34 protein-coding genes and 2 pseudogenes are annotated in these 47,218 nt (G+C 68.7%); 17 read left to right on the top strand and 19 right to left on the bottom strand.

Annotated features, from left to right (window positions below):
• From AC5Y5V_RS27935 to AC5Y5V_RS27890, 10 genes are all read right to left on the bottom strand, one after another.
• Nucleotides 1–2,394 (bottom strand): PE domain-containing protein (locus tag AC5Y5V_RS27935; RefSeq protein ID WP_499941673.1); only part of this gene is annotated, 2,394 nt, incomplete at its 3' end.
• Between the two features lie 990 nt (nt 2,395–3,384).
• Nucleotides 3,385–4,500: a PE family protein gene (locus tag AC5Y5V_RS27930; RefSeq protein WP_499941671.1), complete on the bottom strand. Its 1,116-nt coding sequence runs from the start codon at nt 4,498–4,500 to the stop codon at nt 3,385–3,387.
• A gap of 92 nt (nt 4,501–4,592) precedes the next feature.
• A complete protein-coding gene (locus AC5Y5V_RS27925) occupies nt 4,593–7,313 on the bottom strand; it encodes a PE family protein (protein WP_499941669.1) in 2,721 nt (906 codons plus the stop codon).
• Between the two features lie 104 nt (nt 7,314–7,417).
• The gene (locus AC5Y5V_RS27920; RefSeq protein WP_499941666.1) at nt 7,418–8,404 is read right to left on the bottom strand and encodes a PE family protein; all 987 of its coding nucleotides are present in this window, start codon (nt 8,402–8,404) and stop codon (nt 7,418–7,420) included.
• 27 nt (nt 8,405–8,431) lie between these two features.
• Nucleotides 8,432–9,403 carry a PE family protein gene (locus tag AC5Y5V_RS27915; RefSeq protein WP_499941664.1) on the bottom strand — a complete coding sequence of 324 codons (972 nt, stop codon included), beginning with the start codon at nt 9,401–9,403 and terminating at the stop codon, nt 8,432–8,434.
• A 118-nt stretch (nt 9,404–9,521) separates the two neighbouring features.
• Nucleotides 9,522–12,017: a phenylalanine--tRNA ligase subunit beta gene (gene pheT / locus AC5Y5V_RS27910; RefSeq protein WP_499941662.1), complete on the bottom strand. Its 2,496-nt coding sequence runs from the start codon at nt 12,015–12,017 to the stop codon at nt 9,522–9,524.
• A complete protein-coding gene (gene pheS / locus AC5Y5V_RS27905; protein WP_499941660.1) occupies nt 12,017–13,060 on the bottom strand; it encodes a phenylalanine--tRNA ligase subunit alpha in 1,044 nt (347 codons plus the stop codon). The genes pheT and pheS overlap by 1 nt, the downstream gene beginning before the upstream one ends.
• A 98-nt stretch (nt 13,061–13,158) precedes the next feature.
• Nucleotides 13,159–13,962, bottom strand: coding sequence for a rhomboid-like protein (locus AC5Y5V_RS27900; RefSeq protein ID WP_499941657.1), 804 nt, complete (start codon nt 13,960–13,962; stop codon nt 13,159–13,161).
• Nucleotides 13,963–13,971: 9 nt separating this feature from the next.
• Nucleotides 13,972–14,880: an adenylate/guanylate cyclase domain-containing protein gene (locus AC5Y5V_RS27895; RefSeq protein ID WP_499941654.1), complete on the bottom strand. Its 909-nt coding sequence runs from the start codon at nt 14,878–14,880 to the stop codon at nt 13,972–13,974.
• Nucleotides 14,881–15,013: 133 nt separating this feature from the next.
• Nucleotides 15,014–16,651: a PE family protein gene (locus AC5Y5V_RS27890; RefSeq protein WP_499941652.1), complete on the bottom strand. Its 1,638-nt coding sequence runs from the start codon at nt 16,649–16,651 to the stop codon at nt 15,014–15,016.
• A 281-nt stretch (nt 16,652–16,932) separates the two neighbouring features.
• Here AC5Y5V_RS27890 and AC5Y5V_RS27885 point away from each other — a divergent pair, with 281 nt between their 5' ends.
• Nucleotides 16,933–17,988 carry an oxygenase MpaB family protein gene (locus AC5Y5V_RS27885; protein WP_499941649.1) on the top strand — a complete coding sequence of 352 codons (1,056 nt, stop codon included), beginning with the start codon at nt 16,933–16,935 and terminating at the stop codon, nt 17,986–17,988.
• 50 nt (nt 17,989–18,038) lie between these two features.
• Here the strand turns inward: AC5Y5V_RS27885 and AC5Y5V_RS27880 are convergent, their stop codons facing one another.
• From AC5Y5V_RS27880 to infC, 4 genes are all read right to left on the bottom strand, one after another.
• Nucleotides 18,039–18,848: a TrmH family RNA methyltransferase gene (locus tag AC5Y5V_RS27880; protein ID WP_499941647.1), complete on the bottom strand. Its 810-nt coding sequence runs from the start codon at nt 18,846–18,848 to the stop codon at nt 18,039–18,041.
• A 13-nt stretch (nt 18,849–18,861) separates the two neighbouring features.
• On the bottom strand, nt 18,862–19,251 hold the full coding sequence (gene rplT / locus AC5Y5V_RS27875; protein ID WP_499941645.1) for a 50S ribosomal protein L20: 390 nt from the start codon (nt 19,249–19,251) through the stop codon (nt 18,862–18,864).
• 72 nt (nt 19,252–19,323) lie between these two features.
• Nucleotides 19,324–19,518, bottom strand: a complete 195-nt coding sequence (rpmI, locus tag AC5Y5V_RS27870; protein WP_499941643.1) for a 50S ribosomal protein L35 — start codon at nt 19,516–19,518, stop codon at nt 19,324–19,326.
• A 20-nt stretch (nt 19,519–19,538) separates the two neighbouring features.
• The gene (infC, locus tag AC5Y5V_RS27865) at nt 19,539–20,126 is read right to left on the bottom strand and encodes a translation initiation factor IF-3 (protein WP_499941684.1); all 588 of its coding nucleotides are present in this window, start codon (nt 20,124–20,126) and stop codon (nt 19,539–19,541) included.
• A gap of 457 nt (nt 20,127–20,583) precedes the next feature.
• Here infC and lysX point away from each other — a divergent pair, with 457 nt between their 5' ends.
• The 6 genes from lysX to AC5Y5V_RS27835 are packed head-to-tail and all read left to right on the top strand — an operon-like array spanning nt 20,584 to nt 29,439.
• Nucleotides 20,584–23,910, top strand: a complete 3,327-nt coding sequence (gene lysX, locus AC5Y5V_RS27860) for a bifunctional lysylphosphatidylglycerol synthetase/lysine--tRNA ligase LysX (RefSeq protein ID WP_499941641.1) — start codon at nt 20,584–20,586, stop codon at nt 23,908–23,910.
• Nucleotides 23,796–24,323 (top strand): DUF6653 family protein, encoded by a 528-nt coding sequence (locus tag AC5Y5V_RS27855; protein WP_499941682.1) that lies wholly within the window; start codon nt 23,796–23,798, stop codon nt 24,321–24,323. The genes lysX and AC5Y5V_RS27855 overlap by 115 nt, the downstream gene beginning before the upstream one ends.
• Nucleotides 24,324–24,333: 10 nt before the next feature.
• Nucleotides 24,334–24,561, top strand: a complete 228-nt coding sequence (locus tag AC5Y5V_RS27850; RefSeq protein WP_499941638.1) for a hypothetical protein — start codon at nt 24,334–24,336, stop codon at nt 24,559–24,561.
• A complete protein-coding gene (locus AC5Y5V_RS27845; RefSeq protein WP_499941636.1) occupies nt 24,554–26,287 on the top strand; it encodes a serine/threonine-protein kinase PknH/PknJ in 1,734 nt (577 codons plus the stop codon). Before AC5Y5V_RS27850 ends, AC5Y5V_RS27845 begins: the two co-directional genes overlap by 8 nt.
• 54 nt (nt 26,288–26,341) lie before the next feature.
• Nucleotides 26,342–28,282, top strand: a complete 1,941-nt coding sequence (gene htpG, locus AC5Y5V_RS27840; RefSeq protein WP_499941634.1) for a molecular chaperone HtpG — start codon at nt 26,342–26,344, stop codon at nt 28,280–28,282.
• Nucleotides 28,283–28,284: 2 nt separating this feature from the next.
• Entirely contained in the window at nt 28,285–29,439 is a 1,155-nt protein-coding gene (locus tag AC5Y5V_RS27835; RefSeq protein ID WP_499941632.1) for a winged helix DNA-binding domain-containing protein, read from the top strand.
• On the opposite strand, the gene uvrA is transcribed toward AC5Y5V_RS27835, so the two are convergent.
• The gene (gene uvrA, locus AC5Y5V_RS27830) at nt 29,436–32,348 is read right to left on the bottom strand and encodes an excinuclease ABC subunit UvrA (RefSeq protein ID WP_499941630.1); all 2,913 of its coding nucleotides are present in this window, start codon (nt 32,346–32,348) and stop codon (nt 29,436–29,438) included. The two genes, AC5Y5V_RS27835 and uvrA, sit on opposite strands and share 4 nt — an antisense overlap.
• Before the next feature lie 138 nt (nt 32,349–32,486).
• Here uvrA and AC5Y5V_RS27825 point away from each other — a divergent pair, with 138 nt between their 5' ends.
• Nucleotides 32,487–33,164 carry an MBL fold metallo-hydrolase gene (locus tag AC5Y5V_RS27825; protein ID WP_499941628.1) on the top strand — a complete coding sequence of 226 codons (678 nt, stop codon included), beginning with the start codon at nt 32,487–32,489 and terminating at the stop codon, nt 33,162–33,164.
• A 7-nt stretch (nt 33,165–33,171) separates the two neighbouring features.
• Here the strand turns inward: AC5Y5V_RS27825 and AC5Y5V_RS27820 are convergent, their stop codons facing one another.
• Nucleotides 33,172–33,615 (bottom strand): universal stress protein, encoded by a 444-nt coding sequence (locus AC5Y5V_RS27820; protein WP_499941626.1) that lies wholly within the window; start codon nt 33,613–33,615, stop codon nt 33,172–33,174.
• A 238-nt stretch (nt 33,616–33,853) separates the two neighbouring features.
• Between AC5Y5V_RS27820 and AC5Y5V_RS27815 the strand changes: the two genes are divergently transcribed.
• Together AC5Y5V_RS27815 and AC5Y5V_RS27810 are read left to right on the top strand one after the other, a co-directional pair.
• A complete protein-coding gene (locus AC5Y5V_RS27815) occupies nt 33,854–35,440 on the top strand; it encodes a mannosyltransferase (RefSeq protein ID WP_499941624.1) in 1,587 nt (528 codons plus the stop codon).
• A gap of 40 nt (nt 35,441–35,480) precedes the next feature.
• Nucleotides 35,481–36,200 (top strand): MgtC/SapB family protein, encoded by a 720-nt coding sequence (locus AC5Y5V_RS27810; protein WP_499941622.1) that lies wholly within the window; start codon nt 35,481–35,483, stop codon nt 36,198–36,200.
• On the opposite strand, the gene AC5Y5V_RS27805 is transcribed toward AC5Y5V_RS27810, so the two are convergent.
• From AC5Y5V_RS27805 to AC5Y5V_RS27795, 3 genes are all read right to left on the bottom strand, one after another.
• A complete protein-coding gene (locus AC5Y5V_RS27805; RefSeq protein ID WP_499941620.1) occupies nt 36,164–37,606 on the bottom strand; it encodes an MFS transporter in 1,443 nt (480 codons plus the stop codon). The genes AC5Y5V_RS27810 and AC5Y5V_RS27805 overlap by 37 nt on opposite strands.
• Nucleotides 37,603–39,762 carry an excinuclease ABC subunit UvrB gene (gene uvrB / locus AC5Y5V_RS27800; protein WP_499941618.1) on the bottom strand — a complete coding sequence of 720 codons (2,160 nt, stop codon included), beginning with the start codon at nt 39,760–39,762 and terminating at the stop codon, nt 37,603–37,605. The genes AC5Y5V_RS27805 and uvrB overlap by 4 nt, the downstream gene beginning before the upstream one ends.
• Nucleotides 39,763–39,905: 143 nt before the next feature.
• Nucleotides 39,906–41,894: a serine/threonine-protein kinase gene (locus AC5Y5V_RS27795; protein ID WP_499941680.1), complete on the bottom strand. Its 1,989-nt coding sequence runs from the start codon at nt 41,892–41,894 to the stop codon at nt 39,906–39,908.
• 204 nt (nt 41,895–42,098) lie between these two features.
• Here AC5Y5V_RS27795 and AC5Y5V_RS27790 point away from each other — a divergent pair.
• The 7 genes and pseudogenes from AC5Y5V_RS27790 to ligD (AC5Y5V_RS27760) form a co-directional block, all read left to right on the top strand.
• Nucleotides 42,099–43,004: pseudogene (locus AC5Y5V_RS27790) on the top strand (FHA domain-containing protein); the annotation flags it as partial.
• Nucleotides 42,981–43,544 (top strand): annotated as a pseudogene (locus AC5Y5V_RS27785) (ATP-binding cassette domain-containing protein); the annotation flags it as partial. The pseudogenes AC5Y5V_RS27790 and AC5Y5V_RS27785, both read left to right, overlap by 24 nt.
• A 42-nt stretch (nt 43,545–43,586) precedes the next feature.
• Complete coding sequence (locus AC5Y5V_RS27780; protein WP_499941677.1) at nt 43,587–44,720, top strand: ABC transporter permease; 1,134 nt, start codon at nt 43,587–43,589, stop codon at nt 44,718–44,720.
• 76 nt (nt 44,721–44,796) lie between these two features.
• Nucleotides 44,797–45,234, top strand: coding sequence for a ribonuclease FAU-1 family protein (locus AC5Y5V_RS27775; RefSeq protein WP_499941675.1), 438 nt, complete (start codon nt 44,797–44,799; stop codon nt 45,232–45,234).
• Nucleotides 45,235–45,273: 39 nt separating this feature from the next.
• Nucleotides 45,274–45,825, top strand: a complete 552-nt coding sequence (locus tag AC5Y5V_RS27770) for a DNA polymerase ligase N-terminal domain-containing protein (RefSeq protein ID WP_499941616.1) — start codon at nt 45,274–45,276, stop codon at nt 45,823–45,825.
• The gene (gene ligD / locus AC5Y5V_RS27765; RefSeq protein ID WP_499941614.1) at nt 45,825–46,811 is read left to right on the top strand and encodes a non-homologous end-joining DNA ligase; all 987 of its coding nucleotides are present in this window, start codon (nt 45,825–45,827) and stop codon (nt 46,809–46,811) included. The genes AC5Y5V_RS27770 and ligD (AC5Y5V_RS27765) overlap by 1 nt, the downstream gene beginning before the upstream one ends.
• On the top strand, nt 46,811–47,218 hold a 408-nt coding region (ligD, locus tag AC5Y5V_RS27760; RefSeq protein WP_499941611.1), incomplete at its 3' end, for a non-homologous end-joining DNA ligase LigD. The genes ligD (AC5Y5V_RS27765) and ligD (AC5Y5V_RS27760), both read left to right, overlap by 1 nt.

The raw sequence follows: 47,218 nt of genomic DNA, 5'->3' as shown, positions 1-47,218 counted from the left end.
TACGAATCCGTTGGCACCGGCAGTCAGCGCCGCACCCAACTGCGCCGCCAGCGGGCCCAGCCCACCGGAGAAGGTCAGCCCAAGGGTGTTGAGGCTGGCCTGAATTGCCGCCGACAACTGCGCCGACAACGCCGGCAGGCTAAAGGAGAAGCCCAAGTTGCCCAACTCGGCGAGGAACTGACCAACCAGACTCTGGCCCGCCTGAATGGCACCCGTGAACCCGGCAGTGAACGCACCCGCCAGATTCGCCAACGCCGTCTCGCCCGCCTGAATCGCACCAATAAATCCGTTGGCACCGGCGGTCAACGCGGCACCGAGCTCGGCGGCCAAACCACCCAGCCCACCAGAGAAGGTCAGCCCAAGGGTGTTGAGGCTGGCCTGAATTGCCGCCGACAACTGCGCCGACAACGCCGGCAAGCTGAAGGAGAACCCGAAGTTACCGAGCTGGGCCAGGAACTGACCAGCCAGCGTTTGGCCGGCCTGAATCGCACCAGTGAACCCGGCAGTGAACGCACCCGCCAGATTCGCCAACGCCGTCTCGCCCGCCTGAATCGCCGCGACGAACCCGTTCGCCCCCGCACTCAGCGCCGCACCCAACTCGGCTGCCAGACCACCAAGCCCACCCGACAACGTGACGCCGATGCTGTTGAGGCTGGACTGAATTGCCGCCGACAACTGCGCCGACAACGCCGGCAGGCTAAAGGAGAAGCCGAAGTTGCCCAACTCGGCGAGGAACCGACCAGCCAGCGTCTGGCCGGCCTGAATGGCACCCGTGAACCCGGCCGTGAACGCCCCGGCCAGGTTCGCCAGCGCGGTCTCGCCCGCCTGAATCGCGGCGACAAAGCCGTTGGCACCGGCGGTCAGCGCGGCACCCAGTTCGGCAGCCAAACCACCCAGCCCACCGGACAGCGTGACGCCGATGCTGTTGAGGCTGGCCTGAATTGCCGCGGACAGTTGGGCACTCAGGGCGGGCAGGCTGAAGGAGAAGCCCAAGTTGCCCAACTGAGCGAGCAGCTGCCCAGCCAGCGTCTGGCCCGCCTGAATGGCACCCGTGAATCCGGCCGTAAACGCCCCCGCCAGATTCGCCAACGCCGTCTCGCCTGCCTGGATCGCGGCGACAAAGCCGTTGGCACCGGCGGTCAGCGCGGCACCTAGTTCGGCGGCCAAACCACCCAGCCCACCGGACAGCGTGACGCCAAGACCGTTCAGGCTGGCCTCAATCGCCGCCGACAACTGCCCGGCCAAACTCTGGCCGGCCTGAATCGCACCGGTCAGGCCAGCACCGAAGCTGCCGGCCACGTTGGCCAATACAGCACCACCGGCCTGCACTGCGCCGAGGAACCCGTTCGCGCCCGCGCTTAGCGCCGCGCCCAACTCTGCGGCGAGGTTGCCCAACCCGCCCGACAGAGTCACGCCAATGTCGTTGATGCTGGACTGAATTGCCAGCATCAACTCCGCGCTCAGTGCGGGCAGGCCGCCGGATAGGCTGACGCCGAGGTTACCCAGTTTGGTCGCCAAATGAGCGACTAGTGTCTCTCCGGTCTGCAGCGCGCCGGTCAGGCTCGCACCAAAGTTGCCGGCCAGAGCGGCGAACAGCTCACCACCGGTCTGCACCGCCCCGAGCAGCCCGCTGGTGCCTGCCGTCAAAGCCGCAGTCAGCTGCGCGGTCAGGCCGGTCAGCCCGCCGGAGAAGCTGGCGCTCAAGTTCTGCAGCAACGCCAGCAGTTCGGTGCCGCTCAGGCCGCCCGAGAGCATGGCGTTGATCGCTATCGACAACTCGCCGTTAAGGATTGCCGAGAGCGCCGCATTGGCCTGGACGGCCAGATGGGCGCCCAAGTTCGACAGCATGGCTCCGCTATTTTCAAGTGCGAGACCAAGGTTCGTAATTGCCTGGCCAGTCTGAACCAGCCCGGCGCCGACGCCCGACAGGACGGCACCGCCGGTCTGCAGAGTGATGCCGCCCAGACCAGCACTCAGGAAGGTCCCTAGGGAGCCCCCGAACCCGCCACTGACACTGCCGGACAGGGCCCCACTGATCTGGGCCCCCAGCCCGGAGAGTCCGCCCCCGAAGTGCGCCGCGAGGGAACCTCCGCCGTGGAGTAGTTGGGCCGCATTGGCGACCTCGGCCTCGATGTATGCCGCAGCGCTGCTGCCCAAGAGTTTGACGAACTCGGCATGAAACGCTGTCGCCTGGGCGCTGACAGCTTGGTACTCCTTGCCGAAAGTGCCGAAGAGCTGCGCGATCTGGGCCGACACCTCGTCGGCGGCCGCGGGCGCCAAGGCAATGGTCGACCGCGCCGCCAAGGTATTGACCTCATCCAGCGACGTGCGAATGCCCGTCAGGCTCTGGGCCGCGACCTGTACCAAGTCTGGCTCTGCAATCACAAAAGACATGTCCATCACCCCACGAACTCGAAGAACGACCCGAATGAACAAACCATCTGTGACTCGACGAGGCCCGAACTCGTCGGCGCAACACATGTGCAATACGCTGTGCCCACTATCTAGCACGCACAAACCACAAATAGCTAGAAGTTGAGAAAATTTCTAATCAGACACGCCGCTAGCGACAACTTGGCCTTGTAGCAGTGAGACCAGTTGTCCGGATTCAGACACGAACTGTGCTGTTAGGGACAGTGTTTGATGCATCTTCGCGAGCGTCCGTCACTCGGTTGGCGCGGTAATGATCTGGATGGTACGAACTGCCACTCGGCCTAAATTGCGTTATTTTGGCATAGCTGTACCGAAACTCACTGGCGCGAAAAGGGTTTGCGATCAAGATCGAAATGCTGTCCAGCAACGATCATTTGACGCAAACATCGCGCATCCACAAAAAGCCATCAAACGAAATGGGCCAAAGGGAGTGCGCCAGTCGGCAAGCGGACCCGGTCACCGCAGTTTGGTATCAATGTACCGAAACGCGTTTGGACATAGACCGACTCGATCAAGATCGATAATGCCATCAACAGGCACATTCGGTTGCATCCTGTCCGTTCGGGGTCGACCACGCAGGGTCCGACAGCCACGGGCGCGAATGCTCCACGGCTAGCCCGCCGCGACCTTCTGGTATCGCTGTGCCGAAACTATCGAGCCGAAGAAACCGAGCTCAAGATCATTTTGACGGCCTTAGCAACTCGAGGAGTGTGACCGCCAGCCGAGAGCGTCGATCCGTGGACGACGCGCAGCGGACGCGGCCGTAATACGTGGCGCCCCAACCAGTTAACGGGACGGAGCGTCCGCTGCGGGCGGAGTTACCCGTAGCCCCGGCATGACAACACCGCCGGTCGCGGAGCCTCAGTTTGCGGTCCCATCCATGCGCGGACCTTTTGGCCGATCCCACAGGAGGCTGCAAACCCCGGGCCGGATTTCGCGACCGAAAACCAGCTAGGAGATCGACTGTGCCAGGATGCCGGTCGCACGCAGCAGACCCGGAACCAATCCGGTGACCGGCGTACCCCCGATTGTGAGGTCGACGGGACCGGCCACCACCGTGTCTACCGTCGCCGTGACGTACGGCGTGGCGGGTGCGGCGAGGATCCCGCTTACCGGGAAGTTGACGGTGAACGTCGGGAAGATCGGAATGGGAATGCCGGCCGTCGTGAACGTGAGCGGCCCGGTGCCGTTGAGGAACCCGTCGGCGATGATGGCCGGCGCGTTGACGGCCGCGATGAACGCGCCGGGAAAGTCGCCGGCCTGTACGGCATGGGCCAGACCCGAGGTCGCGGTCGCAGTGGCTTGCAGGGTGGTGATCGGCGCCCCGATTGCGTCGGCGGCGAGCGCCCATGGCAATCCGAAGTTGACGGCCAAGGGGTCCGGGTTGAACCTGACGGCCAGATCCGTGCTCGTTCGGGCATAGCTAACGAAGTTCTGCCAGATCTCGCCCTCGATGGTGTTGAACGGTATCGCCGGGGACTGGGGAATGAGGGTGAGTTCCGACAAAGCCTCCAACGCCGTGCGCGCCGCCCCGGTGAAGTTGCCGCCGGCCAGAGCCTGCACGGAGCGGTGCAGGCCGGTCCCCACCTCGAGCAGCCCGCCGACGACCTCCAGCGCGGCACCCCGTATCCCGGTGAGGGCCAGTTGTGCGTAGCCCAACTGGTTGGCGCCAATTTGCCGCAGGATCGGCGCTGGGTTTGCCGCCCAGGTGGCGCCGAGGCTTTGTAGATTGGCCACGGTGTGCGTGACGAGCGTCTGGTACGGGCTGACGGCCGTCGCGGCCGCGTTGGCGGCCTCGGTACTCAGGTAGGCACCGGCACCCGACCTCAACAGGCTGACGAATTCCTGGTGGAACGCCGACGCCTGCGCGCCGAGGGCCTGGAATTCGTGGCCGTAGGCGCCGAATACCCGGGCGATCGCCGCCGAGACGTCGTCGGCGCCAGCCGCCGCGATCCCCGTCGTCGGTGCTGCTGCCGCCGCGGTGGCGTCGCCCAGAGTGGAGCCGATGCCCGCCAAATCCGCGGCGGCGGCCGTCACCATTTCTGGAGCCGCGATCACGTACGACATTTACTTCTCCCGTTAGGCGCGGCACAAGCCTAATGAGATGCGGGTTTGCCCGCGGGAGAACCGGAATTTCCCGCGCGTAAGATTGCTGGGCCCTAGCGCAGCGCCTCCGCGAGCAACTCCGGTGCGTAGTTCACCAGGGTGGGGACGATGCCGCCGATGGGCGTCCCACCGAACACTATGTTGGTCGGAATACCCCCGATCCTTGCCGAACCTGACGCGTGCCCGAGTGGCGCGAGCACGCCTCCGAACGGGATGTTGGCCGTTATGTCACTCACTGCCGGAATCGACACGTTCACCGGGATGCTGATGGTGACCTGACCGTTGAGGAAGCCGTTGGCGATGTTGGCGGGAGCGACGGCGAGCGCGGTCAATGCCGCCCCCACGTTCCCGGACTGTACCGCGTTGACGAATGTTGTCGCGCTGTCACCAATTGCGGCGCCCGTCGTGACCACCGCGCCCAGCGAATTGATGGTCGTCATCACCGGCAGCCCGTAGTTGATCTTCGGTGCAAACAGGTTCGAGATGTCGACCCCGATGTTCGTGTCCGTCACCACTCTGACCAGATCAGCGAAGTTCTGCGCCATCATGCCGGGGATCGCCGAAATCGGCTTGAAGTCTCCGATGGTGCCGAGCAGCGTGATGTTCGATAGGTCGCTGACGTCGGCGCCGGTGATGAAGAGTCGTACCAGCGCCGCGGGTAGATCACCCGATTGAATGGCCGGCGGCAGCCCGGCCAGCCCCACCGAGAAGTCCCTGGCGGCATTCGAAAGCGAAGATACGACCGTTTGGGTATGGGCGTACTGGTTGGCCAGGATCTGGTTCAGGAATGGCGAGGGGTTGGCCAGCCAGCCAGCCCCGATGCTCTGCAGGTTGGTGACCGTATTGGTGATCAGGTTCTGGTAAGGCCCGATGATCGGGTCGAGCGGCCCAGCGGCGAGCGGCGAAGCCAGGCTGCTCAGGCTCAACGCAGCAGTGGGGGTGGGACCGGGCGTCCCACTGTGTCCGAATGGCCCAGCGGTTCCCGGGTTACCACCGGTCCCGTTCCCGCCCTTGGTGCCGGTGCCGGAGCCGGCACCGCCGACGCCGCCTGCCCCGCCGTCGCCGCCGTTCCCGATGAAGTTGGCGTTGCCGCCAGTACCGCCGTTGGTCCCGGCCCCACCGTTGCCGTTGCCGGAGGCCGCGCCGCCGCCCCCGCCGGCGCCGCCGGTCCCGCCGTCGCCGAAGAATCGCCCGCCGGCGCCACCGGCCGCAGCGGCTCCACCCGTACCGCCGGGACCTCCCGCAGCGGTCGTTGCATTGTTCGCGCCGCCGGTCCCGCCTGCGCCACCGTGCCCGCCGTTACCGATCACGAAGGCGCTGCCGGCCGCTCCGCCAGCGCCGCCAGTACCACCCGCGGTGCTGTTGGCCCTGGTCATCCCGCCGGTGCCGCCGTCTCCGCCGTCCCCGCCGTTGCCGGCCAGCAGCCCCGCGACACCGCCTTGACCGCCGTTGCCGCCGGAACCGCCGGCGCCGGCAAAGAGTCCCGTAGTTGTGTTGTTCCCGCCGGTCCCACCGGCCCCACCATGTCCGCCGTTACCGATCAAGCTCGCGTTGCCGCCGGCACCGCCCGTGCCACCCCTACCGCCACTGCCCAGCCCGTTCACCGTGGTGTTTCCACCACTGGCACCGGCTCCACCGGTGCCGCCGTCACCCGAGAACAATCCGGCGTTGCCGCCCGCTCCGCCGGCCCCACCCGCACCGCCGACGCCCGCGATGGATGTCGAGGCGGCGGTGCCGTCCCCGCCGTGCCCACCGGATCCCAAGAGCCCGACGCTGCCGCCGGCACCGCCGCCCGCGCCGCCGGTGCCGCCGGCCGACCCGCCGTCGCCGCCGGTACCGATCAGCGTGTCCCCGCCCCTACCGCCGCCGCCGCCGGTGCTCGAGCCGCCGTGCCCGCCGTCGCCGATGAAGGCGTTTCCGCCGGCTCCGCCGGCACCCGTGGCGCTTGAACCGCCGGCACCGCCGGCACCGATCAGCCCGCCGGCCGAGCCGGCCGCACCGGAACCGGCTCCCCCGTCGCCGCCGTCACCGACCAGCAGCCCGGCGTGCCCTGGGGTACCGCCGGTGGGACCCGCCCCGCCGGCACCGGCATTGCCGAAGAATGCGGCGTTGCCACCGGTCCCGCCGGCACCGGTGGATGTTGATCCGACGCCACCGGCCCCGCCGGCGCCTCCGCTGCCGAAGAATCGCCCGCCGGCGCCGCCGGCGCCGCCCGCTCCGCCGGCACCGGCGGCGTTCCCGCCGCCCTGACCGCCGGTACCGCCCGTACCGATCAAACCGGCGGCCCCGCCGTTGCCGCCGGCTCCGCCGTTGGGCCCACCGACTCCGCCCTTGCCGCCGTTGCCGAAGAGGATTCCGCCGGGCGCGCCATTGCCGCCGGCGCCTGACCCGGTCCCGGCCGCTCCGTCTGCGCCGTCGCCAATCAGCGGCCGCCCCAGCAGCGACTGGGCGGGGGCGTTCACCGCGGCCAGGACGGCCTGCATCGGCGACGCGTTGGCGGCTTCGGCGGCCGCATACAGCGCCGCGCCCTGGTTCAGGGTCTGGACAAACTGGGAGTGAAATGCCGTCGCTTGCGCGCTGAGGACCTGGAACTCCTGGCCGTATGTGCCGAACACCCTCGCGATCGCGGCCGAGATCTCGTCCGCGGCGGCGGCTGCCACCCCGGTCGTAGGTGCCGACGCGGCAGCGGTGGCATCGCCGAGCGCGGCGCGAATACCCGCCAGGTCCAGAGCCGCAGACTCAACTAGTTCCGTGTTGGCTATTAGAAACGACATGTTCGTCTCCCCAGACTCTGCGGCGGTCCTCGATGACCATCGCGTAAAAGGAGCCTAGGTTAACGTAACGTCGACATCCTGCATTTTGGCCGAACGGCCAAGTCTTACGCGCGCAGGACACCGCCCGCGGCGTCGGCGGCCGCCTGCACGTAACCGACGCCGTCGAGAAGGTCATTTGCGGCGATCTGCAGCGTCGCCAACCCCGGCGCGGCGTGGTCCCAGGCTAGCGACAGGTAACCCACACCCTGATTGAAATCGACATAGGCACCCTGCAGTGCTGCGATGCCGGTCACCACATTCGGCACCACTTTGCTCAGGCTGTTGATGCCGGCGACGAGCTCCACGCCGGCAGTCCCGAGCAGCCCGAGCCCGCCCAGGGCGCTCGGCACGGCCAGCGCGATGGTGGCGGGATTGAAGACCATCACCACGGCGCCACCGAGTGCGCCGACGCCGGACACCGCGCTGCCCGCGGCCAGGCCGATGTAACCCACACCCTGAACGAGCTGGGTGGCGGCGGTCCCCAGCGCACTGAGCCCGGTGACGGCACCCGTCCCGGCCGCCAGAAATGCGCTGCTCGCATTGGCGAGGTCGACAAAGGCGGGCTGCAGTTGAACAAGGCCGGTGAGCGCGCCTTGTCCGGCGAGCAGAAATTCACCACCGGCCTGGGTCAGCAACGGCTGGGCGGCCTGTAGCGCGGCGCCGACCTTGCCCAGCGCCTCCTCGCCGGCCGCCAGCGCTGTGGCGGCCGAACCCTGCCCCAAAAGGTTCAAGGCGGGCGCATTCACCGCGTTCAGCAAGTTGCTTTCCGCGTTGGCGAGTTCGGTGGCGAGATACGAACGCGCACCGGCACTCAGTACGTTGACGAACTCGTCGTGAAACGCCGTCGCCTGAACGCTGAGAGCCTGATATTGCCGGCCGAAGCCGCCGAACACCGACGCGATCGCGATCGATACCTCGTCCTCGGCCGCGGCCAGCACTCCCGTCGTGGGCGCCGCGGCGGCCGCGGACGACTCGGCCAACGCCGAGCGGATGCCTGCCAGATCTTGAGCCGCGAACTCGATCAGTTCCGGCTCTACGGTCAGGAACGACATATCCGGTTCACCTCAATCCACTAGCCCCTACGGTCCGAGTGCATCCGCGAAGAAGGTGGGCAGATAATTCACGACGGCGTCGGCGAGACCTCCGAGGGGCGGGCCGGTGACCGTGATGTTGTGTATCAGCGGGAACCCGGGCGCCGTAACCGACGCGAACATCGGTGCGACGGGGGTGAGCAGTCCGCCGAACGGAACCTGGGCCGTCACGGACACTCCCAGCAACGACGCGTTCAGCCCCAGCGTGTATTGGCCATTGAAGAAGCCGTCGGCAATGTGGGCGGGAGCATCGACGAGTGCGGCCATCGCCGCCAGCGAGTCGCCAGTTTGGAGCGCGCCGGCGATGGTCGAGACGCTGTGTGCGGCCGCGAGCCCGGCGTTCAGCGGCGCGCCCAGGGCATCGAGCAGCAGTACCTCCGGCAGCCCTAGCCCCAGCCCGAGCGTCACGTTGGGTGGGGTCAGTGCGAAGCCGGACACGTAGACGGGGCTGGCGAGCGCCTGGGTCACCGTGTTCAGGCCGAGTGCCAGCTTCACCGGGACGTTCAGAACCGGCTGGAAATTTCCCGTCTGGATTGCCGAACCGAGCAGCTGAGGGTAGCCGGTGATCGCGCCGAGCACCGTCGGCACCGTGACGTGGGCGAAGGTACTCCGGATGCCCTGCAGGCCGGCCTGCGTATCCGCGATGGCGGCCTGGTAGGCGGGCGGCAGCCCGGCCGCGGCGGCGGCCTCGGTGCTGGCATAGGAGCCCACGCCGGCCTTTAGCAATCTCACGAAATCGGCGTGGAAAGACCCGGCGCGGGCGCTGAGCGCTTGAAATTCCCTGGCATGGACACCGAACAGCGTGCTGATCGCCCGCGACACCTCATCGGCGGCGGCGGGAATCACCCCTGTCGTGGCGGGCGCCGCTACCGCGTGGGCGGAGTTGAGCGTCGAACCGATGCGTGCCAGGTCAGCAGCCGCCTGATCCACCAACTCCGGCGCGACCGCCACGAAGGACATAGAACGTCTCCTATCGTCGCGTCGCGGCAGGCGCTCGCTGACTGAGAACGGTTAGTGTACTGGTGCGCAATAACTCCGTACATGACTTCCGTCAGAGTCGGCTCAGCGTTACACCACTTCAGCCGCGCAATACCGCGCCCGTGCGGTCGGCCGCGCACTGCACGGCGGCATCACGGGCAGCGCTGGCGTCGTCCTCGGTCAACGTGCGGTCCGGCGCCCGGAACCGCAGGGCGAACGTCAGCGATTTGCGATCCTCGCCGATCTGCGGCCCGGTGAAGACGTCGAACAACGCAAGGTCCTCCAGCAGCTCGCCGGCACCAGCCCGGACGGCGTCCGCGACCTCCTGCGCCGGGACATCCGCCGCCACCACGAGGCTGACGTCCTGGAACACCGCGGGGAACGGCGACACCCTGGGCGACGGCAGCGCCTCGACGATGGGAATCGCGTCGAGGTTGAGCTCGAGCGCGCAGCTGCCCTTGGGCAGGCCCGACCGCTCGATCACGGCGGGATGCAATTGCCCCGCGTGGCCGACGGGCGTGTCCCCGACGAGGACCTCGGCGCACCGACCCGGGTGCCACGGCAGGTACTGAGCCGGCCGCAGCGCCACGTCGACCCGGCTGGCGCGTGCAATGATCCGCACCGCTTCGAATGCGTCGGCGGCCTCGACACGACGGCCGGGGCCCCAGGGGCCGCGCGGTTCGCGCAGGCCGGCCATTACCGCCGCGACGTGCTGCGGTTGCCTGGGCAGGGAGGCGTCCAGCGCGGCGATCTCGGCGTCGGTGGGCCGACGGTCGACGGGGATGAGGTCGATGCCGCGGGTCCGCTCGGTCGGCTGGACCACCTGCGCGATGCTGAACAGCGCAGCGTCGACCAGGCCTCGGGACACGTTGCGCCCCAAGGCTTCCAACAGGGCCGGCAGCAGCGTGGTGGCCAGCTGCGGGCGGTCGGCCTCCAGCGGGTTGACCACATTAGTCGTGTTGCGCCGCGGGTCGTCGGCGGGCAGTCCCCAGAGGTCGAACACGCCGGCCGGCAGGAACGGGGTCGGCAGTATCTCCACATAGCCGGACTGGGCCAGCGACTTTCCGACCGCCCGGCGGCGCTTCTGCGACGCCGAGAGCCCACGGCCGGCGGGGGCCGGCGGCAGAACCGAGGGGACCGCCTCGAGGCCCTGCAGCCGCAGCACCTCCTCGACGAGGTCGGCGGGTTGGCGCAGGTCGGGTCGCCAACTCGGCGGCGTGACGGTCAGGGTGTCACCGTCGCGGGTCACCTCCGCGCCGATCTGGGTCAGCCGCCGCACCGTCGCGCCGTCCGGGTACGCCGTTCCGGCGATGCGGTCCGGCAGGTCGACGGCCATCCGGATCGGCGGCGGGGACCAGTCCCGGATGGACGTGCGGGGCGGGTCGCCACGCCAATCGGTCAGCGTCGGCGCGACCGCTCCCCCGGCGATGTCGGCGAGCAGCGTCGCGCAGCGGTCCAGGACGGCCACGGAGATGGCCGGGTCCACCGCGCGCTCGTAGCGGCGGGCCGCCTCGCTGGGCAGGTGCAGGCGGCGCTGGGTGCGCGACACCGCGGCCGGATCCCATACCGCGGCCTCCAAGAGGACGTCGGTGGAGTCGGCGCGGACCTCGGTGCTGGCGGCGCCCATGACGCCACCGATCGCCGCGGTCGCGACGTCGTCGACGATCAGGACGTCGGTCGGCGTCAGTTTGCGTTCGATGTCGTCCAGGGTCACGACGGTCTCGCTGGGCCGGGCGAACCGCACGGCGAGGCCCCCGGTGATGCGCTGGCGGTCGTGGGCATGCATCGGATGGCCCAGTTCCAGCATCACGTAGTTGGTCACGTCGACGGCCGGCGATGTCGCCCGGATGCCGCACAGCAGCAGCCTGCGCTGCAACCACCACGGCGAGACGGCTGTCGGATAGATCCCGGTGACCGGGCGCAGCGCGAATCGACGGACGCCCGTCTCGGGATCCACGGTCAGCGGCCACGCCTCGCCCTCGACCGGAAGCGGTGGGATATCTGCGGGGTCGACGAAGTCCAGGTCGTAGGCGCAGGCGAGCTCGCGCGCCAGGCCGCGCACCGACATGCAGTAGCCGCGGTCGGGGGTGATGGCCAAGTGCAGGACGGCGTCGTCGAGGCCGAGCACCTCGGCGGCGTCGGCGCCCGGGTCGGCCGTTCCCGGCGGCAGCACCAGGATGCCCGAATGGTCGGCGCCCAGGCCGAGTTCGGCCGCCGAACAGATCATGCCGTTGGAGTTGCGGCCGTAGGTCTTGCGCGCCGCGATGGCGAACCCGCCAGGCAGGGTGGTGCCGGGTAACGCCGCAACGATCAGGTCGCCGACCACGAAGTTGGTTGCCCCGCAGACGATCTCCTGCGGCTCGCCGGCGCCGACATCCACCAGGCAGGCACGGATCGGCTTCTTGAAACCGGTCAGCTCCTCGATCTCGGTGACCCGCCCCACGGTCAGCGGGCCGTCGACGGGGCCGAGCGGGAGCACCTCCTCCACCTCGTGGCCGATGCGCACCAGCGTCCGCTCGAGATCGGCGGGAGCCACGTCCCAGCCCGGCGCGCCGGCCCGCAGCACCTCGCGCAGCCAGCTGTACGGGACGCGCATCAGGCCCCCACCCCGAACGGCAGCGAGAAGCGGACGTCGCCCTCGACCATGTCGCGCATGTCCGGAATGCCGTTGCGGAACTGCAGCGTGCGTTCCAGGCCCATGCCGAACGCGAAGCCCGAGTAGACCTCCGGGTCAATCCCGGCGGCCCGCAACACGTTCGGGTGCACCATGCCGCAACCGCCCCACTCCACCCAGTCGGCGCCGCCCTTCTTGCCCTCGAACCACACGTCGAACTCGGCGGACGGCTCGGTGAACGGGAAGAAGTGCGGCCGGATGCGGGTGCGCGCCGCCGGCCCGAACTCCGCCCGCGCGAAAGCGTCCAGCGTGCCGCGCAGGTGGGCCATGGACAGACCGCGGTCCACGGCCAGGCCCTCGACTTGGTGGAAGACCGGGGTATGGGTGGCGTCGAGCTCGTCGGTGCGGAAGGTACGGCCGATCGAAATGATGTACACCGGCAGTTCGCGTTCCAGCAGCGTGCGCACCTGCACCGGCGAGGTGTGCGTACGCAGCAGCTGTCGGGACCCCTCGGGCGCGATGTAGAAGGTGTCCTGCTCGCTGCGCGCCGGGTGGTCGGGCGGGAAGTTCAGGGCGTCGAAGTTGAACTGCTCGGTTTCGACCTCCGGCCCTTCGGCCAGTTCCCAGCCCATCGCGATGAACGTGTCGGCGATGTGCTCCGCCAGGATCGTGATCGGATGCCGGGCGCCGGTCGGCTGCCGGGTCGACGGGAGGGTGACGTCGATGCCCTCGGCGACCAGCACCGCCGCGTCGCGCTCCGCGCGCAGCACCGCCAGCCGTTCGTCGTAGCTGCGCTGGGCGTCGGCTCGGGCGATGTTGACCCGCTTGCCGGCGTCGGCGCGCTGTTCCTTGGGCAGGGTGGCCAGGGCCTGACGCGCCAACGCGATCGGCGAGCGGTCACCGAGGTGCTCGGTCTTGACCCGCGCCAGGGCGTCCAGACCGTCGGCGAGTTCGATCGCCCGCTGGGCGGCGCTGACCGCCTTGGCCAACGCCTCGGGCGACAGATCGGCGGGTTGATCCCCCACGCGGCGACCCTCTCGTTTCTCAGACGAGCCGCATCGACGGTGATGGGGCTGGATTCGCCCCGATCATAAGGGATTCGGTGATTCGCGCCGGGGGAAGCTCAGGCGGTCAGTACTGGCTCAGGGCTCGCGACGGCAATCGGCGCGGGCGCGCGGCGAGCCTTGAGGAACCGAGAGATCTGGTAGCCCGCGACCGCACCCAGCGCGCCGAACCCAAGCTCTGCGGCCATCGAGCCCCAGTGGTGCGCCAGGATGAGGAAGCCGAAACCCGAAGCGTTGACCAGCATGAAAAGCCGCACCGGGGTCCAGTGCACGGGGTGGCGGAAGCGCGACGCCACCAGCACCCCCAGGACGACCGCGACGGCGTGGCCCGCGTTGGTGAACTCACCGCCGACGACGCCGGAGATCAAACCCGCCGACACCCACCAGCCGATCCACGCCGCGCGCCAGCGCCGCGAGATGGTCGCCGTCAGCGCTCCGATCACCGCGAGGGCGCCGTAGCTCATCCCCACGTCACTGGCGCGGGTGACCGACGTCGGCATCCAGCCGAACTCGACGGCGGTCGCGAGGGCCGCGACCACCACGAGCGTCGCACCGATGTGGCCGACGATGAACGCCACCATCAGCCGGATGGTGTGCAGGTGCAGCTCGGCCAGTGTCAGCAGGCACGCCAGGAACGGCATCCAGAAGTACAGCGGACCGGCCTCGACGACGAACGCGCTGTCCAGCAGGGTGCCGAGCCGGCCGTGCGACAGATTGTGCAGGTTGGTGCTGGCCCGCTGGATGATCCGCGCGTGCGTCTGGGGACTGACCACGAGGAAGGCGGTGCTCACCGCGACCAGCGCGGCCATGTAGCCAACGGTGAACCGTAACCTCGCGAGCCCGGACAGGATGCGGTCAATCATCGCCTACCACTATGCCTGTGCATTTGTTTCCACCGTTTCAACGGCAGGTAAGAACTCCCGACGTGTCTTGAGCCGATAGATCGCGAGATCGGGTGGCATGCCTGCGGTTTTGTGCCCGAACGGCGGCTTTCGCGCGCGCTTTGCGACGATGCCGAGGTCGTCAAGATCACTCTGTGGGATCAGGTCCAGTGTGGTGCCCGACACCATGATGCCGCCCTTGGTGGCGCGCTCCATGACTCGGGCGGCGATGTTGACGTCGACCCCCAGCCAGTCCGAGGCCAGCCGCTGCGGCCGTCCCGTGTGAATCCCCACGCGCATCTTCGGGGTATACCCATTCACCTCGACGGATTTCATCGCCTCGTCGGCGACGAACACGGCGCGCACCGCGACCAGTGGGTCCCGGAACACCGCCATGATCCCGTCGCCCAGGCGCTTGACGATATGCCCGCCCGCGTCCAGCAATGGCGTCTCGACGGCCCGGGCCACCTTGCGCAACAGCTGCAGGGTGGCGTCGTCACCCGCCTTCAGCGACCAGTCCGAGAAGCCGACGAGGTCGGTGAAAACCAGCGTTACCTCCGGATTCGCGGGTTTGCGGGATACCGCCTCGGTGAGCGCCTGCCACACCTGCAGCACGCTGAGGCCGACCTCGCGCGACGCGGCGTCGCGATCCCGCAGCAACCGGTCGGCTGCCCGCGCCGCGGCGCGGGGACCGCCTTCTCCCGCGGTGGAGAGCGGGTCGCCGAACTCCGGGTCGCCGGGCAGCAGTCGGCGCGCACGCCGGACGAACGCTACGACGCCGGGACTGTGGTTGGTGGTGCGCAGCCAATGCGCGGGTGAACGCCGCTGCGGGGCCGACGCCAGCGCCGTGGCCGTCTCGTCGGACCCGCCGGATTCCTCATCCCCTGGCCCGACATCCACTTGGCCAGGGTAGGTGTTTTCGGCTGAACCAGGCAACGACGGCCGGTGTCGCTGTGTCGCAGCTCGCAACGAAGGGCCTGATCACGCCATTAGCACAGTGCCGCGCCCGGCGTGGCCGCTTGACAGTGGGGTGTCAGCCCTTGAGGCCGGCGAGCAGGCCGCCCAATTCGGTGCCGGTCAACGGGATTACGGACGGCGGCCCGGTGGTCGGCGTCAGTGTGACCGTGATCGGCTCCAGCGGCGCCAACAGGCCGTTGACCGGCAGGTTCACCGCCAGCGACGAAATACCAGCCTCCGAGATCCCGGGTATCGCCTGGGTAAACGTGCCGTCGCCGTACAGGAAGGCGTGCACCACGTCGTGCGGGGCGTGGGCCAGGACGTTGGCCGCGCCGAGTACGTTGCCGCTGTGCAGCGCGCTGGCGAACGCCGCATTGCTGTGTCCCAGCGCCAGGAACGCGTTGTACGGCGCCCCCACCGCGTCGAGGGCGAGCGCGACCGGCGCGGGCAGCGCGAGCGAGCCGTCGGTCAGCGCGAGCGCGCCCGTCACCGTGTCGGCCGTCCCATTCAGCGTCAGCGCCAACTGCCCGAATGGAGTACTCAGATTCACCAGCGGCAGGCTGAACGGCGCGGAGTCGCCGAGCAACGGGTCGCTGCCGAGAACGATGCCGCCGAGCAAAGAGTGTCCCGCCAGCGCCTGTGCGGGCACGGCTCCCGCGCCTTGCAGCGCGGTGAACAGGCCGCCGAACTCCGTGCCGCCCACCGGGACGACGCTGGGCGACCCGCTCGTCGGCGTCAGCGTCACCGTCATTTGATCGAGTGGGGCCAACAGACCGTTGGCCGGCAGGTTGACCGCGATCGACTCGAATCCCGTTCCGGTGGGTGCGGGTATCGCCTGCGTGAACGTGCCCTGGCCGAAGAGGAAGCCGTGCACCATGTCGCCGGGGGCCCGCACCAGGGCGTTGGCGGCTCCCAGCAGGTTCCCGGCCTGCAGAGCGGTGGTGAACGCATCGCTGCTGTGCCCGAGCGACAGCAGGGCGTTGTACGGCGCACCCAGCGCATCGACGGCGTACGCGAGCATCGGGGGCGCGGTGAGCGTTCCGCCGGTCAAAGACAGCGCGCCCGACGCCGGGTCCGCCAACCCCGTCAGCGACAGCGCCAACGGCCCCAAGGGCGTGTTCGTGTTCAAGAGCGGGACAGTGACCGCGACGGGCGGTGTGACCGGAGGTGGCTCGACAGGCGGCGTCGTGACCGGGGGCGTGACCACCACCGGCGGCGTCGTGACCGGGGGCGTCGTGACCGGGGGAATCGTGACGCCTCCACCGGTGGTCACGCCGGTCGACACTCCGGTTGAGCCGCCGCTGCTGACGACACCGCCCACAGTGCTGACATCGGTGCCGCCGACGGTGCCGCCGACCGACACCCCGCCCGACGTCCCGCCGAGCAGGCCCTGGGCGGGCGTGTTCAGCGTTCCCAGCAAATTCTGCTCGGCGTTAGCGGCATCGGTGTTGAGGTACTGGCTGACGGTGCGCCTCAAACCTTCGACGAACCTGTCGTGGAAGGCGGTCGCCCGGGCGCTGACGGCCTGATAGTCCTGAGCATGCCTGCCGAGCAGCGCCGCGATGGCCACCGACACGTCGTCTGCCGCGGGGGCTGCGACTGCGGTGGTGGGCACTGCGGCCGCGGCCCTCGCTTCGTTCAGCGCGTTGCCGATACCGTTCAGATCACCGGCCGCAGCAAACACTGTGTCGGGCGCAAAGCTCAAAAACGACATAGCCCGTCTCCTCTGACTGACTACTGAAACGCACCGAGCAAATAAGCGAGAGAAACAAAGTGTACTGCTGTTCAAGTCATGTGGAATGAGAAATTTTGGCGTGGCGGCCGGCCGCGGCGACGGTGCGTGGGGGCTGGCCCGCTCGCTGGACAAACGACCTGATCACGCGGTCGCGACGCGGGTGTGGAGAGTCGATAACACGGTCGTTGCGATATGCCGAAATCCCGGACAACGCGCGTTGTCAAAGTTATCGTGAGCGCATTCGGGAGAGGAGGTCAACGATGACCACCGCAGCGACATCCGAGACAGTCGCCCAGGCGTCCGCTCGACCGCTGGGCCCTGAGTCGCTCACATGGAGGTACTTCGGCGACCTCCGCACCGGAATGATGGGTGTGTGGATCGGCGCGATCCAGAACATGTATCCCGAGCTCGGCGCTGGCGTCGAGGAGCATTCGATCCTGCTGCGCGAACCGCTGCAGCGGGTGGCCCGCTCGGTCTATCCGATCATGGGCGTCGTCTATGACGGTGACCGCGCCGCCGAGACCGGCCAGCAGATCAAGGGATATCACCGCACCATCAAGGGCGTCGACGCCGAGGGGCGCCGCTACCACGCGCTGAACCCGGAGACGTTCTACTGGGCCCACGCGACGTTCTTCATGCTGGTCATCAAGGTGGCCGAATACTTCTGCGGCGGACTGACCGAGGCCGAGAAGCGCCAGCTGTTCGACGAACACGTGCAGTGGTACCGGATGTACGGGATGAGCATGCGGCCGGTACCCGGCTCCTGGGAGGAGTTTCAGGAGTACTGGCAGCGGGTCGGACGTGACGAGCTGGAGATCAACCGGGCAACGCTGGACATCTTCAACATGCGGATCCCCAAGCCGAAATTCGTGCTGATGCCGACCCCGATCTGGGACCAGCTGTTCAGGCCGCTCGTGGCCGGGCAGCGCTGGATCGCGGCGGGCCTGTTCGAGCCGGCGGTGCGGGAGAAGGCCGGAATGCGCTGGACGCCCGGCGACGAGATCCTGCTGCGGGTGTTCGGCAAATGCGTCGAACTGGCGTTCCTCGCGGTACCCGACGAAATCCGCCTGCACCCGCGCGCGCTGGCTGCGTACCGCCGGGCCGAGGGCCGGATCCGCGACGATGCGCCGCTCGTGGAGGCGCCGTCGTTCGTGGCGCCGCCCCGGGACCGTCGCGGCCTGCCGATGCATTACTTTCCGCCGGGCTCGCATCCCGCCAAGTTCCTGATCGAGCGGGCGGGATCGCTGGTGCACAGCACGCTCTCGATCGCCGGTCTGCGGCCCGCCCGGGGCCGGGGCCGGGCGCGCGCGGCATAGGCGCTGTCGGCCTAGGCGCCTGCGCGTTGAGTCTGCGGTGAGCGCGGTGCCTACTCGCACTCTTGCGCAGTAGCCGCAGAGTCAACGGCGCGATCCAGGGCCCGCGCGCTCTGGTAGAGGCAGATCGCCGCGGCCGCGGCGACGTTGAGGCTTTCGGCGCCGCCGGCCATCGGGATCCGCACCCGGTGATCGGCCTGCCCCGCGAGGTCGGCGGACAGCCCGTGCGCCTCGGGCCCGAACAGCCACGCCGTCGGCTCGGCGAGCAGCGGCCCGGCGTCGTCGAGACGCGTCTCGCCGTCCACCGTGCTGGCCAGCACCCGCAGGCCCGCCGATCGCAGCGCGGCGACGGCGGAAACAGCGTCGACAGCGACCACCACCGGGATCGCGAAGATGCTTCCGGCCGAGGCGCGCAGGCACTTGCCGTTGTAGGGGTCGACGCTGTGCCCGGCGAGCACCACCGCCGCGGCGCCCATGGCGTCGGCGATGCGGATCAGCGTGCCGGCGTTGCCGGGCTCGCCGATCTCGACGGCGACCGCGATCAGCCGCGGCGACCCGGCGAGCACGTCCTCGAGTCCGGTGGCGGGCGCTTCGCAGACCGCGACCAACCCCGCGGGGGTGACGGTGTCGGACAACGCTTTCGCGGCCCGCTCGGTCACCAGGTGCACCGGCAGTCCCGCCAATAGCGAGGCGTAGCGCTGCGCCGCGGACTCGGTGGCGAACACGTCGCGAACCAGCCCCCGCGTCGACGCCGCCTGGACCAGGTTGGGGCCCTCGGCGAGGAATCGTCCGGCGCGCCGCCGACCGACATGGCGATGCAGCTTGACCGCCGCGGCCACCGTGGCCGAGCGTTCGGTGAGCACTACACGGCCTGGGCTAGGCGGCCTCTCCGGGCGGGGCATTCACGTCTTCGGGAAGCGCCGCCCGGGCGACGTCGACCAGCGCGGTGAACGCCGCAGGGTCGCTGATCGCGATGTCGGCGAGGTTCTTGCGGTCCACCTCGACGCCGGCGGCCTTCAGGCCCTGGATCAGCCGGTTGTAGGTGATGTCGTTGGCACGCGCCGCCGCGTTGATCCGCGAGATCCACAGCTTGCGGAACTCACCCTTGCGGGCCCGACGGTCGCGGTAGGCGTACTGCAGCGAATGCAGCTGCTGCTCTTTGGCTTTGCGGTAGAGCCGGGACCGCTGGCCGCGATAGCCCTTCGAGGCCTTGAGGACGGTGCGCCTCTTCTTGTGGGCGTTGACTGCCCGCTTCACGCGTGCCATGGATGTTCCTACTCTCGTTCAAACGTTTCAGTCGTGATGGGTCAAGATCGGTCGTCAAGATCGGTAAAGCGATCAGCCGTTCAGCAGCGCGTTGACTCGCTTGGTGTCGTTGGCCGACACCGTCGTACGGCCGTCGAGACGACGGGTGCGCTTGCTCGGCTTGTGCTCGAGCAGGTGCCGACGGTTGGCTTTCTGGCGGACGATCTTGCCGGTGCCGGTGCGGCGGAACCGCTTCGAGGCCCCGCTGTGGGTCTTGGCCTTAGGCATGTTTCCTCAGTTTCTACGTACTAGTCAGGTTGTGTCTCGTCGGCGGCGGGACCCGCGGCGGGCCCCTCAGGGTGCCGCGCCTTGGCGCGCGTCTTGGCGCCGCGGTGCGGTGCCAGCACCATCGTCATGTTGCGTCCGTCCTGCTTGGCCGAGGTTTCGACGAAGCCGTACTCGGCGACGTCGGCGCCCAGCCGCTGCAACAGCCGATAGCCCAGCTCGGGGCGGGACTGCTCGCGGCCGCGGAACATGATGGTGACCTTGACCTTCGATCCGGCCTCCAGGAAGCGGACTACGTGACCCTTCTTGGTCTCGTAGTCGTGGTCGTCGATCTTTGGCCGCAGCTTCTGTTCCTTGACGACGGTCTGCTGCTGGTTCCTGCGGGATTCGCGCGCCTTCTGCGCCGCCTCGTACTTGTACTTGCCGTAGTCCATGATTTTGCAGACCGGCGGTCTGGCGTTCGGGGCAACTTCAACAAGGTCGAGGTCGGCGTCCGCGGCAACGCGGAGTGCGTCTTCGATACGCACGATGCCTACCTGTTCTCCCCCTGGGCCGATCAATCGGACTTCAGGTACGCGAATGCGCTCGTTGACGCGGGTCTCAGTGCTGATGGGGCCTCCCCTGTTCGGCTACTCGTAACTTGCAGTGGTCCTGCAACGTGACCAGAGCCAGAAGAATGCCTCGAAAGACAGCGGTGAAACCACGCCATCAGCAAAAAAGCCCTGTGCAGACAGGGCCCAATGCCGACCGATCGCGATCGAGTGCTACTCGAGCCGCCTGCGCCGCGCGCAGAACGGGCACTTCAACATGCCCGTGACCGGACCGCATAGCCTTGGCTTTGCTCGTGGCTAGCGGTGGGAGTGGGACTCCACTTAACTGTCCCTGGCCTTCGCCGGGATGGTCGCGCAGGCTAGTTTAGCAGCCTCCCGACCCACGACTGACCCCCCGACCGACCCCCGACGTGTCCGGCGACGTGCGCCCCGACGCGCGACGACTCGCCGAGAGTCTTAGGCGACTCGTGGCCCTTCCCGAAGCATTCCTTGGTTTGAGGGCATATTCTCTCGGTCGGTGACACTCGCAACGACTCGCTCGGGGGTAAGCCAGTCGAATTCCCGGTTCCATTGGGTCCCGGCGGCGGCTGGCTGGACCGTTGGCGTCATCGCCACCGTGTCGCTGGTCGCCAGCGTGTCACCGTTGCTTCGCTGGATCATCAAGGTCCCGCGGGAATTCATCAACGCCTACCTGTTCAACTTCCCGGACACCAGCATCTCGTGGTCCTTCGTGCTGGCGCTGCTGGCCGCCGCCCTGACCGCCCGCAAGCGCATCGCCTGGCTGCTGCTGCTCGGCAATATGGTCCTGTCCGCCGTCTTGAACGTCGCCGACATCGCCCAGGGCGGCAACACTCGTGCCGAGAGTTTCGGCGAAAACCTCGGGTTCGCCTTCCACGTCGTCGGCGCCGTCCTGCTGATCCTGAGTTATCGGGAGTTCTGGGCCAAGGTCCGCCGGGGCGCGCTGTTCAAAGCCGCCGGGGTGCTGCTCACCGGGTGGCTGATCGGGATCCTGGTGTCCTGGGGCCTGGTCCAGATGTTCCCCGGGACACTTAGTGAGGATCACCGGTTCCTGTACGTGGTCAACCGCGTGGTCGGGTTCGCCGTCGTGGATTCGAGCCTGTTCAGCGGCCGCCCGCACGTGTTCCTCAACGCGGCCATGGGCTTGTTCGGCGCACTGGCGCTGATCGTGGCTGCGATCGTGCTGTTCCAGTCTCAGCGCGCCGATAACGCCCTGACCGGCGAGGACGAGTCCGCAATCCGCGGCCTGCTCGAGTTATGGGGCCAGAACGACTCGCTGGGCTACTTCGCCACCCGCCGGGACAAGTCGGTGGTGTTCGCGCAGAGCGGGCGCGCGGCCCTCACTTACCGAGTCGAGGTCGGCGTCTGCCTGGCCAGCGGCGATCCGCTGGGCGACCCACGGGCCTGGCGGCACGCCGTCGACGCCTGGCTGGGCCTGTGCCAGGCCTACGGCTGGGCGCCCGGTGTCATGGGCGCCAGCTCGGCCGGCGCGAAGGTGTACCGCGAAGCCGGCCTCAATGCCCTGGAGCTCGGCGACGAGGCGATCCTGCGGACCGCGGATTACAAGCTGTCCGGCCCGGAGATGCGCGGGGTGCGTCAGGCCGTGACGCGCGCGCGGCGCGCCGGCCTGACGGTACGTTTCCGACGGCACCGCGACGTCTCCCCCGAGGAGATGGCCGAGACCATCGTCCGCGCCGACGCCTGGCGCGACACCCAGACCGAGCGCGGCTTCTCGATGGCGCTGGGCCGGCTCGGCGATCCCGCGGATTCGGACTGCCTGCTAGTGGAGGCCCTCGACCGCGACGGCAAGGTCGTCGCGCTGCTCTCGCTGGTCCCATGGGGCAACAACGGCGCCTCGCTGGACCTGATGCGGCGTTCGCCGCAGTCACCCAACGGCACCATCGAGCTGATGGTCAGCGAGCTCGCCCTCAACGCCGAAAAGCTCGGAATCACCCGGATCTCCTTGAACTTCGCGGTGTTCCGGTCGGCGTTCGAGCAGGGCGCCCAGCTCGGCGCGGGCCCGGTGGCGCGGCTGTGGCGCGGACTGCTGCTGTTCTTCTCGCGGTGGTGGCAACTCGAGGCGCTGTACCGCTCGAACATGAAATACCAGCCCGAGTGGGTGCCGCGGTACGCCTGCTACGAAGACGCCCGGTTGATGCCCCGGGTGGGGGTCGCGTCCGTCATCGCCGAGGGCTACCTGGTGTTGCCGTTCAGCCGGCGCAACAAGGAGCACACCGGTCACCACCCGGCCGTGCCAGCGCGGCTGGCCGAATCCGGGCTGCTGAACCCCGACGGATCCGCCCCGGACGTCAGCGGCCTGGCGCAGCAGGAAGAAATCGCCGAGGAGATCGAGACCCAGTCACGGCTGCCCGAGCAGGTCCGGGTGCGCCTGACCAAGCTGAAGACGCTCAAGCGCGCCGGGGTCGACGCGTACCCGGTGGGCAGTCCGCCGAGCCACACCATCGCCGACGCGATCGACGCGGACGACAAAGAGGACCTCTCGGTCTCCGGGCGCATCCTGCGCATCCGCGACTACGGCGGCGTGCTGTTCGCCGATCTGCGCGACTGGTCGGGCGAAATGCAGGTGCTGCTGGACAATTCGCGGCTGGGGCGGGGCCGCACCAGGGATTTCACGGCGGCCATCGACCTCGGCGACCTGGTCGAGGTGACCGGGCAGATGGGATTCAGCAAGAACGGCACCCGGTCGCTGATCGTGCGGGACTGGCGGATGATCGGAAAGTGCCTGCGGCCCTTGCCGAACAAGTGGAAAGGGCTGACCGATCCCGAGGCGCGGGTGCGGACCCGCTACGTCGACCTCGCCGTCAATCCCGAGTCCCGCGACCTGATCACGGCCCGGAGCAGCGTGTTGCGCTCGGTGCGGGAGACGTTGTTCGCCAAGGGATTCATCGAGGTCGAGACGCCGATCCTGCAGCAGATCCACGGCGGCGCCGCGGCCCGGCCGTTCGTCACCCACATCAACAGCTACGACATGAACCTGTTCCTGCGGATCGCGCCGGAGCTCTACCTCAAGCGGCTCTGCGTCGGAGGGGTGGAGCGGGTGTTCGAGCTGGGCCGCGCGTTCCGCAACGAGGGCGTGGACTTCAGCCACAATCCGGAATTCACCCTGCTCGAGGCCTACCAGGCGCACGCCGACTACCTGGTGTGGGTCGACGGCTGCCGTGAGCTCATCCAGAACGCCGCCCGGGCGGCGCACGGATCGCCGACGGTGATGCGGCCCCGCGCCGACGGGTCCGACCGCGTCGAGCCGGTGGACATCTCCGGAGTGTGGCCGGTCAAGAGCGTGCACGACGCGGTCTCCGAGGCGCTCGGCGAACACATCGACGCCGCGACCAGCCTGGCCACCCTGCGCAAGCTGTCCGACGCGGCGCACGTCCCCTACCGCAAGCAGTGGGATGCCGGCGCCGTGGTGCTCGAGCTCTATGAGCACCTGGTGGAGGACCGCACCGAACACCCGACGTTCTACATCGACTTCCCGGCCTCGGTGTCACCGCTGACCCGGCCGCACCGCAGCAAGCGCGGCCTCGCCGAGCGCTGGGACCTGGTGGCCTGGGGTGTCGAGCTGGGCACCGCCTACAGCGAGCTCACGGACCCGGTGGAGCAGCGGCGCCGCCTGCACGAGCAATCGCTGCTGGCGGCGGGCGGCGACCCCGAGGCGATGGAACTCGACGAGGACTTCCTACAGGCCATGGAATACGCGATGCCGCCTACCGGCGGCCTGGGCATGGGCATCGACCGCCTCGTCATGCTGATCACCGGCCGCAGCATCCGCGAGACGCTGCCCTTCCCGCTGGCCAAACCGCACTGAGACTGACGACGTTCCGACGCGCACTGTTCGCGCGGCACTGCAACCCGTGGAGCGCCTGGACGCGCTGGGCCAGCACTCCGCTGGTGCTGGTCCCCGTCTGGACGCGGCGCGGGGATCACGCCGCGCTCGTCGGGCTCTGGTTCGTGGCCAACCCGTTCGTCTTCGGCAAGCCGCGCGACGAGCACGCTTGGTCCACGCGGGCGATGCTCGGTGAGGAGCTGTGGATCACCCGTCGGCCCCGGGGCGCGGCCGCCGCGGTCAGCGCCCTGACCTCCGTCGTCGCACTGGGCGGTATGGTCGCCGCCCGTCGCCGCCTTTTGGTGCCGGCGATGGTGGCGGTGGTGCTGCAGATGGCCCTCACATTGGTCTATTGGCGACAAATGGTGCGGCATTTCGACCATGCGCGCCAGTAGCGTGGTGGGCATGCCTGACGAACCAACGACGGCGGACGGGTACGACAGCTCGGGCGTACCGACCTTCGAGTCTGTCCGCGAGAAGATCGAGACCCGGTACGGAACCTCCCTGGGCGCAAAAGAGCTCGACGCCGAAACACCGGAAGGCCGCCGGGTCGAAGAGGAGTTTGACCGGCGCCAGCGCGCGGCCGCCGAAAGGCTGGCGCAGATCCGAGAGTCGCTGCACAACGATGACTGAGGTCGGACAGAGCTCCCGAGTGGGCAGCCAGTTCGGACCGTACCGGCTCCAACGGCTGCTGGGCCGTGGGGGCATGGGCGAGGTCTACGAGGCGTACGACACGGTCAAAGACCGCACCGTCGCGCTCAAGCTGATGTCCCAACAGTTCAGTTCCGACGACGTCTTCCGGCAACGCATGCAGCGCGAGGCCCACACCGCCGGGCGGCTGCAAGAGCCGCATATCTTGCCCATCCACGACTACGGCGAAATCGACGGCCAGCTGTTTATCGACATGCGCTACGTCGAGGGAAACGACTTGGCGGCGCTCATCCGCCGTGAGGGAGCTTTGTCTCCACCTCGCGCCGTCGCCATCGTCGAGCAGGTCGCCGCGGCGTTGGACGCCGCCCACCGCGCCGGGGTGGTCCACCGCGACATCAAGCCAGAAAACATCCTGATCACCGGCGATGACTTTGCCTACCTGGTGGACTTCGGCATCGCCGCGGCGGCCACAGACAAGAACCTGACCAAGACCGGCACCGCGATGGGCAGCTGGAGCTACATGGCGCCCGAGCGATTCGGAAACGCCGAAATCACCTACCGCGCTGACATTTACGCGCTGACATGCGTGCTCTACGAGTGCCTCACCGGCGTCGCACCGTATCCGAGCGACAGCCTGCCGGCGCTGATGGGGGCGCACCTTACCCAGCCCACCCCGCGACCCAGCCTGCACATCCCCACCGTGCCGGCCGGGTTCGACCGGGTCATCGCCCACGGCATGGCAAAGGAGCCCACCGCGCGCTTCCAGACGGCCGGGGCCCTGGCCAGAGCCGCCCACGACGCGTTGAGCACGCCCGATCAACACCGCGTCGACAGGCTGCTCGAACACAACCAACAATTCGGCCCGCCGCCGACCGGGCCCATGCCGCCGATCACCGTGCAGCGGCAGCTGCCGCCCCCGGTTTGGGCTCCGCCCGGACCGCCACGACGGAAACCGTGGTTGCTCATCGGCGCCCTGCTCGCCGTCGTGACCCTGCTTGTCGGCACCGCCGTCTGGCTGGCCGTCCGCAACACCGGGGCCGGAGGCACGGCCTCGACCGCCACGTCAAGCACCGAGGCCAGCGCCACCGTCACCACCACCGCGGCTACCACCACGAGGGCGGTCCCGACGGTAACTCCGGCCCAACTGAATTCGATCCTGCTCAGTCCCACGCAGATCAACGCCTACTTCTCGACGTCGGGCATCGCCGTCGAACGCGACAGAACGGACATGAAGGACCCGGATGCCGGCGACACCCTCTCGGACGAACTATGTCGGGGGGCACTGCTCGGATATCAAAGCGTGACGTACAAGAGCAGTGGCTACACCGCCGTACTGGCCCAGCTGCTGCAGAAAGCCGAGAGCGGAGGCCCCGGCATCGTCGTGGTCCAGGGCGCGGTGGTGTTCGCGTCCGCGGACCAGGCGACGAAATTCGTCTACTCCCAGGACACGCAGTGGCGGGGCTGCGCCGGCAGGACCGTGACACAGACCCACGCGGGAAAGCCGACTCCGTGGGTGTTCCACGACGTGACCGGCACCCCACCCAAGATCGCGCTGTTGCACGACTCGACGGACAAGACGGGCGTGACCTGCCAGCACGTGCTGAGCGCGGTCTCCAACGTGGTCCTCGACGTCCAGGCCTGCGCAGCCCAGCTCACCAACCAGGCCAGCCAGATCGCCACCGATATGGGCGCGAAGGTGCCCAGGTAGCTTCGTGGCCGGGGCCCTCCGGATGCGTCGGGGGCTGCCGATAATCTGTTGCGCATGAACGCAAATGCGGAACAGCTGGAGTTTCAGGCGGAGGCACGCCAACTGCTGGATCTGATGGTCCACTCGGTGTACTCCAACAAGGATTCGTTTCTGCGGGAGCTGATCTCGAACGCCTCCGACGCGCTGGACAAGCTGCGGCTGGAGGCGTTCCGGAACAAGGACCTGGACGTCGACACGTCCGATCTGCACATCGAGATCGACGTCGACAAAACCGCCCGCACGCTGACCGTCCGCGACAACGGCATCGGCATGAGCCGCGACGAGGTCGTCGACCTGATCGGCACGCTGGCCAAGTCGGGCACCGCCGAGCTGCGCCAGAAGTTGCGGGAGGCCAAGAACGAAACCGCCTCGCAGGAGCTGATCGGGCAGTTCGGCATCGGGTTTTACTCGACGTTCATGGTGGCCGACACGGTCCAACTGCTCACCCGCAAGGCCGGCGAGAGCGCTGCCACCCGCTGGGAGTCCAGCGGGGAGGGCACCTACAGCATCGAGACCGTCGACGACGCGCCCCAGGGCACGTCGGTCACGCTGCACCTCAAGCCCGAGGACGCCGAGGACGAGCTGCACGACTACACCTCGGAGTGGAAGATCCGGGAGCTGGTCAAGAAGTACTCCGACTTCATCGCGTGGCCGGTCCGCATGGAGGTCGAGCGCCGCGCGCCCGCCGAAGAAGAGGGCGGCGAAGAGCAGGTCACCATCGAGACGCAGACGCTCAACTCGATGAAGGCGCTATGGGCCAGGTCCAAAGACGAAGTCTCCGAGGAGGAGTACAAGGAGTTCTACAAGCACATCGCGCACGCCTGGGATGACCCGCTCGAGGTCATCGCGATGAAGGCCGAGGGCACCTTCGAGTACCAGGCCCTGCTGTTCATCCCGTCGCACGCGCCGTTCGACCTGTTCAACCAGGACAACAAGACCGGGGTGCAGCTGTACGTCAAGCGGGTCTTCATCATGAGCGACTGCGAGGAGCTCATGCCGGTGTACCTGCGCTTCATCAAGGGTGTCGTCGACGCACAAGACATGTCGCTCAACGTATCCCGCGAAATCCTGCAGCAGGACCGGCAGATCAAGGCCATCCGCCGCCGGCTGACCAAGAAGGTCCTGTCCACGATCAAGGAGTTGCAGTCCGACCGCCCGGAGGACTACCGCACGTTCTGGTCGCAGTTCGGCCGGGTCCTCAAGGAGGGCCTGATGTCCGACCACGACAACCGCGACACGCTGCTGGGCATTTCGTCGTTCGCCTCCACGCACAGCGAGGAGGAGCTCACCACGCTGGCCGGCTACATCGGCCGGATGAAGGAGGGCCAGGAGCAGATCTTCTATGCCACCGGTGAGTCGTCCCAGCAGCTGTTGAAGTCCCCGCACCTCGAGGCGTTCAAGGCCAAGGGCTACGAGGTGCTGCTGCTCACCGACCCGGTGGACGAGGTCTGGACGGGCATGGTGCCCGAGTTCGACGGCAAACCGCTGCAATCGGTGGCCAAGGGCGAGGTCGATCTGGACTCCGAAGAGGAGAAGACCGCCCACGAAGAGGAGCGCAAGGAACAGGAGAAGGACTTCGCCGACCTGCTCACCTGGCTGCAGGAGACCCTCGACGAGCACGTCAAGGAGGTGCGGTTGTCCTCGCGCCTGACCGAGTCCCCGGCCTGCCTGATCACCGACGCCTTCGGCATCACGCCGGCCCTCGCCCGCATTTACCGGGCTTCCGGGCAGGAGATTCCGGTCGGTAAGCGGATCCTGGAGCTCAACCCCACCCACCCGCTGGTCACCGGCCTGCAACAGGCGCAGAAGGACGCCGCCGACGACGCCGGGCGGCAACGCCTCGCCGAAACCGCCGAGTTGCTCTACGGCACGGCGCTGCTCGCCGAGGGCGGCGCGCTCGAGGATCCGGCCAAGTTCGCCGCGCTGCTCGCGGACCGGCTGGCGCGCACGTTGTAGCGGTGCGCAGGTTTGGCGTTGCGGAGCGGCGGAACCGCCTGGCGCGCAGGCATTTTCTGTCGTCGGGTGGGCCGATGGACTCAGTCATCGCCGGGCTGGTCGGGCTGCACGCCACCGATCCGGCCACCCCGTACCTGTCGCTGTGGGCACGATCCCCTGGCTTCGCCGCGACGGACCTGGACGCGCAGCTCTACCAGAAGCGCACGGCGGTCAAGCATCTGGCGATGCGGCGCACGTTGTGGTTGATCGACGCTGCCGACCTGCCGACCGTTCAGCCCGCGGCCAGTGACCGGGTGGCCGCCAATGAGAGCCGACGCCTGGCCGCCGACGTGACCAAGGCCGGTGTGGCCGCCGACGGGCAACGCTGGCTGGATCTGGCCTGCGCCGCGGTGCTGCGCCGGCTCGGCGAGCATGGGCCCGCCAGCAGCGCCGAGTTGCGCGCGGCGCTACCCGAATTGGCCGGGACGTACGATCCGGCACCCGGAAAGCGCTGGGGCGGTGAGGTTCCCATTGCGCCCCGGGTGCTGACGGTGCTGTCGGCGCGCGGCGACATCGTGCGCGGGCCCAACGACGGGGCCTGGACCACCTCGCGGCCGCGCTGGGCCGCCGTCGCGGACTGGCTGGGCGAACCGGGCCGGTCCCCCGCCGACGCGCAGGCCGAGCTGACCCGGCGCTGGCTGCGGACCTTCGGCCCCGCGACCGCCGGGGACGTGAAGTGGTGGTTCGGCAGCACGCTGACCGCGGTGCGCGCGGCGTTGACCGCGATCGGTGCCGTCCAGGTCGAGCTGGACGACCGCCCCGGCTATGCGCTGCCCGACGACCTCGAGCCCGAGCCGGAAACGCCGCCGTGGGCTGCCCTGCTGCCGGGTCTGGACGCGACGACCATGGGCTGGTTCGAGCGGGACTGGTATCTCGGGGCCCACCGCGGCCAGGTCTTCGACCGCAACGGCAACGCCGGACCCACCGTGTGGTGGAACGGTCGCGTGGTCGGCGGCTGGTGTCAGGACGACGACGCCCGCGTCCGGTTGCAGCTGCTCGAAGATCCCGGCCGCGACGCACTCCGGGCCCTGCAGGCGCGTGCCGAGGCGCTGACGGCGTGGCTGGACGGCACCCGGATCAGGCCGCGCTTCCCGTCGCCCCTTTGCCGAGCGCGCTAGGCGGTGGCCTTGCGCTTTCGGGTCGACCGCTGCGGCGCGGGCGCGGCGACCACGTCGGCGAGGAATTTCCCGGTGTAGCTTTCCGGCACCGCGGCGATGTCCTCGGGCGGGCCCTCGGCGACGACGGTCCCGCCCTCGGCGCCGCCCTCGGGTCCCATGTCGACGATCCAGTCGGAGGTCTTGATCACGTCCAGGTTGTGTTCGATGACGATCACCGTATTGCCCTTGTCGACAAGGCCGTTGATGACCTTCAGCAGCTTGCGGATGTCGTCGAAGTGCAGGCCGGTGGTGGGCTCGTCGAGGATGTAGATGGTGCGGCCGGTGGAACGCTTCTGCAGCTCCGAGGCCAGCTTGACGCGCTGCGCCTCGCCGCCGGACAGCGTCGGCGCCGGCTGGCCCAGCCGGACATAGCCCAGACCGACGTCGACCAGCGTGCGCAGGTAGCGGTGGATCCCGGTGATCGGCTCGAAGAACTCCGCGGCTTCCTCGATCGACATGTCCAGCACGTCGGAGATGGTCTTGCCCTTGTAGTGCACTTCCAGGGTTTCCCGGTTGTAGCGGGCGCCGTGACAGACCTCGCACGGCACGTACACGTCGGGCAGGAAATTCATCTCGATCTTGATGGTGCCGTCACCGGTGCACGCCTCACAGCGGCCGCCCTTGACGTTGAACGAGAACCGGCCGGGTTGGTAGCCGCGGACTTTCGCCTCGGTGGTGGCGGCGAACAGGGTGCGGATCTTGTCGAACACCCCGGTGTAGGTGGCCGGGTTGGACCGCGGCGTGCGCCCGATCGGCGACTGGTCCACCCGCACCAGCTTGTCCAGGTGATCCAGCCCGGTGACCCGGGTGTGCCGGCCGGGCACCTGGCGGGCGCCGTTGAGCCGGTTGGCCAGCACCGCCGCCAGAATGTCGTTGACCAGCGTCGACTTACCCGAACCGGACACGCCGGTCACGGCGGTCAGCACCCCGAGCGGGAACGACACGTCGATGCCGCGCAGGTTGTGCTCGCGGGCGCCGACGACGGTGAGTTGACGCTTGCGGTCGACGGGACGCCGGATCGCCGGCATCTCGATGCTCTCTTTGCCCGACAGGTAGGCGCCGGTAATCGAGGACTTATTTGCCAGCAGGTCGCGGTACGTCCCGCTGTGCACGATGTGCCCACCGTGCTCGCCCGCGCCCGGGCCGATGTCGACGACCCAGTCGGCGTGCGCGATGGTGTCCTCGTCGTGCTCGACGACGATCAGCGTGTTACCCAGATCCCTTAGCCGGGTGAGGGTTTCGATGAGACGACGGTTGTCGCGCTGGTGCAGCCCGATGGACGGCTCGTCGAGCACGTACAGGACGCCGACCAGGCCGGACCCGATCTGCGTCGCCAGCCGGATGCGTTGGGCCTCCCCGCCGGAGAGCGTGGCCGCCGCGCGGGACAGCGACAGGTAGTCCAGCCCCACGTCGAGCAGGAAGCCCAGCCGCGACTGGATCTCCTTAAGCACCTGGCCGGCGATCGCCCGCTCGCGCTGGCCGAGCGTCAACGAGTTGAGGAAGTCGGCGCAGTCAGAGATCGAGAGCTCACAGACCTCGGCGATGGACTTCGCGCCCTGCTCTCCCCCGGTCTCCCCGGCCAGCGACACCGCCAGGATCTCCGGCTTGAGCCGCGTGCCCTCGCAGACCGGGCACGGCACGTCGCGCATGAAGCCCTCGTAGCGTTCCTTCATCTGCTCGGACTCGGTCTGCGCCATCTTCCGCTGCAGGAACGCCAGCACACCCTCGAAATCGGCGTAGTACGACCGGGTGCGTCCATAGCGGTTGCGGTACCGCACGTGCACCTGCTGGTCGGAGCCCTCCAAAATCGCCTTGCGGGCCTTGGCGGGCAGCTTGCGCCACGGCGTGTCCACGTTGAAACCCAGCGCGTCGCCCAGGCCGGCCATCATCCGGGTGAAGTACTCGGCGGTGTGGCCCGACGACCACGGCGCTACCGCGCCCTGGGCCAGCGTCAGCTCCGGGTCAGGCACCACCAGGTCGGGGTCGACCTCCTTGCGGATGCCCAGGCCGGTGCACTCGGGGCAGGCGCCGTAGGGCGAGTTGAACGAGAACGACCGCGGCTCCAGGTCGTCGACCGCCAGCGCGTGCCCGTTGGGGCAGGCCAGCTTCTCGGAGAACCGCTGCTCGCGGGGGTGGTCGTGCTCGTCGCGCTCGTCGGGGAACTCCAGGACGACGATCCCGTCGGCCAGGTTCAGCGCGGTCTCCACCGAGTCGGTGAGCCGCTGCTTGGCGGTGGCCTTGACGGTGAGCCGGTCTACCACCACCTCGATGTCGTGCTTTTCCTGCTTCTTCAGCTTGGGAGGGTCGGTCAGCGGATGCACCACGCCGTCGACCCGCACGCGGCTGTAGCCCTGGGCGTTGAGCTTGTCGAACAGGTCGGCAAACTCGCCCTTGCGAGTGCGGACGACAGGCGCGAGCACCAGGAACCGGGTGCCCTCCTCCATCGCCAGTACTTGGTCGACGATTTGCTGCGGCGTCTGGCGCGCGATTCGCTCCCCGCAGACCGGGCAGTGCGGCGTGCCCGCGCGGGCGTACAGCAGCCGCAGGTAGTCGTAGACCTCGGTGATGGTGCCGACCGTCGACCGCGGGTTGCGGTTGGTGGACTTCTGATCGATGGACACGGCCGGCGACAGGCCCTCGATGAAGTCGACGTCCGGCTTGTCCATCTGACCCAGGAATTGGCGGGCGTAGGCCGACAGCGACTCGACATAGCGCCGCTGGCCCTCGGCGAAAATCGTGTCGAACGCCAGCGACGACTTGCCCGACCCCGACAGCCCGGTGAAGACGATCAGCGCGTCACGAGGCAGGTCAAGGTCGACGCTGCGCAGGTTGTGCTCGCGCGCACCCTTGACGATCAGGCGATCAGCCACGCAAAACCCTCCGCGAAATCCTTGATACAGACAAGCCGTACCCATGCTATGTGCACCCACCGACAGGTCTAACCTGACCGCTATGACCCGCGCCGACGACGATGATGCCGGCGCAGCCGGGATGGAGGAGTGGCGCACATGACCACCGTCAGCGACAACTACACGGGACACCTCGAACCACACACCGCGGCGCGACGGACACTGCCCGGCGCCACGATCCTCAAGGTTTCGGTGGGCCCCATGGACAACAACGCCTACCTGGTGACATGTTCCGAGACCGGTCAAACGTTGCTGATCGACGCCGCCAACGAACCCGACGTCCTGCTCGACCTGATCCGACAGTACGCCCCGAAATTGGCGCTGATCGTGACCAGCCACCAGCACTTCGACCACTGGCAGGCGCTGGAGGCGGTGGCCAAGGAGACCGGCGCGCCGACGGCCTCACACGAGATCGACGCCGAGCCGCTGCCCGTCACACCGGATCGTTTGCTGGCCGACGGGGACACCGTGCAGATCGGCAAGCTGACGTTCAACGTGATCCACCTGCGCGGGCACACGCCCGGCTCGGTCGTGCTGGCCCTCGACGGGCCGGCGACCGGCGGGGTCACTCAGCTGTTCACCGGGGACTGCCTGTTCCCGGGCGGGGTGGGCAAGACGTGGCAGCCCGGCGACTTCGAGCAGCTGCTCGACGACGTCAGCACAAAGGTTTTCGACGTCTACGACGATTCGACGGTGATCTATCCCGGCCACGGCGACGACACGGTGCTGGGCAACGAGCGCCCCAACCTCGCCGAATGGCGCGAGCGGGGCTGGTAGACCGGCGCTAGTTCGTGGTGTGCACGATCAGCACGTCGACCTTGGCCCGACGCGAGACGTTCGCCGGCACCGAGCCCAGCAGCCGGCCGGCGATCGTGCTCAGCCCCACGTTGCCGACCACCAGCAGGTCGGCCTCCGACTCCTCGGCCAGGTGCACCAGCGCGTCGACCGGGGCACCGACGATCGGCTTTTCCTCGACGTTCTTCGCGCCGGCGTTGTGCGCACGCTCGCGCGCGTCGTGCAGGATGTCGTAGATCGGCGCGGTGCCCGACACCTTGTAGCTCTCGCCTTTGAGGACGTCGGCGGCGCGGCCGTCATCATGCTGGGGTAGATACGCCGACGCGATGATCAGCTTCGCGTCCGCCCCGGCGATAGCGGCCGCCCGGTCCACCGCACGCATCGATGAATCCGAGCCGTCGGTTCCTACCACCACGGTCCGATAGGCGCCCATTTACCCTCCCAATGTCGGTTGCTAGGCCAAGCCAAGACATTATCGCCTGTTCCGACGCAGATGGGTGAGATTAGGCACACAGCTGCAGCGTGGCGCGGCGCTCAATTTGCCCGGCTTACGTGCGTCAGCAGATCATATTTTCGATGAATCGACCAGGGGACGCGACGAACTCGCGGCGACAACAGCCAGGACGCCTGCTGACCAGGAATTACGGATACGCCCTACAGTGACAAGCACCATGTCTGTGCCAACTGCCGAGCGCCGGGCGGCGGATACCGCCGACGGGCCGGGGGCGGAACGCGCCCGCGGCCGGCGGCTCGATCCGTGGCTGATCGCCGCGCTGGCCGTGCTGATCAGCGCAGGTTGGGCCGGTAAGCCGTCGTTCTGGTACGACGAGGGCGCCACGATTTCCGCAGCGGCGAGCCGGACGGTCCCCGAGCTGTGGAAACTGGTCGGTCACATCGACGCGGTGCACGGCCTGTATTACCTGCTGATGCACGGCTGGTTCGCGCTATTTCCGCCGACGGAATTCTGGGCCCGGTTTCCCAGCTGTCTGGCGGTCGGGGGCGCCGCCGCCGGCGTCGTCGTATTGACCAAGCAGTTTCCGTTGGGCGAATCGACACGATTAACCGCATTGTGCGCTGGAGTGGTCTTCGCGATTTTGCCGCGGGTGACGTGGGCGGGTATTGAAGCCCGTTCCTCGGCGCTCTCGGTGGCGGCCTCGGTGTGGCTGACCGTGCTGTTCGTCGCGGCGGTCCGGCGCAACCGGCCGGGGTTGTGGGTGGCCTACGCACTGGTCTCGATGCTGGCGATCTTGGTCAGCGTCTATCTGGTGTTGCTGCTGCCGATTTACGCGGTGCTGTTGGCGCTGCTCGCGCCCAGGGAACCGGGCCGGACCAGGCCGGTCGTGATCGCGTGGGCGATTGCCACGGCCGTCGCGCTCGGCGCCATGACGCCGTTCCTGCTGTTCGCGCACGGCCAGGTATTTCAGGTCGGATGGATCGCGGGCCTCAATCGCAACCTTTTCCTCGACGTCGTGCACCGCCAGTACTTCGACCACAGCGTGCCCTTTGCCATTCTGGCGGGCGTCGTGGTCGTCGCCGCCGTCGCGGCCCGGCTGGCCGGGGCGCCGGGACCGGGCGGGAGTGCCCGGCTGCTGCTCTTGGTCTGCGTCGCATGGATCGTCGTGCCCAATGCGATCGTGCTGATCTATTCGGTGACGGTCGAGCCCATGTACTACCCGCGGTACCTGATCCTGACGGCCCCGGCGGCGGCCGTCGTCCTGGCGCTCTGCATCGTGACGGTCGCTCGGAAGAAGTGGCTGATCGTCGGCCTGATCGCGCTCTTCGCCGTCGCCGCGACGCCGAACTATCTGTTCACCCAGCGCTGGCCGTACGCCAAGGAGGGATGGGACTACAGCCAGGTCGCCGACGTGATCAGCGCGCACGCCAAGCCCGGTGACTGCCTCGTCGTGGACAACACCGTCCCGTGGCGGCCCGGGCCGATCCGCGCGCTGGTCGCGACGCGCCCGGACGCCTACCGATCGCTGATCGACGTGGAGCGCGGCTACTACGGGCCCAAGGTTGGCGCGCTGTGGGACGGCCATGTGGCGGTGTGGCTGACGACGGCCAAGATCAACAAGTGCAGCACGGTGTGGAGCGTCACGGACCGGGACAAGTCGCTGCCGGACCATCAGACAGGGCAGTCACTGCCGCCCGGGAAGTTCGGCAAGACGCCGGCGTACCAGTTCCCGAGCTACCTCGGCTTCCACATCGTCGAGCGATGGCAATTTCATTACGCGCAGGTAATCAGGTCGACACGCTAGCGGCAGCGTGTTGCCAGGCTGCCGGGTTAGCTTGATCGGCATGCAGATGTGGCTTGCCGACCCGCTGTTCGGTGGCGCCGCGCAAAACGGCCGGCACCTCGTCGAGCTGCTCGCCGCGTTCACGCTCACCGCGCTGATCGGCCTGGAACGCACGGTCCAGGGCAAGGTCGCCGGGCTGCGGACCCAGACCATCGTCGGGACCTCGGCGGCGCTGATCATGATGGTCAGCAAGTACGGCTTCGGCGACGTCCTGTCGGCCGGGACGGTCGTGCTGGACCCTTCCCGGGTAGCGGCCCAAATCGTCTCCGGCATCGGCTTTCTGGGCGCCGGGATCATCATCACCCGGCGCGGTGCGGTACACGGGCTGACCACCGCGGCGGCCGTGTGGGAGTCGGCCGCGATCGGCATGGCGGCCGGAGCCGGGCTGTTGCTGCTCGCCAGCGCCGTGGTGGTCCTGCACTTCGTCAGCGCGCTGGCGTTCAACGCGGTGGAGCGCCAGCTCACCGCCCGGCTGCGCGGGACCATCCGGCTGCACATCATCTACGAGAACGGCCGCGGCGTGCTGCGGCAGCTCCTGCAGGTGTGTGGGCAACGGCGCTGGCAGCTCACCGAACTCGACGCGGACTCCCACGACATCGACGACGATCAGGTCGGGGTGACGATGACGTTGTCGGGCGCCAGCATCGTCAACGCGCCCGACGTGCTGGCCAAGCTGGACGGGGTCTACGCGGTGCTGCGGGCCGAGGACGCCCCGGACTGAGGGCGCCGGTCGCGGTGGGTCGCCCGGTAGGACGCGACGAAGGCTGCCGCGGCCAGCAGGGTAAACACCGCGTACAACCAGCGCGCCGCCACCAGGTCGGCGCCGTCGGCGGCGTTGACGACGACCCCGGCCACCCCGGCGCCGAACGCCGCGGAGATCAGCTGCACCGTGTTGATCGCGGCGGCCGCCGCACCGCTTTCGGCCGGGTCGTCGACGCAGTCCATCGCGCGCGCCGACAGGTGCGGCCAGGCCATCCCGATGCCGACGCCGGCCACCAGCAACGCCACCGCCCAGACCACGACGGTGCCGGCGGGCGCGTTGGCGCGCTGCGTGACGGCGGCCACGGCCAGCCCGGACGCCATCACCAACGGGGCGACCATGACCACATACCCGACGCGTCGCGCGCTGTTCACGGACGCGCTGATGATTTCGCTGGCCGTCCAGCCGATCGCCAGCGCCGCGCCGAGGAAGCCCGCTACCACCGGGGTCAAATGCCCGAGCCGCTGGCCGAACAGCGGCACGTAGGTGTCGACCATGACCGCCATCATCTGCACGCCCATGGTCAGGTAGATCCATTTCAGCGGCCCGGAGCCGAAGACACTCGGCGGGAGCACGGCCGCGCGGTTGCGCCGGTCGACGACCACGAATCCCACCACCAGCAGAACACCGACGGCCAGCAGCCCGGCGGTGGCCGCGACGTTGTGCGGCAGCTGCGCGACGCTGACCGCCAGCGCGGCGGCGCCCATCAGCACCAGCGACCACACCGGCACCCGCAGCGCGGGCGGCGCCGAGCTGTCGCCGTCGGCGCCACCCCGGGTCGTGGCCAGCACGATCTGCACCAGGATCGCCATCAGCGCGGTCAGGATCGCCATCGAGCCGAACGCCCACCGCCACAGGCCGAATTGCGCGAAAACACCGCCCATCGCGGGCCCGGCCACGGTGGCGACCCCCCACATCGCCGACACCAGCGCCGACCCACGGGTCCACAGCCAGCGCGGCAGCGCGGAGTTGATCAGCGCATAGCCCAGGCCGGCCAGCAGCCCGCCGGCGACGCCTTGCAGGGCCCGCCCGGCGATCAGGACCTCCATGCTGGGCGCCACCGCGCAGATCACGCTGGCGACCCCGAAGACCGCCAGCCCCGCCAGGAACGACGCCCGCGCCCCGAAGCGCAGCAGGATCGGGTTGACCATGGTCGCCGCTACGACCGAGCCGACCAGGTACAGGGTGACCACCCAGGCGTACAGCCGGTTGCCGCCGATCTCGGTGATTGCGCTGGGCAGCAGGCTGACGGTCAGGAATTCGTTGGTCGCGTACATGGCGACGCCGCCGGCGAGCACCGTCGCCGTCCCCAGGTGCTCGCCCAGCAGCTCACGCCAGCTGCCGGGGGCGCTCGTCGTCTCCGTCACTTCACGCCGGCGGCGTCCATCCCGCGCAGTTCCTTCTTGAGGTCGGCGATCTCGTCGCGGAATCGCGCGGCCAGCTCGAACTGGAGGTCCCGGGCGGCGGCCATCATCTGCGCGGTGAGGTCCTTGATCAGGTCCGCCAGTTCGGCGCGCGGCATCGACGAGGTGTCGCGGCCCTCGAACACCCCGGCGCTGACGGCCCGGCCGGGCTCGCCCTGCGCGCGCCGGCCACGGGACGAATTGCGGCCCGAGCCGCCGACTTCGACGTTCTCCGTGTCGTCGGCCTCTCGATACACCTGATCGAGGATGTCCGCGATTTTCTTGCGCAGCGGCTGCGGGTCGATGCCGTTGGCCGTGTTGAACGCGACCTGCTTCTCGCGGCGGCGTTCGGTCTCGTCGATGGCTTCCTTCATCGAGTCGGTGATCTTGTCCGCGTACATGTGGACTTCGCCGGAGACGTTGCGGGCCGCGCGGCCGATGGTCTGGATCAGGCTGCGCGTCGACCGCAGGAAGCCTTCCTTGTCGGCGTCCAGGATCGACACCAGTGACACCTCGGGCAGGTCCAGGCCCTCGCGCAGCAGGTTGATGCCGACCAGCACGTCGTAATCGCCGAGCCGCAGCTGTCGCAGCAGCTCGACGCGGCGCAGCGTGTCGACCTCGGAGTGCAGGTAGCGCACCCGGATGCCCATCTCCAGCAGGTAGTCGGTGAGGTCCTCGGCCATCTTCTTGGTCAGCGTCGTCACCAGCACCCGCTCGTCGGCCTCGGCCCGCTTGCGGATCTCGCCGATCAAGTCGTCGATCTGGCCCTTGGTGGGCTTGACCACCACCTTGGGGTCCACCAGGCCGGTCGGTCGGATCACCTGCTCGACGAACTCGCCGCCGGACTGGCTCAGCTCATACGGCCCGGGAGTGGCCGACAGATACACCGTCTGCCCTATCCGGTCGGCGAACTCCTCCCAGGTCAGCGGCCGGTTATCGCACGCCGACGGCAGCCGGAACCCGTACTCGACCAGGTTGCGCTTGCGGGACATGTCGCCCTCGTACATGCCGCCGATTTGCGGCACGGTCACGTGCGACTCGTCGATGACCAGCAGGAAGTCCTCCGGGAAGTAGTCCAGCAGCGTCGCCGGCGGCGAACCCGGTCCGCGACCGTCTATGTGGCGCGAGTAGTTCTCGATGCCCGAGCAGAACCCCACCTGCCGCATCATCTCGACGTCGTAGTTGGTACGCATCCGCAGCCGCTGTGCTTCCAGCAGCTTGCCCTGGCCTTCCAGCTCGGCCAGACGTTCGGCCAGTTCCTGCTCGATGGTGGAGATCGCCAGCGCCATCCGCTCCGGACCGGCGACGTAGTGGGTGGCCGGGAAGATCCGCAGCGTCTCGACCTGGCGGACCACGTCGCCGGTCAGGGGATGCAGGTAGTACAGCGCCTCGATCTCGTCGCCGAAGAACTCGATGCGGACTGCCAGCTCCTCGTAGGACGGGATGATCTCCACGGTGTCGCCGCGCACCCGGAACGAGCCGCGGGTGAACGACAGGTCGTTGCGGCTGTACTGGACATCCACCAACAACCTCAGCAGGGCGTCGCGCGGGACCTCGGCGCCGACCGTGAGCTCCACCGACCGGTCCAGGTACGACTGCGGGGTGCCCAGGCCGTAGATGCAGGACACCGAGGCCACCACGACCACGTCCCGCCGCGACAGCAGGGCCGACGTCGCGGAGTGCCGCAGCCGTTCGACGTCGTCGTTGATCGAGCTGTCCTTCTCGATGTAGGTGTCGGTCTGCGCGATGTATGCCTCGGGCTGGTAGTAGTCGTAGTACGACACGAAGTATTCGACAGCGTTGTGCGGCAACATCTCTCGCAGCTCGTTGGCCAGCTGGGCGGCCAGCGTCTTGTTGGGCGCCATCACCAGGGTGGGCCGTTGCAGACGCTCGATCAGCCACGCCGTGGTCGCCGACTTGCCGGTGCCCGTGGCGCCGAGCAGCACCACGTCACGCTCCCCTGCCCTGATCCGGCGTTCCAGCTCGTCGATGGCGGCCGGCTGGTCACCGGCGGGTTCGTGCGGGCTGACGACGTCGAAGCGGGAGCCGGTGCGCACGAGCTCGTCGACGGCGCGGTACTCCGAGTGTGCGACCACAGGATGTTCGGTGGCGAAAGCCATGTCACCAGAGTAGAGGCGGCCACCGACAAGCCGCCCGGTCGCAGCGTCGGCCCGCCGACCGCGCGCGTCGGCGCCCAGCGTGCGGCCAGCTTCACATTCGGCGCAGCGGGCGGCGAGCCAGGCCCGGCGCCGATGCGGCAGCGTCAGCTATGCCGGGTCCACAGCCGGGTCACGGGATCGCATTGCAGCAGGTAGCCGTCGTTGGAGGTGGACATCGCGAAGACGGGGACGTCGGGCAGGTCGCAGGTCGTGCCGACGGCGTGGACACCCGTCGTGATGGGCGCTTTGGCCCAGGTGTTGCCCTCGCAGACGACCTGCTGATTGCTGGTCTGGTCGTAGGCCAGCTTGTCGACATCACCGCACAGCCCGCCGAGAACCGGCGGTGAAGGCTTGCCGGACGGCTTGGTGGCCGACGAAGCCGCCGCGCTGACCACCTGCGCGGGATCGGCCAGCGCGACACCTTGCGGGACGTCACCGACCCGGGTGGCCACCACCGGGACGCGCACCACGGCGCCCTGCGCCCCACACTCGTTGGACAGCACGGTCTCGGTCTCGGTGCCGCGCAGCGTGCCGTCGGCCTGCGGCGCCAACGACCACGCGACCGTCTCCTGCTGGGTGGCCGTGACCTGCCCGTTCGGCAACCGGCAGCCCACCCTCTCCTGCTGCGGGGTGCCCTGCCAATACCCCGCGACAAAGCGCAGCGTGTCGGTCTGACCGCCGTCGGCGGTGCCGGCGACCAGGTGGGTGGCGTCGTCCAACTGGGTCCCGGCAGCGCCGCAGCCGTCGGTGGTGCACACGGAGTTGAAAGCCCACCAGTTGCTGGGGACGATCTCGTGGCGGAGCGGGACGCCGTTGGTGGTCCGCTTCGATTTGTCGTAGTCCAGCCGGAAGGTGCCACTCAGCGTCCGCATGGCGGTCGCAGGCACGGTGGCGGCGGGGACGGACGGGCGCGACGCGAGCGCGGGGCTGGGCGGCGGAGTGTCCTCCTGGAAGGAGTACAGGGTCGACCAGGTGGCCGCGATCGCGACCAGCACCGCGCAGACCAGCGCGGCCGACCACCGGGTCCGGGACGAAAATCGGTGCGCCATCGACACGAGGCGGCGGCGGGACCCGGTGCCGCCGGTCGTTTGCCCGCTGAGGGCCGCGGAGAAGGCGCGGCAGCGGTCGAACCGGTCGGCGGGCTTCTTGGCCAGCGCGGTGCGGAACACGTCGTCGAGGTGCGCCAGCTCCGGGCGGAACCGGCTGAGCCGCGGCGGTTCGTCATTCAGGTGCTGGCTGATCACCGCGATCGGGTTGGAGTGCTGGAAGGGCGGCGCACCGGTCAGCAGGTGGAAAGCCGTTGCGGCCAGAGCGTATTGGTCCGCGCGTCCGTCGATGTCGGCGCCGGTGAGCTGCTCGGGCGCGGCGTAGGCGACGGTCCCGACCGCGACGTTGGTCTCGGTGATGCCGCTGATGTCGGCGAGGTGGCGAGCCACCCCGAAGTCCGCCAACAGGATCCGGCGCTCCCCCTCGTCGGCGTGGGTGAGCAGGATGTTGGCGGGCTTGACGTCGCGGTGCAACAGGCCGCGCGTGTGGGCGTAGTCGAGGGCGCCCGCGACGGCGTGGACGATGTCGCACACCTCATCGAGCGGCAGCCCCCCGTCGCGGTCCTTCACCAACCGCGAGGCGTCGATGCCCTCCACGTAGTCCATGGAAATCCACAGCTGGCCGTGGAATTCGCCGCGATCGTGCACGCCGACGATGTGCGGGTGCCACAGCGTGGCTGCGAGATCGGCCTCGCGGTTGAACCGCTCGCGGAACTCGCCGTCGGCGGTGATGGCCTCGGCGAGGACCTTGATCACGTCGCGGCGCGGCAGCCGGGGGTGCAACGCCAGGTAGACCTCGGCCATCCCGCCGGCGCCCAGCGGTCGCAGGATGGTGTACCCGGCAAACGGCGCGCCGTTGGCGATACCGAAACCGCTGACCGGCCCTTGGGCGTCGGGCCCGGAGCTGACCGGCGGCACGCGGCGCAACAGGTGCGCGACGGTTGCCGACGGCAGCGACTGGAAACCCGCGCGCAGCGCAATGCGCGGGTTGGACAACAGCCGCCGGCCCGGACCCCGCCGCGATGCGCCTTCTCCTGACCGGTCCACCTCGTCACCCCCTTTTCTCGGCACGCCAAAACTGTCCGGACTAGCGGTCCGGCGGGTCCCATCCCGATCGAATCATGTCCGACGGGTGTGGGCGCCAGACCAATGCAGGCTATGAACCAGCTATGAACGCCAGATTCCGAAACATAGCGAGTTCACAGCCGGGTCCAAGGGAGCCCTCACAGGCAACCCATCAATACTGGGGTAGTGACTCGACCCGCCCCGCCCGTACTGACCGTCCGGCACAACGGGTCCCAACAATCTTTCGCGCCCGGCCATGAGGTGGTCATCGGGCGCGACGCGCACGCCGACCTGCGCATCGCGGACCCCCGGATATCCCGCGCGCACCTGATCGTGCGCTTCGACCAGGGCCGCTGGATGGCCATCGACAACGGCTCGCTGAACGGGACCTACGTCAACGGCTACCGGATGCCGGTGGTCGATATCCGCGACGGCCAGAGCATCAACGTCGGGAATCCGCAGGGACCGCGGCTGACCTTCGAGTTCGGGCGCCGCCCGGCGCCGCCCCGCCGGCCGTCGCAGCCCAGGCCGGCGCACAACTCGGGCCCGCCCACGCTGGCCTGGTCCACGACACCGGAGACTCCGCCCCGGGGCCGCCCGACTCCCGCGCCGCCCAAGCCACCGGCGCCGCCCAATCCGCCGGCATCCCCGCGGCATCCGGCGTCCGTGCAGCGCAAGCTGCCGCCGCGGCGCCCGGCGCCGCCGCGCACGCCCCCCGAAGAGCGGACCGTCGTCGACGCCGGACGGGCGCCGGAACCGAAGTCGCCGGCGCCGGCCGAGTCCACCCTGACCGACATCCGGACCGGCGACGTGTCCAACCTCGCCACCCGGATGGTCAAGTTCCTCTCGCAGCGCTCCCCCAGCCACCCGGCGCCGGCACGAGGCGCGGGCACGGTCACGATCGGCCGCGCCAACGACAGCGACATCGTCATCTCCGACGTGCTGGCGTCGCGCGAGCACGCGACGCTGTCCCTGACGCCGCTCGGCACCGAGATCCACGACCGCAGCATCAACGGGACGTTCGTCAACGGCACCCGCGTCGGATCGGCGATCCTGTCCGAGGGCGACGTGGTCACCATCGGCAACGTCGACCTGGTTTTCACCAACAGCACCCTGGTCCCCCGCGCGGAAGCCGAGACCCGAACCGGCGGCCTGGAGGTCCGCGGCGTCCGGTTCAGCGTCGACAGCGGCAAACAACTGCTCGACGACATCTCGCTGACCGCCCGGCCGGGGACGCTGACCGCGATCATCGGCGGATCCGGCGCCGGCAAGACCACGCTCGCCCGGCTGATCGCCGGGTATGCACGCCCCACCGGCGGCTCGGTCACGTTCGAGGGACACGACATTCACGCCGAGTACGCGTCGCTGCGCAGCCGGATCGGCATGGTCCCGCAGGACGACGTGGTGCATCGGCAGCTGACGGTCAACCAGGCGCTGGGCTACGCCGCCGAGCTACGCCTACCACCCGACACCAGCAAAGGCGACCGCGCGCGGATCGTCGCGCAGGTGCTCGACGAGCTGGACCTGACCAAGCACGCCGACACACGGGTGGACAAGCTGTCCGGCGGGCAGCGCAAACGCGCGTCGGTGGCGCTCGAGCTGCTCACCGGGCCGTCGCTGCTGATCCTCGACGAGCCGACGTCGGGCCTGGATCCCGCGCTGGACCACCAGGTGATGATGATGCTGCGCGCGCTGGCCGACGCCGGCCGGGTGGTGATCGTGGTGACGCACATGCTGTCCTACCTGGACATCTGCGACCAGATCCTGCTGGTGGCACCGGGCGGGAAGACGGCCTATTGCGGCGCGCCCGACCGCATCGGCGACGCGATGGGCACCACCAACTGGGCCAAGATCTTCACCAACGTGGGCGCCGACCCCGACGAGGCCAACCGCCGCTTCCGGGCCCGCGAGAAGACGCCGGGCAAGGGGCCGGTGGCCGAGACGCAGCCCGCCGAACTGGGCAAACCGGTGCACACCAGCCTGCGGCGACAGGTCTCGACGATCGCCCGCCGCCAGGTGCGTCTGGTGGTCTCCGACCGCGCCTACTTCGTGTTCCTGGCGTTGCTGCCGTTCATCCTGGGAGCGCTATCGCTGACGGTGCCCGGTACGGGCGGGTTCCACATGGCCTCCGAGCACGCCAGCCCGCCCGACGAGTCCGCGCAGATTCTCAACCTGCTGATCAACGCCGCGGCGTTCATGGGCACCGCGCTGACCATCCGCGACCTGGTCGGCGAACGCGGCATCTTCCAACGCGAACAGGCGGTCGGCCTGTCGACCAGCGCCTACCTGCTGGCCAAGACCGGGGTGTACTGCGTCTTCGCGATTGTGCAGGCGGCGATCGCGACGACGATCGTGGTCGTCGGCAAGGGCGGGCCGACCCGCGGCGCCGTGGTGCTGGGCCACGCCGGCTGGGCGGCGTCCGTCGAGTTGTTCGCGGCGGTCGCGGCGACGTGTGTGGCGTCGGCGATGCTCGGCCTGGTGGTGTCGTCGCTGGTGCGGTCCACCGAGCAGATCATGCCGCTGTTCGTGGTGTCGATCATGGTGCAGCTGGTGCTGTGCGGCGGGATGGTCCCGGTGACCAACCGGATTGTGCTGGAACAGGTTTCCGGCGCGGTGCCGGCGCGGTGGGGTTACGCCGCGGCCGCGTCGACGGTGGATCTGCGCAACCTGGTGCCGGGTACTCTGCTTCCCCAGGACCGGTTCTGGCAGCACACACCGAAGATCTGGGCGATCGACATGGCGGCGCTGGCCGGGCTGTCGCTGTTCTACGCCTGCTTCGTGCGGTGGAAGATCCGCTTGAAGCGCTAAGGTGACTGGCATCCACCCGCCCAAGCACGAGACGTTCGATTTGCGCGCCCGCACCAACACCGATCCCAAGGGCATCGTGCGGGCCGTCGACGAGTACGCCGTGCATCCGTGGGGGCTGTACCTGGCCCGGCCGACGCCCGGCCGCGACCAGTTCCACTACCTCGAGTCGTGGTTGTTGCCGTCGTTGGGCCTGCGCGCCACCGTGTTTCACTTCAATCCGGGGCACGAGCGGGACCAGGACGTCTACCTGGACGTGGGCGAATACACGCCCGGCCCCGACGTGTGGCGCTCCGAGGACCACTATCTGGACCTCGTCGTCCGCACCGGGCGCGACGCCGAGCTGGCCGACATCGACGAACTGCTGGAGGCCGTCCGGCACGGGCTGCTGACCTCGGCGGTCGCGGAGCGGGCGGTGCGGCGTGCGGTGGACGCCGTCGACGGGCTGGCCGGCAACGGCTACGACCTGACGGGCTGGCTGGCCCGCCAGGGCATGGAACTCACCTGGCGTGCTTGACGGGCGTTTCCGCGTGTCGGAGGGGGGAACACCCCCGCTATGCCGTTAAGCGAATACCGACGCAAGCGCCAGTCCGGCAAGAGTCCGGAACCGCGGGGCGGCCGGAAGCGGCGGGCAAGCGCCGACGGGCCGCGTTTCGTCATCCAGCACCATGCGGCGCGCAGCGATCACTACGACTTTCGCCTCGAAATCGACGGCGTGCTGGTGTCCTGGGCGGTGCCCAAAGGCCCGTCGACGAACCCCAAGGACAAGCGGATGGCGCGTCGCACCGAGGATCACCCGCTGGAATACGCCACGTTCGAGGGGGTGATTCCCGCGGGTGAGTACGGCGCCGGGGGTGTCATCGTCTGGGACCACGGCACCTATGAGTCGGAGCGAACGATGTCCGAGGGCCTTGACAGCGGCCACCTTTCGTTCCAGCTGCACGGCGAGAAGCTGCGCGGCGGCTACGCGCTCACGCGGATCCGGGACGGCAAGGACGAGACGTGGCTACTGGTCAAACGTAAGGACGGGGACGCCGACGCTCGGCGCAAACCCGTCAAGAGCCAACCCGAATCGGTGCTGTCCGGCCGCACGCTGGACGACCTGTGATGACCGAACTCGCCAGCCTGCCCGACGAACCGGTCCCCGACTGGCGCGCGCCGACGCTGGCCACGCTGACCGACAAGCGGTTCTCTGACCCCCGATGGCTCTTCGAGCGCAAGTTCGACGGCATGCGCTGCCTGGCGTTCCGTGACGGCGGCCGGGTGCGGCTGCTGTCACGGAACCGCCAGTCCCTGGACGGTACGTATCCGGAGTTGGTCGATGCGCTTGCCGCGCAGCGGGTCTCGCGGTTCGTCGTGGACGGTGAGGTGGTGGCGTTCGACGGCAGGCGCACCAGCTTTGCGCGGCTGCAGGGGCGGCTGGGCATCACCGATCCGAAAGTCGCTCGGGCGTCGGGGATCCGCGTCTTCTACTACCTGTTCGACCTGTTACATCTCGACGGCAAAGACACCACAGGCGCGCCGCTGGTGCAGCGTAAACGACTGCTGCGCAACGCGATCGACTTCGTTGATCCGCTGCGCAGCACGCCGCACCGCGTCGAGGACGGGATGGCCGCCTACCGCGCGGCCTGCGACCGCGGCGACGAAGGGGTGATCGCGAAGCTGGCGGAGTCGACGTACGACGGTCGGCGCTCGCCGGATTGGCTGAAATTCAAGTGCGTCCGGGATCAGGAGTTCGTGATCGGCGGCTACACCAAGCCCAAGGGCAGTCGCGTGGGCCTGGGCGCGCTGCTGGTCGGCTACTACGACGGCGCCGACCTGGTGTACGCCGGCAAGGTGGGCACCGGATTCGACGAGAAGACGCTGCGCAACCTGCACGAACGCCTGTCGGGCAGCGCGCAGGACGTGCCGTCCTTCGACCGGGGCCTGGGACGCGGGAACGGGGCTGTGAACGGGACACAGTGGGTGCGCCCGCGACTGGTGGCCCAGATCGGCTTCACCGAGTGGACCCGAGACGGCAAGCTGCGCCATCCCCGCTACCAGGGGCTGCGCACCGACAAGGATCCCCGCGACGTGGTGCGGGAGACGTCCTGATGGCCGGCATCGACATCGAGGTCACCCATCCGGACCGGGTGATGTTTCCGGCGGACGGGATCACCAAGCGCGACCTCGTCGACTATTACCGCGAGGCGGCCGACACCATGCTGCCGCACCTGAATGGCCGGCCGCTCAACGTGCAGCGATTCCCCGGCGGCATCGCCAAGAAGGGCTTCGTACAACAGGATTTCGCGGACACGCTGCCGGAGTGGATGGGCGGTGTCGAGGTCGACAAGGCCGGCGGCACCCTGGTGCACCCGCTGGCCGAGAGCCGGGCGGCGCTGGAATGGCTGGCCAACCAGAACTGCATCACGCTGCACGCGTGGCTGTCGCGGCAGGACCGACTGCACCACCCCGACCGGCTGATCTTCGACCTTGACCCGGCCGACGGCGACTTTGCGGTG

It is taken from the genome of Mycobacterium sp. NGS68 (assembly GCF_059812195.1).
This window is presented reverse-complemented; position numbering and strand designations above follow the sequence as displayed.

Bases quoted from the DNA above. Each gene is read 5' to 3' on its own strand.
- AC5Y5V_RS27930 (WP_499941671.1), bottom strand. From the start codon at position 4,500: ATGTCGTACGTGATCGCGGCTCCAGAAATGGTGACGGCCGCCGCCGCG.
- AC5Y5V_RS27925 (WP_499941669.1), bottom strand. From the start codon at position 7,313: ATGTCGTTTCTAATAGCCAACACGGAACTAGTTGAGTCTGCGGCTCTG.
- AC5Y5V_RS27920 (WP_499941666.1), bottom strand. From the start codon at position 8,404: ATGTCGTTCCTGACCGTAGAGCCGGAACTGATCGAGTTCGCGGCTCAA.
- AC5Y5V_RS27915 (WP_499941664.1), bottom strand. From the start codon at position 9,403: ATGTCCTTCGTGGCGGTCGCGCCGGAGTTGGTGGATCAGGCGGCTGCT.
- pheT (WP_499941662.1), bottom strand. From the start codon at position 12,017: ATGCGCGTCCCGTACAGCTGGCTGCGCGAGGTGCTGCGGGCCGGCGCG.
- AC5Y5V_RS27900 (WP_499941657.1), bottom strand. From the start codon at position 13,962: ATGATTGACCGCATCCTGTCCGGGCTCGCGAGGTTACGGTTCACCGTT.
- AC5Y5V_RS27890 (WP_499941652.1), bottom strand. From the start codon at position 16,651: ATGTCGTTTTTGAGCTTTGCGCCCGACACAGTGTTTGCTGCGGCCGGT.
- AC5Y5V_RS27885 (WP_499941649.1), top strand. From the start codon at position 16,933: ATGACCACCGCAGCGACATCCGAGACAGTCGCCCAGGCGTCCGCTCGA.
- rplT (WP_499941645.1), bottom strand. From the start codon at position 19,251: ATGGCACGCGTGAAGCGGGCAGTCAACGCCCACAAGAAGAGGCGCACC.
- rpmI (WP_499941643.1), bottom strand. From the start codon at position 19,518: ATGCCTAAGGCCAAGACCCACAGCGGGGCCTCGAAGCGGTTCCGCCGC.
- AC5Y5V_RS27850 (WP_499941638.1), top strand. From the start codon at position 24,334: ATGCCTGACGAACCAACGACGGCGGACGGGTACGACAGCTCGGGCGTA.
- AC5Y5V_RS27845 (WP_499941636.1), top strand. From the start codon at position 24,554: ATGACTGAGGTCGGACAGAGCTCCCGAGTGGGCAGCCAGTTCGGACCG.
- htpG (WP_499941634.1), top strand. From the start codon at position 26,342: ATGAACGCAAATGCGGAACAGCTGGAGTTTCAGGCGGAGGCACGCCAA.
- AC5Y5V_RS27825 (WP_499941628.1), top strand. From the start codon at position 32,487: ATGACCACCGTCAGCGACAACTACACGGGACACCTCGAACCACACACC.
- AC5Y5V_RS27820 (WP_499941626.1), bottom strand. From the start codon at position 33,615: ATGGGCGCCTATCGGACCGTGGTGGTAGGAACCGACGGCTCGGATTCA.
- AC5Y5V_RS27815 (WP_499941624.1), top strand. From the start codon at position 33,854: ATGTCTGTGCCAACTGCCGAGCGCCGGGCGGCGGATACCGCCGACGGG.
- AC5Y5V_RS27810 (WP_499941622.1), top strand. From the start codon at position 35,481: ATGCAGATGTGGCTTGCCGACCCGCTGTTCGGTGGCGCCGCGCAAAAC.
- uvrB (WP_499941618.1), bottom strand. From the start codon at position 39,762: ATGGCTTTCGCCACCGAACATCCTGTGGTCGCACACTCGGAGTACCGC.
- AC5Y5V_RS27780 (WP_499941677.1), top strand. From the start codon at position 43,587: ATGATGATGCTGCGCGCGCTGGCCGACGCCGGCCGGGTGGTGATCGTG.
- AC5Y5V_RS27770 (WP_499941616.1), top strand. From the start codon at position 45,274: ATGCCGTTAAGCGAATACCGACGCAAGCGCCAGTCCGGCAAGAGTCCG.
- ligD (WP_499941614.1), top strand. From the start codon at position 45,825: ATGACCGAACTCGCCAGCCTGCCCGACGAACCGGTCCCCGACTGGCGC.